The sequence below is a fragment of the Gordonia sp. J1A genome (assembly GCF_055393515.1).
Window position 1 is genome coordinate 3657544 of record NZ_AP041607.1, and the last position, 56731, is coordinate 3714274.

Genomic DNA, 56731 nt, shown 5'->3' on the forward strand with positions numbered 1-56731 from the left:
GGCGGCGCGGCGGCGACGACCGCCGCGCTCGTGCGCGCGCCGACCAGCGAGACAGCGTCCCATTCACGCAGCGACAGGGCGGCGAGCACCTCCGGATGCACCCGTACGATGCCGCGGCGCGAGTCGGCCGCGGAGGTGTTGAGCCGGGCGGTGAGCGTCAGCGTCGGGTTCACCGTCAGTCCTCGCGCCGCGCCGGGGGTCGGCGCAGACCCAGCCGCGCATTGGAACGCGCGGGGATCACTCGCCTGCGGGTGCCGTCCGCGACCGCCTGCCGGCGCTCGTCCCGGCGCTGGAGCCTGCGGTCGCGGGCGGGGGCCTCCCAGTGCTCCGGGTGCGCCGCCACCCAGCGCTGCGTGCGCCAGGCGAACGGGATGTGGATGAGGTAGGCGGCCACGCCGATCACCATCAGCAGATACGGGAACGTGAACAGCAGCGCTCCGGCCGCTGCCACCAGGAACAGCAGACCCGCCAGTGAACTCGGCCTGATCTTGACCGACTTGAGCGACAGGGTCGGGATGCGGCTGACAGCGAGGAACCCGATGAACAGCAGCCAGGCGCCGACCGCGGGCACCGACACCCACCATCCGTGACCGAAGTGCTGCTGCAGCCCGATCGGCAGCAGCGCCATCACCGCCGCCGCCGGCGCCGGCACACCGACGAAGTAGTCCTTGGTGTAGCTGGGCGCGCTGTCGTCGTCGAGAAGGGTGTTGAACCGGGCCAGTCGCAGGACCACCGCCACGCAGAACAGCAGCGCGAGCACCCAGCCGAAATCCTGCGCCGCGGAGCCCGCGTTGTCGCGCAAGACCACCGAGTACACGATCAGCGCGGGGGCGACGCCGAAGTTGATGGCGTCGGCCAGTGAATCGATCTCGGCACCGATCTTGGTCGAGGCGTCCATCATGCGGGCGACGCGACCGTCGAGTCCGTCGAAGACGGCGGCCAGGACCAGCAGACCCATCGCGAGGTCGACCTGGCCGGCATCGGCCGAACGCACGGCGGTGAGGCCGGAGCAGATCGCGAGGATCGTGAGCGTGGACGGGACCAGCATGCGTCCCGCGCGCGCCGACCGGGCGGCACGGGAGGCCCGGGAGCGGGCCTCGGGGTCGGACGACGGCGTCGACGTGCGGCGCCGCAGTCGTCTGCCGGACTTGTTGGTGGGATTGCGGTGCGGACGGCTCCTGGCCATCAGGGCAGCTCCGCGACAACGGTCTCGGCGCCGACCGCGCGCTGGCCGAGCGCGACCCGGACGTCGCTGCCCTCGGGGAGGTAGACGTCCACGCGCGAGCCGAACCGGATCAGTCCGTAGGTGTCGCCGAGACTCAGGACCTCGCCCGGGGCGGGTTCGCAGACGATGCGGCGGGCGAGAAGTCCGGCGATCTGCACCACGCCGACTCGCGGACCGGTTCCGTCTGGGCCGGTGGCGATGGTCATCGCGGTGCGTTCGTTCTCACTGCTCGCCTCCGGGAGGTCGGCGGACAGGAACTTGCCGGGGGTGTGCTGCACGGACAGCACCCGGCCGGCGATCGGAACCCGCTGGACGTGGACGTCGAAGACCGAGAGGAAGGTGCACACACGCGGTACGGGCCGGTCGCCGAGCCCCAGTTCGGGCAGCGGCACGGCCTCGTCGACGAGGGCGATGGTGCCGTCGGCGGGCGCGACCACCAGCCCGTCGCCGGTCGGAGGCACACGGTTCGGGTGCCGGAAGAACAGCGCGGAGGCGCCCGCGGCGGCCCACGCAGGTCGCGCGATCCAGCGGTGCCTGCGGCCCAGCAGCGCGAGGGCGGCCGGGGCGGCGACGAACGGCACGCCGGCCGGATGCAGCGGTGGAACCGTTTCGCGGATCAGGTCCACGATGTGGGCGAGGCCTTCGCGGTCGTCGGGTCGGGCGGGACGTCGGGCCACCGGTTCTGCGCTCCTAGTTCGAGGTCGCTGCGTCGGGTCGTTCAGGTCGCAGCGCAAGTGCTTTCAGCTTAATCGTCCGCGGGCCGCGGGTCGCATCTCGTCGAGCACGCACACAGATCCCCGCTCAGCGGGCCGCCGCCGGGATCGGCGGGCGGTGGCTGAGCGGGGATCGGTGGGTTCGGTCCATGCGCGCCTGAATGCGCGCAGATGGCGGTGGTCAGGCGGTCTGCGCAGCGCGCTTGATCTTGCCGAGCGTCTCGCGGATTCCCGCGGCCAGTTCCGCCTCGAACGACTTCTCGCCGCCCATCACCTTGTCGACGAGGGTGGAGGAGATCTTGGTGGTCTGCCCGCCCGGCACCGTGCGGCTCTCCGTGAGTCGCACGCCCGAGTCGGTCGGCTCGATCCGGAACGACCACACGGTCCGGTTGTCGAGCACGCGGAAGGCCAGCTCCTTGTTGGGCTCGAAGGTGACGACCTTCGATCGCGTGGGCCACACGAGCGGGCCGCGGCGGTTCACGTTCAGCGTGGTGGTGCCGAGTTTCACGTCACCGCCGAAGATGATCATCTTCTTGCACTGGGGGCTCCATTCGCCCATGCGGCGCAGATCGCTGACGACGGACCAGACCTTCTCCGGGCTGGCGTCGATCTCGATGGAGTCCTCGATGAGGGGTGCGGCCATTGTTGCCTCCGTTTCGATCGCGCCGAGCGGCTCGGCGCTGGGGTTTCGGTCACCTTAGTACATGTGACCGACGGTCACAGATTCGGTGGCCCGCCGTTCGGGCCGGGCGCAGGCTCAACCCACGGTGACCATGTCCCACTCGCCGATCGACGCCGAAAGCCGCTGGAGATGACTGTCGGCGTCGCCCAGGGTGTGCCCGATCGCGGTGAGCCGGCTGACGTAGTGCGCCACCGGATACTCGGCCGTCATTCCGATGCCGCCGTGCATCTGGATCGACTCCTGCCCGATGTGCCTGCCCGAACGGCAGATCTGCAGTTTGGCGCGGGAGGCGATGACGGGGTCCACGCGGCCCTCCGCGAGCGCCGCCGTCGCGTAGACGCTGAGGCTGGTGGCCAGCTCGAGTGAGACGTACATGTCGGCGGCGCGGTGGGTCAGCGCCTGGAAGGTCGCCAGCGGAACGCCGAACTGCTTGCGGGTCTTCAGATATCCGGTGGTCATCTCCAGCGACGCCCGCATGGCTCCGACCGCCTCCGCGCACAGGGCGGTCTGGGCGAGTACCTCCACCTCGGCGATGACGGCGGTGGCGTCGCCGGAACCGAGGCGGGTGGCCGGCGCACCGTCGAATTCGATCTGTGCGCCACGGCGGCGGTCGTGGGTGCGGTAGCCGGTGCGCGTCAGGCCCTCGGCCGTCCCGTCCACCAGGTAGAGACCCACCTGGCCGGCCTCGTCGCGGGCCGAGACCACCAGGGTGTCGGCGCAGTCGCCCGCGGCGACCAGCGACTTGGTGCCCGTCAACCGGCCGTCGGCGAAGGACGTGGCGATCGCGAACGCTGGCCAGCGATCACCGTTCTCGTGGTGGGCGAAGGCGCAGAGCCGCTCGCCCGACGAGAGGCCGCCGATGAGTTCGGCTCGGGTCTCGGGGTCGGCGGTGCGGGTCACCAGCAGTCCGGGTACCACGACGGCGTCGAGGAACGGTTCGGGTGCGATCGTCGCGCCGAACTCGCCCATCACCGGTGCGAGTTCCTCGGGTCCGGCGCCGGTGCCGCCGTCGGCCTCGTCGAATACCAGACCCAGGATGCCGATCTCGGCGAGCGCCGACCACACGTCGCGGCTCCAGCCCAGTTCGGTGTCGGTGACCGCGCGCAGGTTCTCGATGTCGCCGTATTTTCTGCCCAGTACGTCGCGGACGGTGTCGCGCAGCAGGACCTGTTCCTCTGAGAGTTCGAATTCCATTGTCTTCCTTGTGAAGTGGTATCGGAGTCGGGGTGTCTGCGCGATCAGAGGCCGAGTACGGCCTTGTCGATGATCTGCCGCTGGACCTCCGAGGACCCGCCGTAGATCGTCACCTTCCGGTGGTTGAGATACGCCGGGACGGTCAGCTGGGCCCAGTCGGGGCTCAGGATCTCCGCGGGGTCGCCCTCCGCGGCGGAGTCGATCGCCGACACCGGAAGCGAGTCGGGTCCGGCGATGTCGGCGAGCAGTTCGGTGGCGTCCTGCTGCAGCTGGGAGCCGCGGAGCTTCAGCAGCGACGACGCCGGATTCGGCTTCCCGTCGGCCGATCCGGCGACCACCCGGAGCTGGGTGATCTCCAGCGCCAGCAGCTCGTTCTCCAGGTTCGCGAGCCGCGCGGCGAAGAGCGGATCGTCCAGCAGCGTGCCGGCGGCGGTGCGAGTCCGGGCGGCGAGCTTCTTGGCCCCGGCGACCTTGGTCTTGGTCCATCCGACGCGGGCGATGCCCGACCGCTCGTTGCCGAGGAGGAACTTCGCGATCGTCCAGCCGAGGTTCTCCTCGCCGACCAGGTTCTCCGCCGGGACGCGGACGTCGGAGAAGAAGACCTCGTTGACCTCATAGCTGCCGTCGATCAACTGGATCGGCCGGATCTCGACACCGGGCGTGTCCATGGGGAAGAGGAAGAAGCTGATGCCCGCCTGCTTCTTCACGTCCGGGTCGGTCCGGGCCAGAGCGAAGATCCAGTCGGCGTACTGCCCCAGCGTGGTCCACGTCTTCTGTCCATTGATGACGTAGTGGTCGCCGTCCCGGACCGCGCGGGTCTTCAGCGATGCGAGGTCGGAGCCGGCCTCGGGTTCGGAGAAGCCCTGACACCACCAGATGTCGAGGTTCGCGGTGGCGGGCAGGAACTTCTCCTTCTGCTCCTGCGACCCGAACTGCGCGATGACCGGGCCCACCATGCCCGCGTTGAAGGGGAGCAGGTCGGGCACGAAGTTGAGAGACATCTCCTCGCGCCAGATGTGATGCTGGATGGGCGTCCAGTCCCGACCGCCCCACTCCACCGGCCAGTGCGGCACGGCGTAGCCCGCCTTGTTCAGAATCCGGGTGGTGGTGACGATGTCTTCGGGGTAGTTCAGCGCACCGGCCTCACATCTCTGGCGGATCTCGGCGGGGATCTCGGTGGTGAAGTAGTGGTGGAGTTCTCGGCGGAAGGCTTCTTCCTCGGGAGTGAATTGCAGCTGCATCTCTGTAGTCTTACCCGCTCGGCCGGGTCGGGAGAAGGGCTCGCGCGAGTTGACTCGGGCGGGGGCCGGAGGCGGGCGGCCTCGGCTAGCGTGATCGGCATGAAACACGTTCACTCATTCGCCGACGACTGCCTCGGTGACCTCGACGCGGTCGGGCTGGCCGCGTCCATCGCCTCCGGAGCGATTTCGGCCGCCGAGGCGGCGCGTGCCGCGCTCGCCCGGATCGACGCGGTGGAGCCGCGACTGTCGGCGGTGGCCGTCGACGATCGGGAACGCGCGTTGGCGCGGGCGGAGGCCGACGACTTCACCGGCGTGTTCGCCGGTGTGCCCTCGCTGATCAAGAACAACACCGATTTCGCAGGGATCCCGACGCTCCACGGTTCGGCGGCGGTGGCGAACGTCCCCGCGCGCGCGGACGAGGCCGTGACGCGTGAGCTCGTCGGCACGGGGCTGAACATCCTCGGTGCATCGACGATGCCGGCCTTCGGTCTCACCGCGACCACCGAGTTCGCCGATCGGCCGCCGACCCGCAATCCGTGGGACACCGACTACTCCTGCGGTGCGTCGTCGGGCGGTGCCGCGGCGCTGGTCGCGGCGGGGGCGGTGCCGATCGCGCACGCCAACGACGGCGGCGGCTCCATCCGCATCCCCGCGGCGGCGTGTGGGCTGGTCGGTCTCAAACCCACGCGGGGGCGGGTGGCGCAGGCCAAGCAGATGCACGGCCTGCCGATCGACCTGGTGAGCAACGGCGTCGTCACGCGGTCGGTTCGCGACACCGCGCACTACTACGCGGATCTGGAACGGCAGCGGGAGGTCGCCTCGCTGCCGCCGATCGGCCTGGTCGAAGGTCCGGGCCGGGCGCGGCTCCGCGTCGCACTGATCAACACGCCTCTGACCGGCCGGCTCCTGGACGACGACACCGATCGCGAGCTGGCGGCGACCGTCGAACTGCTCGAATCGCTCGGGCACCGCGTGGAATCGGTTCCGATGCCCGTCGACCGCTCGTACATCGCCCAGTTCACCGACTACTGGGCGCTGCTGGCGTTCGGCATCGATCGAATGGGCGGCAGGTCGGTGGGCAAGGGATTCGACCGCTCGCGACTGGACCCGTTCACCAAGGGGCTGTCGGCGGCCTTCCTCAAGCACTTCTACCGCCTGCCGGCGTCGGTGATCGGGCTCAAGCGGGCGACGGCGAGATTCCGCAGCGCGTTCGAGGGGTACGACGGCATCCTCTCGCCGACGCTCGCGCACGCCGTGCCGGAGATCGGCTACCTGGCGCCGGACGGCGACTTCGACGAGATCTTCGCCCGGCTCGTCGACTACGTCGCCTTCACCCCCGCGAACAACAGCAGCGGCACCCCGGCCATCACGCTGCCGCTCGGCCGGAGTGCGAACGGTCTGCCGCTCGGGATGCACTTCTCGGCCGACCTCGGAGGCGAGCGCACACTGCTCGAACTCGCCTTCGAACTCGAGGCCGCCCGGCCGTTCGCCCGCATCCAGGACTGATCCACCGGGCGTCTCCGCCCACGCCGAACGCACTGTGCCCCGCCCTTGCGGACGGGGCACAGTGCGTATCGGGGATCAGTGAGCGAGTGCGCCTTCGGCGCCCACTCCGGTGAGCGAACGGACCTCCATCTCGGCGTTGCGGCCGGGCCGACCGCGGTCGGGCGACGTCAGCGTCCCGACGATGCCGAGCACGAAGGCCAGCGGGATCGACACGATGCCGGGATTCGACAGTGGGAACCAGGCGAAGTCGGCTCCGGGGATCATCGCCTTGGCGCCGCCGGAGACGGCGGGGGAGAAGACGATCAGGACGATGCACGAGATCAGGCCGCCGTACATGCTCCACAGTGCGCCGCGGGTGTTGAACCGCTTCCAGTAGAGGGAGTACACGATGGTCGGCAGGTTCGCCGACGCCGCGACCGCGAACGCCAGCGCGACGAGGAAGGCGATGTTCTGACCGTTGGCGAGGATGCCGAGGATGATGCTGACCACGCCGAGCACCACGATGCAGCGACGCGAGACTCGCACCTGATCGTCCTCGGATGCCTTGCCGCGCTTGATGACCGACGCGTAGATGTCATGGGCGAACGATGCCGAGGCGGTGATCGCGAGCCCGGCCACCACGGCCAGGATGGTCGCGAACGCGACGGCGGAGATCACACCCAGCAGCACCGTTCCGCCGAGTTCGAGGGCCAGCAGCGGAGCGGCGGCGTTCTCCTTGCCCGCGGAGGACAGGATCCGGTCCGGGCCCACGAGCGCGGCGGCGCCGTAGCCGAGGATCAACGTGAACAGGTAGAAGGCGCCGATGAGGGAGATCGCCCAGACCACCGAGCGGCGGGCCTCCTTGGCGGTCGGAACGGTGTAGAAGCGCATCAGCACGTGCGGCAGACCGGCGGTGCCGAGAACGAGGGCCAGGCCCAGCGACAGGAAGTTGACCTTCGACATCGTCGATCCGCCGTACTGGGCACCGGGCGCGAGGACGTCGCGCGAGGCGACGGCCTTGTCCGCCGAATCGCCCATGGCGTTCTGCGCCTGACCGAGGATCTCCGAGACGTTGAAACCGAACTTGCCCAAGACCAGGAAGGTCATCACCGCGGCACCCGCGATCAACAGGACGGCCTTGATGATCTGCACCCAGGTGGTGCCCTTCATGCCGCCGATCAGCACGTAGGCGATCATCAGCACGCCGACGACGGCGATGACGATGGACTGTCCGGTGCGGTCGTGGATGTCCAGGAGCAGTGCGACCAGGCCGCCGGCTCCCGCCATCTGCGCGAGCAGATAGAACAGCGACACCACCAGGGTCGAGAGTGCGGCGGCCATGCGGACCGGCCGCTCTTTGAGCCGGAAGCTCAGCACGTCGGCCATCGTGAACCGGCCGGTGTTGCGCAGCAGTTCGGCCACCAGCAGCAGCGCGACGAGCCAGGCCACCAGGAAGCCGATGGAGTACAGGAATCCGTCGTAGCCGTAGACGGCGATCGCGCCGGCGATGCCGAGGAAGCTGGCGGCCGAGAGGTAGTCGCCCGAGATGGCGATGCCGTTCTGCGGGCCGGAGAACCCGCCGCCGGCGGTGAAGAACTCGGAGGCCGAGGCGTTCTTCCGGTTGGCGCGGATGACGACGATCATGGTCACCGCGACGAATGCGACGAAGATCGAGATGTTGATGGCCGGGTTGCCGACGGTCTCGGCGGCGAGCACGTGGTTCATCGCTGCGCCTTTCCGGCCGTCGAGTAGGTGCCGTCCGCGAAGTTCTCGCGGATGGCCTCCGACTGCGGATCCAGATCGCGGTTGGCGAACCGGACGTACAGGAATGTGATGCCGAACGTGGTGACGAACTGCAGCAGTCCGAGGATGAGGCCCACGTTGATGTTGCCCCAGACCGGGGTGGCCATGAAGTCGTGCGCGAAGGCGCCGAGGATGACGTAGCCCGCGTACCAGAGGAGGAAGAAGGCGGTCATCGGGAAGACGAAGCGGCGCAGCGCGGTGCGCAACCTCTGGAACTCTGGGCTGGCCTGCGCGACGAGGAACTCGTCCTGGGAAGGACTGATGTCCTTCGGCGCGGCATGATCGGTGACGGTCACGATCACTCCTTTGCTGGTGTGCTGCGGGGATGTAGCTGCACAAATCATGAGTGAGACGACAGTCACAGGGAATGTCGTCTGTGACCTGAGCGACGAGCCATGGCGGCCGTGCGGTGAACGGTCGCCGCCGCCCGATGAACGGTAGCGGTCAGTCCTGCGCCGACGGGGTCCGTTCCACCCCGAGCCCGAGCCGTTCGGGCACGTGCATCCGAGCGAAGGCGGCGCCGGTGACCGCCGGGATCCGCGATCTGGTGGCCAGGCTGACGAGGACCATCGTGGCGAAGGTCAGGGGAACGGTGACCGCCGCGGGGAACCCGGCGATCACCGACAGCCAGCCGGCGCCCGCACCCTCGTCGATTGCCCCGGTCACCGCTACTCCGACCGCCAGCGCGGACGTGGTCGCGCCCACGCAGAGTCCGGCGATCGCACCGGCGGCGGTGAGTCCGCGCCACCAGATTCCCAGCACCAGCAGTGGGCACAGCGTGGCCGCCGAGACCGCGAAGACCAGGCCCACCGACCGTGACAACTCCAGTGTCCCGGCGTTGAGGGCGATCACGATCGGCACCGCCCCGCCGAGCAGAGCGCAGATGCGGAAGCTGCGGACTCCCGGGGGCATCAGGTCGGTCGACATCACGCCGGCGATGCTGACCAGCAGTCCGGACGAGGTGGCGAGGAAGGCGGCCATGGCGCCGGCGGCCACGAGCGCCGACAGCCCGATCGCCCAGGCCCCGTGCAGCGCGGAGGCGGGCAGCAGCAGGACGGCGGCGTCGGCGGTGCCGGTCGCCAGGACCTGCGGGACCCACGCGCGGGCGAGTGCGCCGAGGACGGTCGGGAAGAGGTAGAAGACCGCCAGCGCCGCGATCACGTTCAACGCCGTCCGCCGTGCGGCACGGCCGTCGGGATTGGTGTAGAACCGCACGAGCACGTGCGGCAAGCCCATCGCGCCCAGGAAGGTCGCCACGATCAGCGAGAGCACCTGATAGAGCGGATGGCCCCCGCCCAGGCCGCCGCCCGATTCCATCCAGGCCGACCCGGTCTGCGGCGCGTTCGCCACCACCGGGGTCGCGGCGCCCTCGGCGAGGTCGATGACCGCGCCGCGATCGAGACGGTGCGTGCCCGCGCTCAACGGCTGGTCGACGACCGCGGCGCGGTCCACGTCGCCGGTCGCCCGAACGCCCGCCGGGTCGGTCACCGTCACCTCCACCGGGGTGTCGACCCGGACGGTGGTGTCCGCGGACACCCGCGGTGGCAGCGGATCGCCGAGGCGCTGCGGGCTGTTCAGAAACACCGCGGCCAGCACCAGCGCGGGGATCGCGACGGCGGTGAGCTTGAGCCAGTACTGGATCGCCTGCGCGAAGGTCACCGATCGCATGCCAGCGCCGACCACGTTCACGATCACCAGCAGTCCGGTCGCGGTGACCCCGACCCACGGCGGTACGTGCAGCAGGATGTTCAGGGTCAGCCCGGCGCCCTGCAACTGCGGCACCAGGTACAGCACGCAGATCACGATCACCACGACCATCGCGGCCTTGCGCGCCCGAGTCGAGGCCAGCCGGAACTCGGCGAAGTCGGGCACGGTGTACGCGCCCGACCGGCGCAGCGGAGCGGCGACGAAGAGCAGCAGCGAGAGGTAGCCGGCGGTGAATCCGATGGGATACCAGAGCGCGTCGGCACCGTACTTGGCGACCAACCCGGCCACGCCGAGGAACGACGCCGCCGACAGGTACTCGCCGGCGATCGCCGCGGCGTTCCATCCCGCACCGATGCTGCGTGAGGCGACCAGGAAGTCGGACGTCGACCGCGAGCCGCGTCCGCCGTAGGCGCCGACCGCGACGGTGCCGAGGGCCGCGAGGAGGACGGCGGCCACCGTCAGTGCCGCGACGTGCTCGGTGATCATCGCGTACCGCCGCCCGGGTCGTCGGCGCTGTCGGAGTCGGCGTCCACCAGCCGGACGAAGTCGCGTTCGGCCTGCTCGGCCAGCCGGATGTACAGGCGACCCGCCAGATACAGGAGCGGAAGGGGCAGCAGGCCGAGGATCAGCCAGTTCAGGCGCAGACCGAAGACCGTCGCGTCGACGAACGGTTCGACGGTCGCGCCGATCAGCGGGATGGCGACGAAGATCGCGAGGACGGCCACGCCGAGCCGCAGCGCCAGCGCCAGCTGGGCGCGGACCAGTCCGCGGACCAGATGCTCGCCGACGCCGGTCTGCTCGGCCACCTGCACTCGGGTGCGGACCATGCGCGCGCCTCGCCGCTCGGACAGGACGACGCGTTCGCGCTGTGGGGTCGGTTCACGGGCGGAGTCGGGCGCCACGGATCAGCCGTCCCGCCCGGAACGGAAGGTCCGCATCGGGTCACGGACCAATCGGTCCTTCAACTCGCGCACCTGCCTGCGGCTCACCGGCAGTTCCACCGCGGGCGAGGCGCCGTTGGCCCGGACCCGGACCATGGTCGACGCCCCGGTGGACCGCAGGCCGGTCACCATTGGCAGCGCCACCAGGTACGAACGGTGAACGCGTGCGAAACCTGCTCCTCCCCAGCGTGATTCGAGGGTCGAGAGAGTGACTCGGACGAGGTACGCGCCGGTGTCGGTGTGCAGTCGGGCGTAGTCGCCGACCGCCTCGATCCACGAGATGGAGTCGCGCTGCACCAGCGAGGTGATCCCGCCCGACTCCACCGGAATCACATCGTCGGCGGGTTCGTCCGGCTCCTCGGTCCGGACCGGACCCTCGCCGCCGGCGAGGGAGGCGAGGATGCGGCCCACCGCTTGATCGAGCCGTTCGGCTCGCAGTGGTTTGAGCAGATAGTCGACGGCACCGACGTCGAAGGCCTCGACCGCGCGGTCGTCATGCGCGGTGACGAAGACGATCGGCGGCGGCGCCGAGTAGTTGGCCAGGACCGCCGCCAGCTCCATGCCCGAGAGTCCCGGCATGGAGATGTCGAGGAACACCGCGTCGATCCGGCGCTCGGCGAGTTCGCGCAGCGCCTGGGTCGCGTCGGACGCCTTGTGCACCGCCGACACCGCGTCGTGACGGTTCAGCAGGTAGGTCAGTTCGTCGAGGGCCGGGATCTCGTCGTCCACGGCGAGCACGGTGAGGCCGGTCATCAGCTGCTCTCCTCCCGTCCGTCAAACCGTAGCGCGGCGGCCGGGCCTCCGGCGTGGATGCCCGCGGCGAACTTCGGGATGCGCATGCTGACTTTGGTTCCCGCTCCCACCGCCGTCTCGACGACCAGGCCGTAGTCGTTGCCGAACGCCGCGCGCAGCCGCTGGTCGACGTTCGTCAGTCCGACGTGTGCGCCGTCGGACTCCCGCGGTCCGGCCGGGTCGAGCGCGTCGATCGCACCCGTGCGCAGCAGTTCCGGATCCATGCCGACGCCGTCGTCCTCCACGCTCAGCAGACAGTCGGGTCCCGCGTTGCGCGCGACGATCGAGATGGTTCCGTCCCGGCGCCCGGCGAGGCCGTGCCGCACGGCGTTCTCCACCAGCGGCTGCAGTGCGAGAAAGGGCACGACGACGCCGAGGACCTCGGGTGCCACCTGAACCTTCACCGTCAGCCCGGGCCCGAAACGCGCTCGTTCGAGCGTGAGGTAGCGGTCGATGTTGCGGAGTTCGTCGGCCAGTACCGTGTACTCGCCCGCGGCGCGGAAGGAGTAGCGCGTGAAGTCGGCGAAGTCGAGGATCAGCTCGCGTGCGCGGTCGGGATCGGTGCGGACGAAGGATGCGATCGTGTTCAGTGCGTTGTAGATGAAATGCGGGCTGATCTGTGCGCGGAGGGCGAGGACCTCGGCGCGATCCAGTCGCGCGCGGGAGGCGTCGAGCTCGGCGAGCTGCAGTTGGCTGGCCGCATAGCGTGCGACCTCGGTGATGGCGCCGATACGGCCGGGGCCGGGCTCGGTCACCGATGCCACGACCAGTGCGCCGATGCCGATGCCGTCGGCCATCAGCGGCGCGGCCAGGAGACTGCGCAGGGGACCGACGCCGTCCGCGGGATCTCGCTGCACGCAGTGGCGGCCGTTCGCGAGCGTGTCGGCGGCCAGCGCGGCGGCCGCCGAGCGCATCGGCGGGGTCCACAGCTGTTCGTCGCCGTCGAAGGTCAGGAGCGATCCCTCGGCGTCGTAGAGCGCGAGTCCGTCGGCGCCGGTGAGCGCCCGCAACGGGCCGGCCGCCTCTGCCGCCGACTCGGCGGTGAGACCGCGGCGGAGCGGCCGGGCGGCCAGCGCCGCCGTGTGCAGGGTGTCGTGCACGGCGCGCTCGTGGGGTGTGCTCACCACTCGGCGCGTGCGCAGTGCGACGACGATCAGGACCGTCGCCAGCGCGACGCCGAGAACGGCGATCGCGATCAACTCACCCGACATGCGCAATCACGAATCGACGCTAGCAAGCGTGTCTCGCGGTCGACGCCGGATCGCCGGGCCGCAGGCGGATTCACCGGGCGTTCGCCTCCGGTACGCCGGATCGACTCGGGCGGGCACCCGCTCGTCGAATGGAGTTCGGTTCGAGGCCGACAGCCGTTCATATGCGACTGTTGGCATACCTTTCATGGCTCAGAACCTGGAGAAGAAGAAGGCCCGCAGGGCGGGCGCACTCGCGGCAGCAGCTCTCGGACTCACCGGAGTGCTCGGCGCGTGCTCGGTCGGCGTCGACGGCGACAAGGCCGCAGACGTCGACATCTCGCGCGCGGCCACCGGCGACATCACGGTGCACGGCGGTGCCCGGCGGCTGGCGGAGGATCAGACGCAGGCGATCGCCGATTCGATTCAGAAGTCGGGAGCCAAGAACGTCATCCTGATCATCGGTGACGGCACCGCGAATCAGGAACTGACCCTGGCTCGCAACTACCAGTGGGGTGCGGCCGGCGCGATCCCCGCTATCGACGAGCTTCCGCTGAGCGGTGACTACACCACGTACTCGTTGAACAAGGACACCCACAAGCCCGATTACACGACCGACTCGGCGGCCTCCGGCACGGCGTGGTCGACGGGGACGAAGACGTACAACGGCGCTGTCGGCGTCGACGTGAACGGGGTGCCGCAACGCACGATCCTGGAGATCGCCCGCGCCAACGGCCTGCGCACCGGAGACGTCACGACCACCGAACTGCAGGATGCGACGCCGGCCGTACAGGTGGCGCACGTGACTCAGCGCAAGTGCTACGGACCGAAGGAGACCACCGAGAAGTGCCCGGAGAACGCGCTTGAGAACGGCGGCGCGGGATCGATCACCGAACAGCTCCTGGCGGCCCGCCCCGACGTCACGTTCGGCGGCGGGTGGGCCACCTTCGCGCAGACGGCCACGGCGGGCCGATACCAGGGGAAGACGCTCGAGGCGCAGGCCAAGGAGCGCGGCTATCAGATCGTCCGCTCGGCGGACGAGATGCACGATGTGACCGTAGCGGACCAGGACAAGCCGGTGCTCGGTGTCTTCGCCGACGGCAACCTGCCGCGCATCTGGGACAAGGCGACCGCCGTCAAGGACGGCATCGAGCAGCCGCCGGTCCGGTGCGCGCCCAATCCCGCGTTCACCTCGGCCACGCCCAAGCTCGGAGACATGACTCAGAAGGCGATCGACCTGCTGAAGAACGACAAGGGGTTCTTCCTGCAGGTGGAGTCCGGGTCGGTCGACAAGGCCAACCACGACGCCGATCCGTGCGGTCAGATCGGCGAGACGGTGCAGTTGTCGGATGCGGTGAGCAAGGCGCTCGACTTCGCGAAGAAGGACAAGAACACGCTGGTGATCGTCACCGGCGACCATGCGCACACCAGCCAGGTGGTGGAACCGCATCCGGAGCTGCCGATGCCCGGACTCACCCGGCTGCTGACCGGTCGCGACGGCGACCCGATCGCGGTCAACTACGGGACCTCGCTCGAGCCGGGGGAGGAGCAGCACACCGGCGGGCAGGTCCGGATCGCGGCGTACGGTCCGGGTGCGGCCAACGTCGTCGGCCTCAGCGATCAGACCGATCCGTTCTTCTACATCACCGACCAGCTGGGACTCGACCGCACCAAGAGGTAGCGGCCCGGGACGTGGTTGGTGACCTGCTTATACGCGCCGAAGCGGCGGCCGTCGAGCTCCGGGGCCAGACCTTGCACTCTCACCATGCGAGTGCTAAAACGGAGTCTGGCACTCACGGAGTGTGAGTGCCAGGTCGGAACGGTGAGATCGGTCCAACAGACACCCCGGTCGTCCGTCGCGGGCATCGAGTCCGGCCCAGAAGACTTAGTGTCACCCCCTACCGGAGGATCACTTACCAATGGCAAAGCAGATTGCTTTCGACGAAGAGGCCCGTCGCGGACTCGAGCGCGGCCTGAACAGCCTCGCCGACACCGTCAAGGTCACCCTTGGACCGAAGGGTCGCAACGTCGTCCTGGAGAAGAAGTGGGGCGCCCCCACCATCACCAACGACGGTGTCTCGATCGCCAAGGAGATCGAACTCGAGGACCCGTACGAGAAGATCGGCGCTGAGCTGGTCAAGGAAGTCGCGAAGAAGACGGACGACATCGCCGGCGACGGCACCACCACCGCCACCGTTCTGGCACAGGCGCTGGTCCGCGAGGGTCTGCGCAACGTCGCGGCCGGCGCGAACCCGCTCGGCCTCAAGCGCGGCATCGAGAAGGCCGTCGCGGCCGTCACCGAGTCGCTGCTGAAGTCGGCCAAGGAGGTCGAGACCAAGGAGCAGATCGCTGCCACCGCGGGCATCTCGGCCGGCGACCAGTCGATCGGCGACCTGATCGCCGAGGCGATGGACAAGGTCGGCAACGAGGGTGTCATCACCGTCGAAGAGGCTCAGACCTTCGGTCTGCAGCTGGAGCTCACCGAGGGCATGCGCTTCGACAAGGGCTACATCTCGGGCTACTTCGTCACCGACGCCGACCGCCAGGAGGCCGTCCTCGAGGATCCGTACATCCTGCTCGTCTCGAGCAAGGTGTCGACCATCAAGGACCTCCTGCCGCTGCTGGAGAAGGTCATCCAGTCGGGTAAGCCGCTGGTGATCATCGCCGAGGACGTCGAGGGCGAGGCTCTCTCGACCCTGATCGTCAACAAGCTCAAGGGCACCTTCAAGTCCGTCGCCGTCAAGGCCCCGGGCTTCGGTGACCGCCGCAAGGCCATGCTGGCCGACATCGCCATCCTCACCGGTGGCGAGGTCATCAGCGAAGAGGTCGGCCTGTCGCTGGAGAGCGCTGGCCTGGAGCTGCTGGGCACCGCCCGCAAGGTCGTCGTCACCAAGGACGAGACCACCATCGTCGACGGTGCCGGCGATGCCGACGCCATCTCGGGCCGCGTCGCACAGATCCGCGGCGAGATCGAGAACAGCGACAGCGACTACGACCGTGAGAAGCTGCAGGAGCGTCTGGCCAAGCTGGCCGGCGGTGTCGCAGTCATCAAGGCCGGCGCTGCCACCGAGGTGGAGCTCAAGGAGCGCAAGCACCGCATCGAGGACGCCGTCCGCAACGCGAAGGCTGCCGTCGAAGAGGGCATCGTCGCCGGCGGCGGCGTGGCCCTGCTGCAGTCGGAGCCGGCCATCGACGGTCTCGCTCTCGAGGGCGACGAGGCCACCGGCGCCAACATCGTGAAGGTCGCTCTGGAGGCTCCGGCCAAGCAGATCGCCGTCAACGCAGGCCTCGAGCCGGGCGTCGTCGCGGACAAGGTCCGCAACTCGCCGCTCGGCACCGGCCTGAACGCGTCGACCAACACCTACGAGGACCTGCTCGCCGCGGGCATCAACGACCCGGTCAAGGTCACCCGCTCGGCGCTGCAGAACGCGGCTTCGATCGCCGGTCTGTTCCTCACCACCGAGGCCGTCGTCGCCGACAAGCCCGAAAAGGCCGCTCCGGCCATGCCGGGTGCCGACGAGATGGGCGGCATGGGCTTCTGATCTGATTCAGAACCCCCTGCGATTCCACGCAGAACGAAGGCCGGTCACCCGAAGGGTGGCCGGCCTTCGGCGTCGCGGGGTCAGCTCCGGTTCAACAGGCCGAGCATCGAGTAGGCGGCGACCTTGGCGCCGAAGGGGATGGCCGACAGGTCCACCAGATAGTTCGGGTTGTGCGGAGCGAACGGGAACGGCTCGCCCTGCGCCTGAGCCGCCGCGAAGGTCTCATGGTTCGCGATGCCGACCAGGAGGTAGTTGAACGGCATCTCCGGGTACGGGCCCTTCAGCAGCTGGACGTCCTCCGAACCGGTGGCTCGCGGCATGTCGGTGACGATCTGCTGGTCGCCGAGGACCGCCGCGAGCGTTCGGGCCATGCGTTCGGACAACTCGAGGTCGTTCACCAGCGGACTCGACCCGCCCTTCAGGGTGATCTCCGGCAGCTTGTCCTCGGGCATCCCGTACGTCCTGGCGATCCCGTCGGCGACCGACTCGACCGCTGACAGCATGATCTCCCGGACCGCGGGGTCGTACCAGCGCAGATTCGCCTTGAGCAGGGCCTGTGTGGGGATCACGTTGTTGTCGGAGCCGGCGTGGACGGCGCCGACGGTGAGCACGGCGGTCTGCTGCGGATCGATCATCCGCGACACGATGGTCTGGAACTCCACGATGGCCATCGCGGCCATCAGCACCGGGTCCTTCGCCTTCTGCGGCATCGAGCCGTGGCCTCCGACACCGTGGAAGAGGATGTCGAGCTGATCGGTGCCCGCGAGCCGCGGCCCCGGAGACGAGACGACCACCCCCACCGGGGCGGGCGCGGTGTGCATGCCGATGAACACGTCCGGTTTGGGGATGAAGTTGTACAGACCGTCGTCCACCATCGCCTTGGCTCCGGTGATCGGTTCCTCTGCGGGTTGACCGATCAGGACCAGGGTCCCGGACCAGCGGTTCTTGAGTTCGATCAGTGCGTGCGCCATCCCCAGCATCCAGGTGACGTGCGCGTCGTGGCCGCAGACGTGGGCCACCGGCACCTCGGTGCCGTCCTCGCGCGTGACCCGCTTCTCACTCGCGTACTCGACGCCCGTCTCCTCCTGCACCGCCAGTGCGTCCATGTCGGCGCGGTACATCACCACCGGACCGTCGCCGTTGCGGTAGATGGCGGCCACCCCCGTGGTACCGATCCCGGTCGTGATGTCGAAGCCGAGGTTCTGCAGGGCCAGCTCGATGATGCGGGCGGTCCGGACTTCGGCGAATCCGAGTTCGGGATTGCGGTGGATGTCCTTGAACGTCTCCACCAGCCGGTCGGTGTCGGCGTCGATGATCCGGTCGACGTCGGCGACGAGGTCTGCGGGGAGGGAATCGGTCAGCGGCTCGCCGTCGTGGGCGTCTGGGAGAGTGCTCACATCCGCCATGTTAGACAGCGTGCCGAGCCTCGGCTGAGCATAATGAGACTTCATGACCGACCAGCAGACCCGGGTCCCCGGCGCCCCCAGTCCGTTCCCCGTGCTCCCCAATCTGCGTGATCTCGGCGGATGGGTCGGAGTCGACGGGCGGCCGGTCCGCCACGGAATGCTGTTCCGGTCCACCGATTTCCGGTCCATCGTTCACGACTCGTCGGCGGTCGCCGAGATCGCCGCGACTCTCGGCCTCCGCACCGTCTACGATCTGCGGTCGGCCGGCGAGACCGAAGCGATGCCGGACCCGGTGTGGGCCGACGTCGCCGAAGTGCACCTGGACGTCCTGGCCGATGCGCAGACCGCCGTACCCGCCAACCTGGCGACCGTCCTGACCGATCCGGCGGGTGTCGCCGAGATCAATCGGGTGCTCGAGAGCGGCGGCGCCATCTCGACGATGGCGGGCACGTATCGCCAGATGATCACCCTCGACAGTGCGAAGACCGGTTACCGCCGCTTCTACGAGGGGCTCCTCGGCGAGGACCGATCGCCGGCCTTGTTCCACTGCACCACCGGCAAGGACCGCACCGGCTGGGCCTCGGCGTCCTTCCTGTCGCTGATGGGCGTCGCCCGCGACGACGTCTTCAGCGACTATCTGCTCACCAACGACCGTCTGGTTCCGGCCCTGGCTCCGGTGTTCGAGAAGTTCACGGCTGCGGGCGGCGACGCAGATGCGCTGAGGCAGGTCCTGGGTGTGCGGCCGGAGTATCTCGAGGCGGCGTTCGACGAGGTGGATCGGGTTCACGGCGGCATGGAGGCGTATTTCGCCGAGGCTCTCGGAATCGACTCCGCCGCGCAGTCCGAACTGCGAGAGCGGTTCCTCGAGGCCTGAGGCTGTGAGATCGCCGGAGCCGGACTCGCCGCGGGCCGCGATGGTTCGGTGCGCGGCCGACCTCATCGCCCGCCACGGAGTCGCGGGTACCTCGATCGGCGACGTACTGGCAGCTGCCGACGCCGCCCGCGGATCGGTCTACTACCACTTTCCGGGCGGTCGCGCTCAGCTGATGGCCGAGGCCGTCTACTTCGCGGGCGAGGTACTCGGGGCGGAGCTGAATCGCGCCCGTAGGCGGCCGCTTCCCGACGCGGTGGCCGCCGTCGCCGGCATCTGGCGCCGGAGGCTGATCGAAGACGACTTCGAGGTCGGCTGCCCGGTGGCGGCGGGTGCGCAGGCACGCGAGCGCGACCCCGAGGCGGCCCAGGCCGGCGAAGAGGTCTTTCTGCAGTGGACGCATCTGCTGGCGGCCCGGTTCCGTGAGGAGGGCTTCGACGACCGGCGCGCGGACGAACTCGCCGATGCGGTCCTGTCGGGCATCGAAGGCGCGGTGGTTCTGTGCCGAGCGCGGCGCAGCGTCGAGCCGCTCGACCGCGTCGTGCTCACGCTGAACGAGCTGGTTCGACGCCCCGTTCCCGAAACCGTGACCGATGCGGAACCGCGCTGAGGAGAGTGAAGATTCCGGCGGCGGCCGGGTCCACCGTCACCGGCTGGGGTAGGTTCTGTCCATGGCTGTCTCTGCATCAACAGAATTCGACCTCAAGGCCCCGCTCGCGCTGGTGATGGAGGTGCTGCTCGACGTCGAGTCCCTGCCGGAGTGGTCGGGCCCGCACAAGTCGGCGAAGATCCTCACCGAGGACGCCGACGGGCGGCCCGCTCGCGTGGAGGTCTCGGTGAGTGCGGTCGGCATGACCGACAACCAGACCCTCGACTACTCCTGGACCGACAACACCTGCACCTGGGATCTGGTCGAGAGCGATCAGCTCAGCGAACAGCACGGCGTCTACACGCTCACCGAGAACGGCGATACGACGCACGTGAAGTTCGACCTCACTGTCGACCTGAAGATCAAGCTCCCCGGACTCATCGTCAAGCGAGCCCAGAAGATGGCGGTCGACACCGCCAAGAAGGGACTCACCGAGGAGGTCAAGCGCCGCAGCTGAGCGCGACTCGGACTCGAGACGCTCACAGTAGACGCGAACTTCGACGACAGAACCCCCGTCCCGGACGGGGGTTCTGTCGTCTCGCGTCGCGCCTGCGGGTGGGGCGACCACGGCCCGGTGCCACGGCAGGAATCAGTCCGGTCACGATCGGCTGTGAGGAACCTGGAATCGCGAAACTCGCGAGTAGGGTGGCGGCTGCATCGTGCGCCGGTGAGCGGCCGCACAGTCGCGTCTTGTTGAGAGGGACAGTCATGCGAATCGGGTCGTTGTTCTTTCGTGTCGTGTTCGGGATCGCCGCCGTCGCCGCGGCGTTCGGACTGACGTCGTTGCTGGGCGGTGGTCACGCCGCGGCGTCGACCAACTGCACCGCGAACGACAACCAGCGCGTCGAGCGCGCCAACGGCCAGAGTCATTGCATCGCGAACGCCGGTCCGGGCAGCCGCGCCTCGGCGCAGGACACCACGAACAACGGTGCGGCGCTCGCCGTCGCGACGACCGGAGGGACGGCGACGGCGCAGAACAACGGCGTCAATTCGTCGGCGCTCGCGAGCGGCATCCACCGGGGCAACGGTTACGCGTACACGATGGGCCCGTACTCCACGTCGGTGGCGCAGGGCCGCAGCGGCGGTACCACGGTCGCGGTGTCCGGAGCGGCGGGCGGAGCGTTCGCCACCGGCGACGGCGTCGCGTGCCTGGGCAGCATGGCCGCCACCTACGACACGACCACCGGTCGGGGCTGCTTCCGGTGGGGCGAATTGTACGTGCACTGAGACGAAGTCGGCCGATCCGGCTTATGCTTCGCGAATGACGGTAGTGCGGATCGGTTCCTTCACTCTCCCTTCCTCTCTGCTCAGGCCCGCGCGGGCGGATGATCCGTCGGCGGCGCGGCCGTGACCGCCTCGACGGACTCCCGGCCGGGACCGGTGCGCCGTCTGCAGGCCCTCTGGGGCGGACTGTCGGCGCGCGACCGCCTGTCACTCGGCGGTATGACCGCGGTGGTGGTGCTCCTGCACGTGGTGGGCATCGGTATGCTCGTGGGTCTGGCGGCGCCCGAGCACTTCCAACTCGGGGGTGCCCACACCGAGTTCACCGTCGGCGTGGGCATGCTGGCGTACACCTTCGGCCTCCGGCACGCCTTCGACGCCGATCACATCGCCGCGGTCGACAACGCCACCCGGAAACTGCTGGCGGACGACGCCGATCGCCAGGCCGACGGACTGCCCGCCCGGCCGAAGCCCCTCTCGGTCGGGTTCTGGTTCTCGCTGGGGCACTCGACCATCGTCTTCGGGCTGACGGTCCTGCTGGCGGTGGGCGTTCGGGCACTCGCCGGGCAGATCGAGGACGATTCGTCGACCCTGCATTCGATCACCGGTGTGATCGGGGCGTCGGTGTCGGGAGTGTTCCTGTGGATCCTCGGGGCGGCCAACCTCGTGGTGCTCATCGGCATCGTCAGAGTGTTTCGCGAGATGCGGTGCGGTGAGTTCGACGAGGAGGCACTGGAGGAACAGCTCAACAAGCGCGGCTTCATGAACCGGCTGCTCGGCGGGCTGGCGAAGTCGGTGCGCAAGCCGTGGCACATCTATCCCGTCGGCGTGCTGTTCGGTCTCGGCTTCGACACCGCCACCGAGGTGGGCCTGCTGGTGCTCGCGGGCGGTGCGGCGGCGTTCTACCTGCCGTTCTACGCGATCCTCGTGCTGCCGATCCTGTTCGCCGCCGGGATGTGCCTGATGGACACCGCTGACGGGGTGTTCATGAACGCGGCATACGGCTGGGCCTTCGCGCGGCCGGTGCGGAAGGTCTACTACAACATCACGATCACCTCGATCTCCGTGGCGGCGGCTCTCGGGATCGGCACGGTGGAACTGGCCGGGGTGCTCGCCGACGAGACTCACGTCGAGTCCGGGCCGCTGGCGTGGGTCGCCGGAATCGACTTGGACTACGCGGGATTCGTGATCGTCGGGGTGTTCGTCGCCGCATGGGCCGCGGCACTGGCGATCTGGCATTTCGGCGATATCGAGAACCGCTGGAAGCAGGAGGTCCGCAGTGAGTGACGTCGAGACGCGGACGGACGCTCCGGCCGAACCGTTCGGGTCGCCGCGCGACGCGGCGGCCACCGCACTCAACGGGATCGGTCAGATCTACTTCCAGCCGAACGTGTGGTGCGGTCTGCTGATCCTGGCGGGATTCGCGGTCGCGGACTGGGGAATGGCGCTGCTGGGCGTCATCGGGCTGGCGGCTTCGACCGCCGCGGGGGTCGCCCTGCGCGACCGCTTACCCGGGTCGCCCGACGGTTCGGCGCTGCGCGCCGGAATGCACGGCTTCTGCGGGGTTCTCGTGGGTGCGGCGGCCTTCACCATGCTCGGAGCGGGCTGGGCCGGTGTGATCGCCACGGTGGTCGGCGGATTGCTGTGCGGTCCGATCACCGTCGCCTTCGTCGCGCTGTTCGCCGCCCGCGGATTCGCGCAGTTCGCGCTGCCCGCGACGACGGCGCCGTTCTGCCTGGTGGCCGAGGCCGTCCACTACGCCACCGAGCCGCTGCAGGAGCCCGCGGGCGCGCTGGCGGAGATCGACGGCAACCGCTTCGAGGTCGCCGTGCACGCGATCCTCAGCGGGATCTCGCAGGTGGTTCTGATCGACGATCCGATCTCCGGTCTGCTGATCCTCGTCGGCCTGACCGTCGCGGGCTGGCGGGTGGGTCTGGCGGCGCTCCTGGGCAGCGCGCTGGCCGCCGGTTTCGCCGTCGCGATCGGGTCCTCGCCGCTGCGCGACTATCACGGACTCGACGGCTACTCGTCGGTGCTGGTCGCGATCGCGATGGCGTGCGTGTTCCTCTCTGGACGGTGGATGCCGTGGGTGATGGCGGTGATCGGAGCACTGCTGGCGGTCCTGCTCGAGCGGCTCATGCTCGGAACCCAGGTGCCGCTCTTCACGTGGCCGTACGTCCTGATCACCTGGATCCTGCTGGTGATCGTCCGCTTCGTGCCGGGTGTGCACCGCGCGCCGGGCTGACCCCGACACGCTGCTGGTGCCGGAGCCGCCGAACCGGGCTAATCTGACGGACGTGGATGGAATCACCGGCGACAGCAACCCCGTTCAGCACGTGGGACCCGACCTCAGCCTGGTCTCCGGGCGCGAGGCTCTGCAGCACCTCGTGGACCTGCGGAACACCGCCGGGTTCGCCGTCGTCGACGATGACGACGACGATCCCATCCTGCTGACGCTCCCGACCCGGAACGTGGTGGACACCTGGCGCGAGGACTACCCGTACGACGAGCGGATGAGCCGCCGCGAGTACGAGGTCACCAAACGCCGTCTGCAGATCGAACTGCTGAAGCTGCAGAAGTGGACCAAGCAGACCGGGCAGCGGCATCTGCTCGTTTTCGAGGGGCGCGACGCGGCGGGCAAGGGCGGCACCATCAAGCGGTTCAACGAGCACCTCAATCCCCGCGGTGCCAGGACCGTCGCCCTGGAGAAGCCCACCGAGCGCGAAGCCACCGAGTGGTATTTCCAGCGGTACGTCCAGCATCTGCCCGCAGCCGGAGAGATGGTCTTCTTCGACCGCTCCTGGTACAACCGGGCCGGCGTGGAGCGGGTGATGAACTTCTGCACCGACGCGCAGTACGCGCAGTTCATGCAGCAGGCGCCCGCGTTCGAGAAGATGCTGGTCGACGATGGCATCCACCTGGTGAAGTTCTGGTTCTCGGTGACGCCGCTGGAACAGCGGACCCGGTTCGCGATCCGGCAGATCGACCCGGTGCGCCAGTGGAAGCTCTCGCCGATGGATCTGGCGTCGCTCGATCGCTGGGACTCGTACACCGAGGCCAAGGAGCAGATGTTCGCCGACACCGACACCGATTTCGCGCCATGGACCGTCGTGAAGAGCAACGACAAGAAGCGGGCCCGCATCAACGCCATGCGGTACGTGCTGAGTCTGCACGAGTACGACGGCAAGGACGAGGCGCTGGTGGGAGTCCCCGATCCGGCGATCGTGGGCCGCGCGCGCGATGTGATCGGTGAATGACCCCGGCCTCGTCGGCTTGGCAGTCCGCCGCGATCACCCGGTAGCCTCGGCACCGTGCGAAGCGTAGTTTCCGGCCTGTTCACCGTGGTCGCGATGATCTGCATGATCGTCGCGGTGCCGAGCATGTGGCTGTCACAGAGAGTCGTGTCGTCGGACGGGTTCACCTCTTCGGCGGCGGAAGCCGCGCACAGCTCCGAAGTGCAGGACTACTTCGCCCAGAAGGTCGCGGCGTCGGTGGAGGAGAACACCGGATCCAAGGTCGCGAGCGACCTGGTACTGCCCGCCGCGAAGAACTACGCGCGCAGCGACGGCTTCGTCGAGGACTTCTCCGAGGTCGCGAGGCAGCAGCACAGTTGGCTCTTCACCGCTCCGGCACCGGACGCCGACCTGCACATGATGGAACTCGACATCAGTCCGATGATCAATCGGGTGATCGCGTCGGCCCCCATCCCGGTGCCCGTGTCCATCGGTCATCCGGTGATCGTGACGATCGATCAGAGCCAGATCACTGCGGGGTCGCTCGAAGACAGTGGAAAGATCATCGACGTCGTGTCGTGGGTGACGGTGATCGGCGCCGTGATCGCGGCGGTCATCGCACTGCTCGTGGCCAACCGCCGCAGCACCGTCCTCGCGTGGCTCGGCGTCGGTGCGGTCCTGGCGGGCGTTGCCGGCTGGGGGCTGGCGGCATTCACCAAGCACATCGTGAGCGAGCGGCTGGCCGACACCGAGCAGGCCGCGCGCTCCACCATCGAGGTGGTGGTCGGGGTGATCGCCGATCACCTCACGACGGTGTCGTTGTTCGTCGGGGTCGCCGGCGCGGTGGTGGCGGTCGTGGGCGTCATCTCGCGCGTCGCGGCGGGACGACGCTACGCGTAGCGGTACCGGGGTCCGGTCCGGCGGTTTCGACTCGCTCCGCTCGCTCAACCAGCGGGAAGGCGAGCCCGTGTCAGTCGAGTCGAGCGAGCCGCATCCCTTCCATGGGGTTGCGTGACGTTCCCGCTGGTCGTGTGACGTTCCAGGCTTGTTGAGCGAGCGGAGCGAGTCGAAACCCCCGACCCCCCATCACGATCGCGGTCGCACGCCCATGAGTTGCGCGAGCTGAGTGGCGAGGGGGTTGAGGTTCAACTTGTCCGGGTCCTTCTTGGCCGTGTGATCCCACGGTTGCGCGTAGGCGGGATCGGCGAGTGCAGCGTTGTTCGCGCCGCGGACCGCCGTCGGGCTGCCGGTCGGCACCGTGCAGTGCACATCGGTGTTGAACGGGAAGTCGTCGTAACTCTGGTCGAAATCCGGGTTCTTGCGCTTGATCTCGGCGATCATCTTCGCGGTGCTCTCGTAGCCGCGCGTGCACGACGGCGGGTTCCCCGTTTCGAGCACGATTCCGAATCGGATCGAACCGTCGGGCGAGGCCGCCGTATGGCTGCCCGCCGACAGTGCCGAGAGCATCCAGAACGTCGGCTCGGCGGCATAGGACGCCGGAGCGATCGCGTGGACCGTCCCGCCGAGCCGGCCGATCAGTTCGGTGGCCTCGTCGCCGGTCTCGTCGAGGAGACGGGAGAGCGCCGACGCAGCGCGCGGACCGTCGGTGAGGATCCGGCGGACCGCCGGATCCGATGACGCCAGCGTCGCGGTGACCGCGTCGAGATTCTTCGACCAGCGCAGAATCTCGTCGGACTGCTCGTTCTGGGTCGCCAGAACCGAGTCGGCGGAGGTGATGAGCCCGATCGTCTCGTCGAGGCTTTCGACGCCCTCCTTCGACAGACGGTCGAGGGAGTCGACGAGCCGGCTCATGTCGTCTCCGCGGCCGTTGAACGCCGCGCCCAGTTCGGTGACGGTTCTGCGCAGCGCATCGACGGGGATCGTGTCGGTCAGGTCGATGGCCGACCGCACCACTTCGTCGAGCCGAGGCGGCAGCCGGTTCTCGTCGATCACCGAGCCGTCGCGCAGGTACGGTCCCGCGTCGGAGGGCGGCTGCAGATCCAGGAACTGTTCTCCGATCGCCGATCGGTCGGCGACGACGGCGACCGCCGAGGCCGGAACCTTCGCCTCGCTCGAGTCGAGGGCCAGAGTGACGTCGATCCCGCCCGGGACGATCGACATCTTCTGCACCCGGCCGATCTCGACGCCGCGGTAGGTGACCTGCGCTTGCTCGAACAGTCCGCCGGAGTCGGGCATCCGCACGGTCACGTGGTACACCCCGACGCCTGCCGCCTGATCGAGGCGCGCGTATCGGATGCCGCCGTAGACCGACGCCACCAATCCGATCAGCAGCACGACGATCAACTGGGTGCGCACGAGACGACTGAGCGGCGGCATGCAATCCCTTTCCGGTCGGGCGAGTTCGAACGCCCGTGATTCATCCAGGAGCGTAGGAATTAACGGCAGAAGAATGCCGACGATCTGCGATGACATCGTGACCGTCGGTGCTTGCTGATGTTAAACGCAGGGGGTCGGAAGCGAGGCAAGCCCGGTATGTCGGGAGTGGGGCGGCTAACAGTGGTGATTCGGAGTGAGGCGGCGGGAGGAGAGGGCAGGGGGCGGGGTGTGTCACGGTGGGTGGGCGTGCGGGTGCGGATGGTTTCGACTCGCTGCGCTCGCTCAACCAGCGGGCGGGAAGCTCGCTCAGCCGGCGGGCGGGAGGCTCGCTCGGCCGGCGGGCGGGAGGCTCGCTCAACCAGCGGGTGGGAGGCTCGCTCGGCCGGCGGGCGGGAGGCTCGGTCAGCCGGCGGGCGGAGGCTCGACCGCCGGACGCTGCGACGAACCGTCCTTCACCTCGAAGACGAACCTCTCCGGGTCGAAGCGGAGCCGGCCTCGATCGAAGGCGGCGGAGACGGCGCCGGAGGAGGCCACGTCGAGCGGGGTGCCGGTGTGCATCACGCCGCCGGGGGCGAGGAGCCAGATCGCGTCCGAGAGGCGCATCGCCAGTTCCAGTTCGTGGGACGACACCAGGACCGTGAGACGCTGCTCGCGGGCCAGCGTACTCAGCAGATCCAAGAACTCGACGCGCGACGGTGCGTCCAGGTGTGAGGTCGGCTCGTCGAGCACGAGGAGTTCCGGATCCTGCGCGAGGGCGCGGGCGGCGAGGACGCGCTGCGCCTCGCCGTCGGACAGGTCGTGGAAGGGGCGGTCGGCCAGCGCCGCAGCGCGAACGGCCTCCAGCGCCCAGTCGACGCGCAGGCGATCATGGGCGCCGAGCCGGCCGGTGGCGCCCAGATAGGGAGTCCGGCCCAGCTCCACCACTTCTCGCGCGGTGAGCCGGCCCGGGTCGACGATCTGGGTCCCGACGGTCGCGATCCGGCGAGCCAGCCGGGCCGGCCTCATGCGTGTGACGTCGGTGCCGTCGGCGAGGAGAGCCGATCCCGACAGTGGTCGCTCCAGACCGCAGACGGTCCGCAGCAGTGTCGACTTTCCGGCGCCGTTCGGACCAATCAGTGTCGTCAACCGGCCCACCTGCGCCTCGGCGGTCAGATCGGAGGCGATGGTGACCGGCCGTCGGCCCCGGTAGCCGATGGTCAGCCCGGCGAGGGTGAGACCGGCCGTCATACCGCACCGCCGTTCCCACGACCGCGCAGCAGAACGGTGATGACCACCGGCGCGCCGATCAGAGCGGTGACCGCGTTGAGGGGCAGCGAACTGTCCTTACCCGGCAGATCTGCGACGATGCCGCACCAGATCGCGAGCAGCGCTCCCACGAGGACGCATCCGGGCAGAATCACCCGATGATTCGAGGTGCGGAACACTCCGCGCGCGAGATGCGGAATCACGAGACCGAGGAATCCGACGGGTCCGCAGTACGCGGTGACCACACCGGTGAGAACCGCGGCCGACAGCAGCGTGACGGTGCGGGTGAGACGCAGGTCGACGCCCATCGACCGCGCGTACTCCTCGCCGAGCAGCAGGGCGTTGAGCGCTCGCATCGAGGTCGACGACAGCAGGACGGCACCGAGGATCACCGGTGCGGCGACGCGCAGGTCGGACCACGACGTCGCGGAGAAGGTCCCCAGGCCCCAGATCATGTACTTCTGGACCGAGTCGGGATCGGCGTAGACGATGAGGACTGCGACGAGCGAGCCGGTGACGGCACCGATCATCACGCCGATCAGCAGCAGGGTCACCGCGCTGCGGACCCAGACCGCGAACAGCAGGATCAGTCCCAGCACCGCCGCGGCACCGAAGGCGGCGGCCACCACGCTTCCCGCTCGTCCCCAGCCCGCGAGGCCGCCGGCGAAGGTTGCGGCGCCGGTGACTCCGCCGCCCAGTGCGACCAGCGCCACGCCCAGGCTGGCGCCGGAGTTGGCGCCGAGCACATAGGGATCGGCGAGGGGGTTCCGGAACAGGGTCTGCATCTGCAGCCCGGCCACTCCGAGCGCGGCGCCGACCAGCGCGGCGGTCGCGATCCGCGGCAGCCGCACCTCGCGCAGAATGAAGTCGCTCCCCGCGTCGAGCGCGTGACCGCCGGTCAGTACCCGGAGCGTCTCCGCGGGCGGGATCGCGACCGATCCGACCGCGGCGGCCACCAGCAGCGACGCGAGGAGTGCGACGGCGAGTCCGACCCAGACCCCGGATCGGGCGCGTGGTCGCCGGGCGGCCGCCGAGGTCCGGACCGGTGTCATCGCTGCGGCAGATGGATGTAGAACTCGAAGGCATGGCCCGGGAAGAGATCCGGGTGCGCAATTGCGGCGATGTCCGCCAACACGAGGTCCGGGCGCAGCACACCCGTCTCCCAGTAGTCGTTGCCGCCACCGGAATTGACGGCCTTGGTGCTGTTCCACGCTTGTTTCGCCGGACCGGCGAAGGCGCGGTACCGCGGATCCTGCTTGTCGAGATCGGCCACAGAGTTCACCGTCGGGTCGCTCAGCAGCCACACGGCGGAATCACGGGCGCGGGCGATGACCGATTCGATCGACAACTGCAGGCTGCCCGCGGCGCGATCGTCGATCCACGGATAGGTGGCGCCGGCGTCGGCGACGAGCTTGCCGAAGTAGCTGCCCCCGGAGGGCATGGTCCACGAGCCGTTGGCGATCGAGCCGAGCAGGACCGGCGTCTTCGGCACTCCCGACAGCCGGTCGGCCACGCTGCGGTACTGGGACTTGATGTTCTGGTAGACGCTCGAGGCCTGCTTCTCGGTGCCGGTGAGGGCGGCGAAGAACTTGAGCCATTCGGCGCGGCCGAGTGGGCTCTCCTCCAGCCAGTCGGCGTCGGCGAGGACGGGAATGCCCGCGTCGCGGATCTTGCCGAAGGCCGGACTGTCGTTGCCGTCGGTCACGAGCACGTCCGGGCGTCCGGCGATCACCTTCTCAGCGTTGACGGCGCCGGCGTCGGTGAACTGCTGCACCTTCCCGGCGTCGATCCGCTCGACGATCTCGGGAGTGGAGACGAAGCCGGTGGTCGCGACCCCGGTCACCGCATCGGCCGCGCCGAGAGCGGCGAGTCCCGGCAGATGCGTCGTCGAGCCCGCGTAGACGGTCCGCACGGGAACCTCGACCTGAGGCGCGTCCGCGAGTTCTCCGGTCAGCTTCGGGGCGGGGGCGCCGCATCGCACCAGAACGTACGACGCCGGCGGCGCTCCCTGCGCCGGATGCGCCACGGTAACGACCTGGTACGAGCGGTGATACTCGATGGTCAGGCCGGTGGCGTCCTCGATCGTCGACTTCTCCGGGAAGTAGTCCTTCGACGGGTCGAAGTCGGTGATGCAGTCGCGGGCGGCTCCCGCGGAGTGGGGCGCCGGCGACGAGCAAGCGCTCGCACCGAGCGGAATGAGGACGGCGATGCTCGCGAGCAGGGCGCCGATGCGTGGTGATCGCACGTGCAGACCTCCCTCGGGGAGGCTCCGCCCCCGGGATCTCGGTGGCGCGACGCAGGAGGGTCTGGCTGCCGCCCGCGGGGATCGTCTCCTGCCGGGCAGACCACAGTGGCGGGACCGCACCGGAATCGCACCGGATTTCCTCGTCTGGCATCGCGTGCTGGACGGCGCAAATCTAACACGCGCGGTTCGCGGGCAGATCTGGCGCGCGGTGGTCGGCGGGCCTACCGTGAGACGGTGACCAGCGTTCGGAGCAGGTGGCGCCGCGGCCTCGGCGCCGTCGCGCGATGGATTCGGAGCGCGCCGGTCACCTACGCGTGGCTGGTGATCCTGCTGGCCACCACCATCGTGGCGCACCGGGTGTCGCCGCAGCGGCTGGACCGGATCCTGGGCAAACGGTCGACGAACATCGACAACCTGCTGCACGATCCGGTCCGTGCGATCTTCGGCAGCCTGTTCTGGCTCGACGGCGCGTACTGGATTCCGTACGTCGTCGGATTCACGGTCTTCCTGGCGCCCGCGGAACGCTGGCTCGGCAGTCGGCGGTTCGTCGTCGTCGGCCTGAGCGGACACATTCTCGCGACCCTGGTCAGCCAGGGGCTCGTCGGCGCCGAGATCGCGCGCGGCGACGCCAATCCGTCGCTCACTTACGCCATTGACGTCGGGGTCAGCTACTTCATGGCATCGGTGATCGGCGTCCTGGCCTACCGGCTTCCGCGGCCGTGGCGGTGGGTGTACGTCGCCGGGGCGACGGTCGCCTTCTGCGCACCGCTGGCGGTGGCTCCCGTGACCTTCACGGCGATCGGTCACGCGAGCGCGCTGCTCATCGGTTTCGCGTGGTATCCGATGGCCCGGGGACGGCCGATGCTGGACGTCGAGGCGACGGTGCGCCGGCTCCGTCAGCGCTCCGGAGCCGCGGCTCCGACTGTGCGCCACAGGAACTCGTAGGCCAGCGCCGATTTGAACGCCGCCTGGCGGTTGTCGGCCGCGCCGCCGTGCCCTCCCTCGATGTTCTCGTAGTACCGGACCGGGTGACCCTGTTCCTCCATCCGCGCCGCGAACTTCCGGGCGTGGCCGGGGTGCACGCGGTCGTCCCGAGTCGAGGTGGTCACGAGCATCTCGGGCATGGCGGCGTCGGCACGCAGCCGCTGATACGGCGAGTACCTCGAGATGAACTCCCACTCGTCCGGATCGTCCGGATCGCCGTACTCGGCCATCCACGACGCTCCGGCGAGCAACAGGTGGTACCGGCGCATGTCGAGCAGGGGGACCTGGCACACCAGCGCGCCGAACAGGTCCGGATAGGTGGTGGCCATGACCCCCATCAGCAGACCGCCGTTGGAGCCACCCTGCGCGGCCAACCGGGCCGGGGTGGTCAGTCCGCGCCCCACGAGGTCGCGGGCCACCGCCGCGAAGTCCTCGTACACCAGGTGTCGGCCGGCCTTCTGCGCCTGCGTGTGCCAGGCCGGGCCGTACTCGCCGCCCCCGCGGATGTTCGCGATCACGTAGATGCCGCCCCGGCTGATCCAGCTCCGCCCGGCGATACCGAGATAGCTGGGCGTCATCGAGTTCTCGAAGCCGCCGTATCCGTAGAGCAGGGTGGGACCGGACGCCACGTTGTCGCGTTTGACGACGAAATAGGGGACGGCCGTGCCGTCGTCGGACGTGGCGAAGAACTGTTGCGCCGACACGGCGGACGCGTCGTAGAACTCGGGGGACGATTTGATGACCGACACCCCCTCGGACGTGGAACCCTGGAGCAGGCTCGGGGCCTGGACGAAGGTGCTGGCCGACAACCAGATCTCGTCACTGTGATCGGGGTCGGTGTCGAGCACGCCGATCGTCGCGAGGTCGGGCAGCCCGTTCAGCGGCTCGGACTCCCAGGTGCCCAAGCGGAGAAGCTCGACGCGGGTGGCCACGTCGTGCAGCGTCACCATCACCAGGTGCGAGCGGGTGTACGCGAGGTCCTGCAGGCTGGTGTGCGCGTCGGGAGTGAACAGCACGCGGTGGGTGCGGTCGCCCGACAGGTACGAGGGATAATCGAAGAGCAGCAGCGCTCCGGCCGGATGCTCCTGGCCGTCGACCGTCCACGGCGACCGCGTCAGGACCGTCAGCCAGTCGTGACGGACGTCGAAGTGCGAGTCGGTCGGCACGTCGATGCGGAGGAGTTCGTCGCCGCGCAGTTCGTAGGCGATCTCGTTGAAGAAGTCCACCGACCGGGAGACGAAGTGCCGCACATGGCCGGGCGTCCGGTCGCAGGCTGCGCCGACGGCGACGTCGGACATCTCGCCCGCGAAGACCGTCGGGGCGTCCGCCACGTCGGTGCCACGCGACCAGCGCCGGACGGTCCTCGGATAACCGGAGGAGGTCAGCGCGGCCAGCCCGTCCGGAGTCTCGCCGAAGTCGGTGCCGACGTACACCGTGTCGCTGTCGATCCAGCTGACGGACGACTTGGCCTCCGGCAGGACGAAGCCGTCGTCCACCCAGTCCCGCGCGAGTACGTCGAATTCCCGCACCACTGCCGCGTCGGCCCCGCCTCGCGACAGCGAGATCAGCGCGCGGTCGTACTCGGGCCGGTTCATGGTGGCGCCCGACCACACCCAGTTCTCACCCTCCGCCGCGGCGAGGGCGTCGACGTCGATCAGGACGTCCCATTCGGGTTCGGCGGAGCGGTAGCTGTCGAGAGTGGTACGCCGCCAGAGACCTTTCGGGTGCGCCGAATCGCGCCAGAAGTTGTAGAGGAAGCCGCCGCGCCGGCGCACGTACGGAATGCGTTCGTCGTTGTCGAGCACTTCGAGGGCGCCGGCTTCGAGTTCGGCGAAGCGCTCCGAGCCGGTCAGCTCGGCGACGGTGGGAGCGTTGTGCTCACGCACCCACCGCAGGGCGTCGTCGCCGGTCACGTCTTCGAGCCACAGGTACGGATCGTCGTCGGTCACGGCGTCCAACGTACCGGCGCCGGCGCGGCGGCCTTCCGGTGGCGGGCTACGCGCCCACCCGCGAGGTCTCGACAGCGTCCTCGACCGGCTCGGCACCCGGAGTCTTGGTTCCGGCGATCGAGCAACCGGCGGTCTCGCGCAGGAAGCTGAGGGCGATACCGCCCACCACGCACGCGGCCATCATGTACACGGCCGGGAAAAGGTTCCAGCCGGTCTGGTCGACGACGGCGTCGTTGACCAGGGGTGCCGTACCGCCGAAGGCGGCGGTGGACAGGTTGTACGAGATCGCGAAGCCCGCATAGCGCACGTGAGTGGGGAACATCGCGGGGAAGGTCGCCGAAATGGTCGCCAGCTGCGGGATGTAGAGGACGCCGAGCACGACGAATCCGACGATCGCCCATCCGAAACCCTGGCCCATCAGCCAGTACATCGGCAGCGCGAAGACGAACAGACCCACGAGGGAGACCCGCCACATCGGTTTGCGGCCGGTGCTGTCGGACCACATGCCGAACACCGGGATGAGCAGCATCATCACCACCTGGCCGATCAGGACCACCACCGAGGCGGTGTCCTCGCTCAGGCCGATGGTGCCCTTGAGGTACTGCGGCTGGTAGGCCAGCAGGGTGTAGTTCGCGATGTTGAGCGCGACCACCATGCCGAACATGATGAGGATCGGCTTCCAGTAGTGCACCAGCGTCTGACGCAGCTGACCGGTGATTCCGCCCGGATCGGCGACCTTCTTCTCCACATCGGTGTACAGCGGCGGATCGTCGAGCTGCGACCGCAGGTAGAGGCCGGCCAGACCCAGGGGGAGAGCGATCAGGAACGGGATGCGCCAGCCCCATTCCTGCATCTGCGACTCGCTCAGGCCGAGGTTCATCAGCAGGACGATGGCGGTTCCCGAGGCGAAGCCGGCCATGGTGCCGAACTCGAGGAAGCTGCCGTACCGTCCGCGCTTGTCGGCCGGCGCGTACTCGGCCATGAACGTGGCCGCGCCGCCGTACTCGCCGCCGGTCGAGAAGCCCTGCACCACTCGCAGTGCGATCAGCAGGATCGGAGCCCAGATACCGATCGACGCGTGGGTCGGCAGTACGCCGATCAGCGCGGTGGCCAGCGAGATCAGCAGGATCGTCAGCGCCAGGACGTGTTTGCGGCCGAGGCGGTCGCCGATCGGTCCCCAGACGAAGCCGCCGAGCGGCCGGAGCACGAAGGAGACGGCGAAGCCGAGCATGGTGCCGATGGTGCCGAGGTGGCCGGGGAAGAACGCCTGGGTGAGGTAGGTGGTGGTCGCGGCGTAGACGCCGTAGTCGTACCACTCGGTGGCGTTGCCGATCGCGGACGCCGCGATCGCCTTCCGGAGCGTCGCCGTGGAGGTGGCGTCGGTGGAGACGGTCGAGTCAGTCATCTGACCTCCGAATTGTCGATAGTCGTTTCTCGGGTCGGGCGAACTGGATTCATTCGACGGCGGCGACGTGGAGCGCCGCGGATCTGACTACCACTTCCCCCGGCCGGTAGGGCCCATCGACTCTCGGGTCAGTGACCCGAACGGACTAATCCTGCCTATCACGTTTCGCGGACCAGTGGAAACCGCGCGGACCGCGGGGCGGGTGGTCCCGCGGTCCGCGCGACGGCCGGAATCAGCCTGCGGCGGTCAGCGGATCGGGGACCTCTCCGGTCCGGATCGGGCAGCGGGTGTGGGAGTAGATGGTCGGCATGCAGAGGTTGCAATGCACGCACTTGCTGCGGGTGGACGGGTCCGCCTCGATGAGGTGCGGCAGATCCGGCTCGCGCAGCAGCGCGCGGCCCATCGCGACGAAGTCGAAGCCCTCGTCCATCGCCGTCCGCATCGATGCGTGATCGGTCACGCCGCCGAGCAGGATCAGCGGCAGGGACACCGCCCTGCGGAGTTCGCGGGCGAGCGGAAGCAGGTAGGTGTCGGTGTACGGATAGTGCTTCAGGAACAGACGGCCGCCGAGCTTCATACCGGTCTTGACCGGTCCGGCCATCGCCTCGGCGAACGATTCCAGCGGCGGCTCGCCGTGGAACAGGTACATCGGATTCAGCAGCGAACTCCCCGCGGTGGGCTCGATGGCGTCGATGAACCCGTCGCTCTCGAACAGTTCGGCGTATTTGATCGCATCGTCGAGATTGGTGCAGCTCCAAGGTCTGCCACCGCGTCCGCGGGCGGGTTTGCCGAGGCCGTCGAACATGTTGAGCTTGGCCCAGACAGCGGCCTCGTCGCCGACCTCGTTGCGCACCGCTTCGAGGACTTCGCGGGCGAACCGGGCGCGATTCACGGCCGAGCCGCCGTATTCGTCGCGCCGGTGGTTCAGCAGCGGTGACATGAATGCGCTGAGCAGGTAGTTGTGGCCGCAGTGGATCTCCAAGCCGTCGAACCCGCTGTCGACGGCCAGCCGCGCGGCGGTGGCGAACTTGCGCACCAGTCCGGGGATGTCGTCGCGCGCGACCTTCGCGGTCAGCGACATGCCCATCGGCGCGGGGATCCGGCCCGGACCGAGCGCCGGAAGCCTGTTGGACACGGCGTTCGCGACCGGCCCGGCGTGCCCGAGTTGAGCTGCGGCCAGAGCGCCTTCGGCGTGGATCGCCGAGGTGAGCCGCTGCAGGCCCGGGACCGCCTCGGGCCGCATCCAGATCTGATGGCGGTCGGTGCGGCCTTCGGGCGCGATCGCGCAGTAGGCGACCGTCGACATCGCCGCGCCGCCCGCGGCCACCTCGCGGTGGAACTCGATGAGCTCGTCGGTCACCAGTGCGTCGGGCGTCATGGCCTCGAAGGTCGCGCACTTGATGATCCGGTTCCGGAGCGTGAGCGGTCCGAGCACAGCTGGGCTCAGCGGGTCGTTCCCGGCTCTCGGTGCGGGATCTTTCGGATTCGGGCTGGTGGTCATCGAATGCCTTTCGGTAGGCCGGCGAGGCCGGCGATGAGGAAGTCGGACAGGGCTGCGACGTTGTCGGGGGAGATCTCCCGGGGTGCGGCGAACTCGGTCATCATCAGGCCGAACGCGAAGCGCCAGCGGCGTCGTGCGACGTCGGGGTCCAGGCCGGGCACGGTGGCGGTGAGCAGTTCGGTCCACACGTCGAGCTGGAACCACCGGCTGTCCCACGGCGCTCGCGGATGAGTGAGCACGAATTGGGCGAGGGTGCGGACCAGGGGTGCGGTCTCGGGGGCGGCCTGCAACGCGATGAGCGGGTCGAGAATCGCCTCGACGATGTCGGTGACGGTGCGCGGACCCGCTTGGAGTGTGTCGAGCTGGTCGGACCATTCCGGTTCGAGGCGGTCTTGGAGCAGCGCGGCGACCAGGGCCTCCTTCGATCCGAAGTGGTAGTGCACGGCCGCGGGGTTGGCGCCGGCCTCGCCGCACACCGCCCGCACCGACAGGTCGTCGTAGGGCACGGCGGTGAGGAGTCGTTCGGCCGCGTCCAACAGGCGCGAGCGTGTGGTGGCGGCAGTCGGGTCGACGGGCATCTGTTGAGCAGATCACATTTCAATCAGCGTTTCAATCACTGATTGAATTGTGATGCGTGACTGAGCGTGACCGGACACCTGCGTGGCACACAGGGGAGAAGTACGCTGAACTGCGTGGCTGAACATTTTCAAACAGTTGTCCTGGGAGCCGGTCCCGGTGGGTACGTGGCCGCGATCCGGTCCGCCCAGCTGGGCATGAAGACCGCCGTCATCGAAGAGAAGTGGTGGGGAGGTGTCTGTCTCAACGTCGGGTGCATCCCCTCGAAGGCGTTGCTGCGCAACGCCGAACTCGCACACGTCTTCAATCACGAGGCCAAGACCTTCGGTATCAGCGGTGAGGTGAGCTTCGACTTCGGAGCCGCCTTCGACCGCAGCCGCAAGGTGTCCGACGGCATCGTGAAGGGCGTTCACTTCTTGATGAAGAAGAACGGCATCACCGAGATCGACGGATACGGCGTCTTCCGCGACGCTGAGACGATCGTCGTCGGAGATCGGGAGATCACCTTCGACAACGTCATCATCGACACCGGTTCCACCGTCAAGCTGCTCCCGGGCGTCGCGCTGAGCGACAACGTGGTGACCTACGAGACGCAGATCCTCACCCGCGATCTGCCCGGCTCGATCGTCATCGTGGGTGCCGGCGCCATCGGCATGGAGTTCGGGTACGTACTCGCCAACTACGGCGTCGACGTCACCATCATCGAGTTCATGCCGCGCGTGCTGCCGAACGAGGACGCCGACGTCTCGAAGGAGATCGCGAAGGCCTACAAGAAGCTCGGCGTCAAGATTCTCACCGGCACCGGTGTGCAGAGCGTCGACGACAACGGCGACAACGTCACGGTGACGTACAAGGACGCCAAGGGCGCCGACGGAAGCATCACCGTCGACAAGGTCCTGATGTCGGTCGGCTTCGCTCCCCGGGTGGAGGGCTACGGCCTGGAGAACACCGGTGTCGCACTCACCGACCGCGGCGCCATCGCGATCGACGACCACATGCGCACCAACGTTCCCGGCATCTACGCGATCGGCGACGTGACCGCCAAACTGCAGCTGGCCCACGTGGCCGAGGCGCAGGGCGTCGTGGCCGCCGAGACCATGGCCGGCGCCGAGACGATGACGCTGGGCGACTACCGGATGATGCCGCGCGCCACGTTCTGCCAGCCGCAGGTCGCGTCGTTCGGTCTCACCGAGGAGCAGGCCGAGGCCGAGGGCTACCGGATCACCGTCTCCAAGTTCCCGTTCAGCGCCAACGGCAAGGCTCAGGGCCTGGCCGCCCCGGCCGGCTTCGTGAAGCTCATCACCGATGCCGAGACCGAGGAACTGCTCGGCGGCCACCTGGTCGGCGACAACGTCTCCGAGATGCTGCCCGAACTGACGCTGGCGCAGAAGTGGGACCTCACCGCTCGTGAACTGGCCCGCAACGTCCACACCCATCCGACGATGAGCGAGGCTCTCCAGGAGACCTTCCACGGCGCGATCGGTCACATGATCAACCTGTAGCGACACCCGCTCAGATCCGCTCGGCGAGGGCGCCGCACCGACACCCGGTGCGGCGCCCTCGCGTCTGCGGTCCGCGCGCACAATGGGTGGCATGCTGCAGCGCGAGTGGACGCCCGGATGGCGTGTTCCGGTGCGCGCGATGCTCTCACTGCACCGCCGGGGGCGGGCCGATCCGGCGTACCGGGTGGCGACCGACGGATCCGTGTGGCGCGCGGTCCACACGCCCGACGGTCCCGGCACGCTCGCGGTCGCGGGCCGCGCCGACGGTTCGGTGCTCGCCCGGGCGTGGGGGCCCGGCGCGGGCTGGCTCGTCGAGAACGTGCCGGCGATGCTGGGTGCGCACGACGACCCCGCGGCGCTGACCCCCCTCGATCGGGCGGTCGCACGTCTGGCGGAACGGGTTCCCGACCTCCGCATCGGGCGCACCGACCGCGTCTGGGAGGCCCTGGTGGCGGCCGTCTTCGAACAGAAGGTGGTGGGCGACGAGGCCTACCGGGCCTGGCGCTATCTGCTGACCCGATACGGCGACCGCGCGCCCGGTCCGGTCCCGGCCGACATGAGGGTGCCGCCGCCGCGCCCGAGGTGGCGGGAGATCACCGAGTCGGACTGGCACCGGAGCGGGCTCGAACCGGTGCGCGCCCGGACCGTCAGAGCCGCCGCGACGGTCGACGTGGAGCGGAAGGCGGACCGCCTCACCGCCCTTCGCGGCATCGGCCCGTGGACCGCCGCGCACACCCGGATACGCGCGGTCGGTGACCCGGACGCGGTCCCGGTGGGCGACTATCACACTCCGTCGGTCGTCGGACTCGCATTGATCGGCGAGCGGGTCGACGACGACGGGATGCTGGAGTTGCTGGAACCGTATGCGGGCCAACGCTATCGGGTGATCCGGTTGTGCGAGCTGGGTGCGCGGATGCCGGCCCGTCGCGGACCGCGGATGCCGGTGCGCGACTACCGCTCGTTCTGACATCCGAGTCAGCGTGCAGGGGTGCGAACTTCAGGGGGTGCGAACTGCAGGAGTGTGAACTCCGGACAACCTCAGCACGAGTTCGCAGTCGCCGGCCGAATCGGGCGAGACGTCGACGGCATAGGCGCCTCCCAGTGCCGGGGACGCCTGTTCGAGTGCGAACTCCACCGCGCCGCGGACGATGCCGTGGGCGATCTCGGGGTTACGTGACGCGATGCTCTGCAGCGGGCAGCCGCAGACCGACAACTGGTGCTCGCCGAATGCGCTGAGCGCATCGGTCACCCGGAAGCCGAGCCGCGTCAGCATCGCCTCGACCACCGTCACCGGGTCGGGGACAGCGACCGCATCGATGTCGGCACCACGCCGGCCGCGTGCCCAGAGTCGGCCGGTCTCCGCGGCGACCCGTTCGCGTTCGGCCTCGGTCTCGCCGATGCGGCGCAGCAGCAGGTGCACGAGTTCGTCGGCGGACGGGGCGGGCACGATGCGGTAGACCACGCGCGGCCGCCCGACGCCGCGGGGTTCGGTGGTCTCGGTGACGGCCGAACCCTCGTCGACCAGGTTGTTCAGGTGGAACCGGGCGGTCGTGACGTGAACGCCCAGCGCATCGGCCACCTCATGCGCGTCCATTCCGTCCGGGGCGTCGGCGAGGAGCGCGCGGGCTCGGTCTCGAGGGCGCACGGGCATGGCGACCCCCTCCTGATGTCAGCTTCCGTGGATCATCACCAGTGTTACCGCACCGTCGGTGACCGCGTGCAGCGAGTGGGTCACCCGGGCGTCGACCCGGATCGCGGTGCCGGGTTCGAGCCGGACGGTGGCGCCCGCGACCGTGAAGTCCACGGCGCCCGACTGGCCGAGCACCACGATCGGGTGGGCGGCGAGGTGGTCGGGCATCTCCTGTCCCGCGCGGAAGGAGAGCCGAACGACGGTCTCGGTATCGCTCCGATGGATCCGCTTCACCGCCGGCTTCGACCCGGTGTCCCCGGTGTTGGGTGCGTTCAGTCCGGTCAGATAGGTGAACGGCGCCGCCGCCGTCTCACTGCCCGCTGTCTCACTGCTCGACATCGGGTTTCCTCACGATCACTTCGATGGCGGCCATCTGGTCACGGTACTTCGCGAACACCTTGCGCATCCCCAGGATCCGCTTGCGCGCCGACGGGTTGCGGGCCACGTTGAAGGCGATCCTCGCCGTCCCGGCCACACCCTCGTCGGCGATCATCCGTGCGGGTTCCAGGAGCGCAATCGGCGCGAACCGCACGCGCTCGACGACGAACCCCGATCGCTCCAGAGCCTCGCGCCACTCGGCCTCGGTGAGCGGGCGGGCGTTCACCTTGATCGAGCGTGCCAGCGCTTTGCGGATCTCGGTCTTCGCGTCGTCCGGCAGGGTGTCGGGATGCAGCGACAACTCGTGCACGGCGTATCGGCCTCCGGGACGCAGCACTCGGAACGCCTCGTCGATGATGGCGGATTTGCCTCGATCGGACTGCATGGTCAGCATCGCCTCGCCGACCACGACGTCGGCGCTCGCCGCATCGAGCCCGGTGTCGTCGGCGTCGGCGTGAACCACTCGGCCGCGGTCGCCGATCGCGGCCGCGGTCAGTGCGACGGCCTGCTCATCGGCTTCCACGCCGAGGTAGCTCCGCGGCCGGCGGCCGAGGATCTCGACCGCGGTCTTGCCGAGGCCCGGTGCCAGTTCCACCACGTCGGCGCCGGCGAGCGCGGCATCGTCGAGCAAGGCGGCGGTGAGCTCGCGGCCGCCGGGCCGCAGCACGCGCTTGCCGACCTTGGCGAGCAGCCAGTGGCCGGGCAGATCCTCGTCCCGGCGGTCGGACAGAGGGAGCTCTCCTGTATGCGGATCGGACATGACCACTCCTGCCTATTCAGCGGAATAAATTCCTTTAAATAGGCTAGCCTAAGCTAGTTCGCTTGCCTAGGGGTCAGACGCGAGGTCGCCGCGCGTGAACGTATTGGCCGACGCCGGTGATGGTCTGCTCCACGTGTGTCATCCCGAGATCGTCGAACCGGTCCAGCAACTCCCGGCGCCCGAAGATCCGCAGTCCCGACAGCCCGGCGACGAGATCGGCGCCGGGGACTGCGGCGATCGACGATCGCACGGAGGTGAAGACGATCAGTTCGCCGCCCGGCTTCACCACGCGGGCCATCTCGTCGAGCACAGGGAGCGGGTCGGGGATCAGGTAGAGCGCGGCGAGGCACATCACGGTGTCGAACGACGCGTCCGGCACCGGCAGTCGGTGGGCGTCGCCGCGGACGTAGGCGATGCGGTCGTCGCGGTGATCGCGCTGCGCCTGTTCGAGCATGCTCGCGGAGAAGTCGAGGCCGACGTACCGGCCGTCGCCCGTGAGCCCCGAGGCGGCGTCCCGGCTGTAGTTGCCGGGGCCGCAGGCGACGTCGAGGACGAGCCGTTCGCCGGGCCTGGCCAGGTAGGCGCGCAGCGCGCGGTCGTAGTCCAGAGTCTGCGATCCGCCGAGGCTGAAGCCCCTGGTGAACACCGGCCGCCAGAGGCGCTCGTAGATCTGCGAGAACGCCGGGTTGCCCATGAGTCGTTGCGCCACGGAGGTCATCGGCGACCGCTTCCCCGGAACTCGTCACGCTGGACGCGGAGCGCGGTGATGGTGGTCGCGAGCCCGTCGTACTGCTCCACCAGCAGGACGAAGGCGACGGCGCGGCGCTCGTCGAGGTGCCGGCGCAGCGCCTGCCAGGTCTGATCGCCCAGGTCGCGCTCGGCGACGAGTTCGTCCACGGCCGACAGCAGGGTTCGCTCGCGGTCGCCCCAGCCGGCGTCGGGTCCATCGAGGATCTGCTCGAACGCCTCAGCGGTGATCCCCGCGCGTGCCCCCAGACGTCGATGGTGGTCGAGCTCGTAGTCGCAGGAGCGCAGGTGGGCGACGCGGATGATGATCATCTCGGTCTCTTTGCGCGACAGTTCGCCGAACGGCATCATGCGCGACGAGTAGTGCAACCAACCGCGGAACAGGCCCCGGCTGCGGCCGAGCGTGGCGAAGATGTGCGGGTCGTCGGTGCCGGTGGCCAGGCCCATCGCGCGGACCACCAGCCAGTTCACCGGGCCGAGTTCGCGCAGAGTGCCGGGGGCGACGCGAGGTGTATTCATGTCGACCCAAGGTAGTCCAGCCGCGGCTCACCCCGGCATGTACGGAGAAACCGTGCTGCGGTGTTCGTCGATCGCCAGATTGGCACCGAGTTGTGGAAAGGCGCGCTGGGGGCAGTTGAGACGGTCGCAGACCCGGCACCCGGCGCCGATCGGCGTCGTTCGCGCATCGGTGCCGATCTCCGTGCCGTCGGAGTAGACGATGCGTCCGGCGTGGCGCAGTTCGCAGCCCATGCCGATCGCGAACGACTTGCCGGGCTGCCCGTACCGCGCAGCGCGCCGCTCCACGGTGCGCGACACCCAGAAGTACTCGCGGCCGTCCGGCATCTCGGTGATCTGGGTCAGGATCTTGCCCGGCGAGACGAATGCCTCGTACACGTTCCAGAGCGGGCAGGTGCCGCCGCTGGAGGAGAAGTTGAAGCCGGTGGCCGACTGCCTCTTGGACATGTTCCCGGCGCGGTCGACGCGGACGAAGGTCCACGGGACTCCGCGCAGACTCGGCCGCTGGAGCGTCGAGAGCCGATGGCAGATGGTCTCGTACGAGACGGCGTAGAAGGCCGAGAGGCGTTCGATGTCGTAGCGGAAGTCCTCGGCCGCACCGTGGAACTGCCCGTAGGGCAGCATTGCGGCGGCGGCGAAGTAGTTGGCCAGCCCCTGTCGGCCGAGGGCCACGGCGTCGTCTGTGGTGAACCCGCCGTCGGCCACGAGTTCGTCGATCAGATCGCCGAACTCGAGGTAGGCCAGTTCCGCGGCGATCTTGAAGGTGCGCTGGCCGGCGGAGAGCGCCGCGGAGAATTCCAGCTGGCGCCGCTCGGGGTCGAACCGGTGCAGCACGTCGTCGCCCAGGTCCACGCGCCGGATGATCCGCACGCCGTGCCGGTCCTCGAGGCGCGAGGCCAGGCCGGCGCGGATGTCGGCCGAGTGCATGCGCATCCGCGAGGTCAGGTCCTCGGCGGCCTCGTCCAGTTCGTGCACGTAGTTGCGACGTTGGTAGAAGAAGTTGCGGACCTCCTCGTGCGGGGCGCTGATGGTTCCGCGCGTGCCGGAGTCGCCGCGACCGGCCGTCGCCGCCGCGAGTTGCTCGGAGACCACGCGGTACCGCTGGTAGATCCCGACCAGTGCTTCGGCGATCGCCCGGTGGCTGCCGACCAGCGACGCCACCTCACCCGCCTCGCTGGCGGCGGGATCGAAGTCGAGGTCCTCGTCCAGCAGTGCCTCCCGCAGTTCGGCGACGAGCCGGACGTCGTCCTGCGGGTCGAAGAAGTCGATGTCGAGTCCGAACAGATCGGTGATCTTCGCCAGGACCGGGCCGGTCAGCGGCCGGTTGTCGTGCTCGATCTGGTTCAGGTACGACGCGGAGATGCCCAGCATGCCCGCCAGGGCCTGCTGCGAGAGTCCGCGGTCGGCGCGGAGCCCGCGGATCCGCCCGCCGACGAACATCTTCTGGCCGGCCGGGTGTTCAGTGCTCACGCGATGTGCCTCCATCCCCGCGGCTCTCCGCCGGGTACGGTGCCGGTGTGCTTCGCTCCATTCTGTCCCGTTCCGCACTCGCCCGTACCACCGCACTCGCGGCCGCCTGCGCGGGTCTGATCGGCGTCGCCGGATGCGGGGACGGCAGTGCGCAGGAGCCGACGTTGCCCAGCCTGCTGCTCACCAGCGATCAGCTGCCGCCGGACTTCACCGCGGTTCCGATGATGGTCAACGATCTGATCGTGTCGAATCGCAGCACGCTGGAACAGTCGAAGACGGTGGCCTTCACCCCGCCGGAGTGCGCGCCCACCGCTGATGCCGAGTTCAATCCGCAACTGACCGAGGACAACTCGGCTCTGCTGGTGGCGCGATCGGACACCGGAGTCTTCAGTGAACTGCTCTCTAGCGTCCGCCGCGACATCGATGCGGACCGTCGTGCGACGACGGGCCCGTGCGCGGTCGTGACGGCGGTTCCCAGCAAGGGCACGCTGGCCGGGGCGCACATCGTGACCACGACGGTGGAACTGCCCGCGCTCCGCGACTCGGCCGTGGAGCAGTCGTTCCTGGTGCGCAGCGATTCGGTGACCACGCTGCCCGGCGGCGCCGTCCGCGCCCGCGCGGGTCTGATGGGCAACATCCTGGTCCGGCGGCCCAGCGGCGAGACCGTCACGCTGCAGCTGGGCCTGTCGACCGACGAACGCGCCGTCAGCGAGCAGGAGCGCGCGGCGGTGGTTCCGGGTTCGGCGCTCGTCGCGGCGCCGGTGACCGACGACGAGTTCGTGCGGCTCGTTCGAGACGCCGTCACGCGTGCCGCACGCTGATCTTCCGTCGTTTCGCGCCGCGGCCGTCTGTGAAGTGCCGCACTTTCGGCCGCGGTGCCCGTCGCCGCCGAGTGCCGCGGTCGGTGTCGCGCGGCCGAGCGTCCCGCGACGAGTTTTCCCAGTACGCGCGTACTTTTTTGAGATTCGGCCCGTGAGGTTCACACATCAATATTTACAAGCTTTGCAAAACTCGTCGGTAACATGCCCGTTATTTGCATCCATGTAGGGATTGAACTGCAGGTTTTCCCTATGGCAACCTGATGTCAGGCATCGCCTCAAGGTGTCAACCGGTTCGCAAGAATCGGATGGGGCCGTAAACCCTCAAAGCACTGCGATCGAGCAGTTCTAACGAAAGCGAAGGCTATGAGCAACGTCGGAAAGCCGCGTACCGCCGCCGAGATCCAGCAGGACTGGGACACCAACCCCCGCTGGAAGGGCATCAAGCGCGATTACACCGCGGAGCAGGTCGCTGAGCTCCAGGGCAACGTCGTCGAGGAGCACACGCTCGCCCGCCGCGGCGCGGAGATCCTGTGGGAAGGCGTCACCAAGGGTGACGACAGCTACATCAACGCGCTCGGCGCACTGACCGGCAACATGGCCGTGCAGCAGGTCCGCGCGGGCCTCAAGGCCATCTACCTGTCGGGCTGGCAGGTCGCCGGTGACGCGAACCTCTCGGGCCACACCTACCCGGACCAGTCGCTGTACCCGGCCAACTCGGTGCCGTCGGTGGTCCGCCGCATCAACAATGCGATGCTGCGCGCCGACGAGATCGCTCGCGTCGAGGGCGACGACTCGGTCGACAACTGGGTCGTGCCGATCGTGGCCGACGGTGAGGCCGGCTTCGGTGGCGCTCTCAACGTCTACGAGCTGCAGAAGGCCATGATCGCCGCGGGTGCCGCAGGCACCCACTGGGAGGATCAGCTGGCTTCGGAGAAGAAGTGCGGCCACCTCGGCGGCAAGGTGCTGATCCCGACCCAGCAGCACATCCGCACCCTGACCTCGGCGCGTCTGGCCGCCGACGTCGCCAACACCCCGACCGTCGTCGTCGCCCGCACCGACGCCGAGGCCGCCACCCTGATCACCTCGGACGTCGACGAGCGCGACCGTCCGTTCATCACCGGTGAGCGCACCTCCGAGGGCTTCTACAACGTCAAGAACGGCATCGAGCCCTGCATCGCTCGCGCCAAGGCCTACGCTCCGTACGCCGACCTGATCTGGATGGAGACCGGCAAGCCCGACCTGGCCCTCGCGAAGCAGTTCGCCGAGGCCGTCAAGGCCGAGTACCCGGACCAGCTCCTGGCCTACAACTGCTCGCCTTCCTTCAACTGGAAGCAGCACCTGGACGACGACACCATCGCCAAGTTCCAGAACGAGCTGGGCGCGATGGGCTTCAAGTTCCAGTTCATCACGCTGGCCGGCTTCCACGCCCTCAACTACTCGATGTTCGATCTGGCCTACGGCTACGCTCGCGAGCAGATGAAGGCGTACGTCGACCTGCAGGAGCGCGAGTTCGCTGCCGAGGAGCGCGGTTACACCGCTACCAAGCACCAGCGTGAGGTCGGTGCCGGCTACTTCGACAAGATCGCCACCACCGTCGACCCGAACACCTCGACCGCGGCTCTGAAGGGCTCGACCGAAGAGGGACAGTTCCACTAGGAACCGACGCGACCTTCGCTTGAAAGGTTGACGATCTCGTGATGATCCCGGGGCAGTGGGGTATTGAACCCCAACTGCCCCGGGATCATTGCTAAACAGGTAGTACTCCGCCGTTCGCGCGGCGCGACACGTCAGACAACACTTCAGGAGCCTTCACAATGGCAGGTGAGAAGATTTCACGCGTCGGTATCATCGGCGCAGGTCAGATGGGTGCAGGTATCGCCGAAGTGTGTGCCCGCGCGAACGCCGACGTCCTCGTCTACGAGTCGACGCGCGAACTCGCCGCGGCCGGCCGCTCCCGTATCCTCCGCTCCCTCGACCGCGGCGTCAGCAGCGGCAAACTCACCGAGCGCGAGCGCGAGCAGGCCTCGTGGCGCCTGCGGTTCACCTCCGACCTCGGAGACTTCGCCGACCGCCAGCTGGTGGTCGAGGCGATCATCGAGGACGAGGAGGTCAAGACACAGATCTTCCGGGAACTCGACAAGGTGGTGACCGACCCCAACGCGGTACTGGCCTCCAATACCTCGTCGATCCCGATCATGAAGCTCGGCATGGCGACCGAGAACGCGAGCCGGGTCATCGGCATGCACTTCTTCAATCCGGTCCCGGTGCTGCCCCTCGTGGAACTGGTGACCACGCTGATGACCTCCACCGAGGTCAGCGAGCGCGCCGAGGCCTTCGCGCACGACGTGCTCGGCAAGCAGGTGGTCCGCTCGTCCGACCGTTCCGGCTTCGTGGTCAACGCGCTGCTGGTGCCGTACCTGCTGTCGGCGGTGCGCATGGTGGAGAGCGGATTCGCCACGGTGGAGGACATCGACAAGGCGATGGTGCTCGGCTGCGCACATCCGATGGGTCCGCTCAAGCTCACGGACCTCGTCGGGCTCGACACCGTCAAGGCGATCGCCGACAGCATGTACGAGGAGTTCAAGGAACCGCTGTACTCGCCGCCGCCGCTGCTGCTGCGCATGGTCGAGGCAGGGCGTCTGGGTAAGAAGTCCGGTCGCGGTTTCTATCAGTACGGCGACGGCGCGGCCAAGTAGGCGTGCGCCATGACACGCGCTGACGGCATCGAGTACGGGTCATCGATTCTCGGGTACCCGAGAATCGGTGCGCGCCGCGAACTGAAATTCGCGCTCGAGGACTACTGGCACGGCTCCGGCGATCGCGGGAAGCTCCTCGCCGCCGGCCGTGAGCTCGCCGAGTCGACGTGGCGTGAGCTCGCCGCCACCGGTCTCGAGCAGGTTCCGGGCAACACCTTCTCGTTCTACGACCACGTTCTCGACAACGCGCTGATGTTCGGGATGGTGCCGCGTCGCTTCGAGCCGCTGCACGCCGAGCTCGATCCGATCGACTTCTACTTCGCGATGGCTCGCGGCAAGCCCGACTTCCCGCCGTTGGAGCTGATCAAGTACTTCGACACCAACTACTACTACCGGCAGCCGGAGGTCGGCCCGGACACCGAGTTCTCGCTCGGCCGAGCGGGTTGGCTCAGCGAGAACCTGCTCGACGAGCATGCGCGCGCCGCGGAAGCGGGCATCGAACTGCGACCGATCATGCTGGGGCCGGTCAGCCTGCTGCTGATGAGCAAGCCTGCGGCCGACGCACCGGAAGGGTTCCGTCCGCTCGACCGGCTCGACGACCTGCTCGAGGTGTACATCGAGTTGTTCGAGAAGCTGGCCAAGCAGAACACCAAGTGTGTTCAGCTCGACGAGCCCGCTTTCACCTCCGACCGCACCGACGCCGATCTCGCGGCGCTCGCCCGCGCCTACGACCGACTCGGCGGCGCGGGGCTGCGTCCGCGGATCCTCGTCACCGGCGAGTACGGCGATCTGGGCCCGGCGCTCCCGATTCTCGCGGCGTCCAAGATCGAGGCGATCGGTCTCGATCTCGTGTCCGCGCCCATGACGCCGAGCATGCTGATGGAGATCGCCGGGCTCCGCCGCAAGCGGCTGTACGCGGGGGTGATCGACGGCCGCAACGTCTGGAAGGCGGCCAAGGGCGGGAAGCTCGACTACCTGCTCCAGATCAAGAAGGTGATCCCCGATCTCGTCGTGTCGACGTCGTGCACCCTGATGCACGTCCCGGTCGACAAGCTCATCGAACCCGACCTTCCCGGCGATGTGGCCGACCGGCTCTCGTTCGCCAAGCAGAAGGTCGCCGAGGTGATCGCGCTGGCGAAGGCGATCTCCGAGGGGGCGCCCGAACACTGGTACACGCGTCCGGCGACCGTCCACTTCAAGCTCAAGCACGAGGTCCGTCAACGAGTCGCCAATATCCGACCGGACCAGCGCGAACGAGCTCCGTACGCCGAACGCCGGAGGGCCCAGGCCGCAGTCCTCGGGCTGCCGCCGGTGCCGACGTGCACGCTGGGGTCGTTTCCGCAGACCGCGGACATCCGACGCGCCCGGTACTACTACGGGCAGGGTCGGCTCACCTGGGACGAGTACGCCGAGCGGCTCCGCGAGGAGATCCGGCGGGTCATCGAGTTGCAGGAGGACATCGGGCTCGACGTCCTCGTCCACGGTGAACCCGAGCGCAACGACATGATCCAGTACTTCGCCGAACTGATGGAGGGCTACGCCTTCACCCACATGGGCTGGGTCCAGGTATACGGCTCGCGATACGTCCGGCCGCCGATCCTCTACGGCGATGTGAAGCGGCGGGGTCCGATGACGATCGAATGGATCACCTACGCGCAGTCGCTGACCGACAAGCCCGTCAAGGGCATTCTCACCGGCCCGGTCACGATGCTCGCACGGTCGTTCGTCCGGCAGGACCAGCCGCTGTACGAGACCGCCGAGCAACTGGCGCTGGCCGTCCGCGACGAGGTGGCGGATCTGGAGCGGGCGGGAATCAAGATCATCCAGGTCGACGAGCCGTCGATCCGGGAGTTGCTGCCTCTGCGCGAACGGGGCCGCGAAGGCTATCTCGACTGGGCGGTCGCGGCGTTCAAACTGGCGGTCGGCGGCGCGAAACCCGAGACGCAGATCCACACGCACCTCGGCTACTCCTCGATCGCCGAAGTTGTCGAGGCGTTCAACGCGATGGACGCCGACGTCACGTCGATCGTGGCGACGCGGTCCATCGACTGGGTGCTGAGCGAACTGACCGAGCACGGCACCGCCATCGAGCGCGGGGTGGGGCCGGGGGTTTACGAGAGCCGCAGCGCGGTGATCCCGGACATCGACACGATCGACGACCGTCTCACCCGGGCCGCGTCGGCGATTCCGATCGATCGGCTCTGGGCCAACCCGGACGGCGGATTGAAGACGCGGCACTACTGGCAACTGGAACCGGCACTCCGCAACATGGTTGCTGCAGCACGCAGGTTGCGGCGTCGGATGGACGCTGACAAAGCGCCTAAGGCGTAGATTCTGCTAGCAGTGAGCTAAAGGGTTGCGCTGGGGCGGACGGGTGGTAGTTGCGCAAGAAACCACGGTGAACACGACGTTTATTGCAGGCGGAAGTACTTTCAGTAGCAGTGACATCGACCACTCACACGCTCCTAGCGCTAGCATTTGCTAGCACATTGACGCACACTGGTGGTGCAAGTTAAAGCAAGCAAGGAGTTGCCATGAGCACCGCCGAACGTACTCTGCCCACCCCGGTCTACGCCGTCGTCGGCGCCGGCGACGTCGCCGTCCAGGAAGTCAAGGACGCCCTCGCCGAGCTGAAGAACCGCGCCCAGGCCTCGCGCGAGCGCACCCAGAGCCGCCTGGACGAGACCCGTAGCCGGATCACCGATCTGCCGACCGAGTTCCCGTCGATCGAGGAACTGCGCGCCAAGCTGACCGCTGACGAACTGCGCAAGGTCGCCGAGCCCTACATCGAGGCCACCACCGGCCTGTACAACTCGCTCGCCGAGCGCGGCGAGAGCGCCGTGGAGCGTCTTCGCCAGACCCCGTACGTCGAGGAGAACCTGGCTCGCGTCGAGAAGGTCTACAACGACGCCGTCGACCTGACCGAGGACGCCCTGGGCGCCGTCTCGACCCAGACCCGTGCCGTGGGCGAGCGCGCTGCCGCACTCGCCGGCCGCGCCGCCGACCGCGTCGAGGATGCGGCTGTCGCCGCCGACGAGGTCTCCGAGAAGCTGCAGGAGACCGCGGCGGACATCGAGAAGGCCGGCACCAAGGCCAAGGCCGACGCCGATGCCGCCGCCAAGAAGGTGAGCACCGCTGCCGCGCGCAAGCCGGCTCCGGCCAAGAAGGCCACCCCGGCCAAGAAGGCCGCGCCCGCCAAGAAGGCTGCGCCGACCGAGAAGTAGTTCCGGTCCGCCGAAACGGCCCCGACACTCGAGAGAGTGCCGGGGCCGATTCGTTGTCTGCGGAGCGTGGGAGACGCTCAGCGGGGAAGCGCGGCCAGGCGCGCGTGCGCTTGCGTCATGATCGAGGTGATCAGTTCCGCGCAGGACGGCAGATCGTCGATCATGCCGACCACCTGGCCGGACGCGAGCACGCCGGCGTCGGTGTTGCCGTCGACCAATCCGGCCTTGAGCAGCATCGGGGTGTTGCCTGCCATGATGATCTGCTGCCAGGTCCGCTCGCCCGACTTCTTCATCGATGCACCGTCGCGCAGCATGGTGGTCCACTTCATACCGGTGAGCTGCTTGAACTCGTTGGCGTTGCGCGCCGCGGCCAGCAGCGCCTTCGCGCGGGAACCGCTTTCGAGGGCGTTGACGAGCTCGGTCCGCAGCACGCGGTGCGGCATGCCGTCCACCTTGAGCGACACCACCGTGTCGTTCAGTCCCCGTTTGAGGTATTCGCGCTTGACGCTGTCCGGGACGGCGGAGTCACTGGTCAGGAGGAACCGGGTGCCCATCGCTATGCCTTCGGCGCCGTAGGCGAGTGCGGCCACCAGACCGCGACCGTCGAAGAAGCCGCCGGCGGCGATCACCGGGATCGACGTCGTCCCGTCGCCGCCGCCGAGGGCGTCGATCACCGACGGCAGCAGCAGCGTGGTCGCCACGCCGCCGGTGTGGCCGCCGCCCTCGCCGCCCTGCACGATGACGGCGTCGGCGCCCCATGACGCGACCTTCACCGCGTGCTTGGCGGCGCCGATCGACGGCACCACCACCAGGCCGTTGTCTTTCAGCTTCGCGATCAGCTCCTTCTTCGGAGCCAGCGCGAACGAGGCGACCTTCACGCCTTCGCGGATCATCAGATCCACGCGCTCGGCCGCATCGGTCGCGTCCGCGCGCAGGTTGACCCCGAAGGGCTTGTCGGTCAGCGACTTGGTCTTCTTGATCGCGAACTCGAGTTCGTCGTAGGTCATCGTCGCCGATGCGAGGATGCCCAGTCCGCCGGCTTCGGCGGTGGCGGCCGTCAGTGACGGTCCGGAGACCCAGCCCATGCCGGTCTGCACGATCGGATAGTCGATGCCGACCAGTTCGGTGAAGCGAGTCGGCAGCGGAGCCGCGGGCGCCGGTCTGTTGTGAGGCGCGGTCACGACCGGACCTCGCGGTCACGGAGATTCTTGGGGTCGAGGACCTCGCGGATGAGCCGCAACTGTTCGTCGGTCGGGTCCGCGGTGGCCGGGGCCGATTCGAGGTCGGCCACCGGGAAGCCGGTGGCGTCGGCGACCGCCTCCGGCGTCACGCCCGGATGCAGCGACAGGGCCCGCATGGTGTGGCCGGGTCCGCGGAAGTCGAAAACGCCGAGGTTGGTGACCACTCGGTGGATGTTCAGATCGTCGAAGGCGGGATTGCGCTCGTCCACCTTGTCGAAGCCGACGCCGGAGACGATGTCGACCCGCTCCGGGAACACCCGAGCCGTATGGTTCCCGACCCAGTAGCTGGTCGGGTGGTTGATGGTGTTGCCGGGAGCGCCGCGCACGCCGAACATCTGGCGAGTCGGCTGCTGCAGCGGACCGAACGCCGAGAGGTTCTGGTTTCCGTAGCGGTCGATCTGGTTGGCGCCCATCACCACGTGCCGCCGGCCGGAGGCGACCACGTCGAACACCTTGCGGAAGGGCATCCACCCTTCCACCGGACCCGACTGGCCCACCGCGGGTGTGTCGGCCAGGATGAGCGCTTCGCCGTCGGTGATGAGCAGATCGGGTTCGGTGGTCAGTCGCGCCAGCCGGGCGCCGATCAGCGGAGTGGTGGCCATCGGCGACGCCATGATCTCGCCCGCGCCGGTGAAGATGTCGGCACACGCCGCGACGCAGTACTCGGCGCGGGTGATGACAGCGGTGGTCTCGGGACTGCTCACTTGGCTTCCTCCTGCTCGGCCTGCCACTTGGCGACCTCGGTCTGGTATCCGGCCTCGTCGACGTCGAGGAAGCGGGTCTTGAACGCCGACCAGCTCTCGTCGTCTGCCGCAGAGGTCGCGTAGTGCTTCAGGAACGCGTTGTCGCGGCCGTATCCGCCCGCGAAGGTGAAGTGTGCGCCGTTCGGGGTGTGGACCACGCGGTCGACGTTCATCCGGTTGATCAGAAGACGTTCGCGGGCGACGGAGTCCACCAGTTCCTCGGTGGGGACCACCTGGTCGGCTTCCAGATAGCGGCGCCGCGCCGCGGCCAGGTACAGATCGTCGAAGTACGGATCGACTCCGGTGTAGGCGGCGTTCCCGTGAGGATCGGCGATGTCGAGGTGGACGAATGCCGCGTCGAGCTCGAGCGCGGGCATCGCGATGAGAGTCTGGGTGCGTCCGTCGGCATCCGGATACGGGGATTCGACGGTTTTGAGCTCGCCTTCCCAGAAATCGGGGACGGCGGAGCCGAGTCCGGCGCGGATGGGCAGGAAGGGCAGGCGTGCGGCGGCGGCCTCCAGGCCGCACTTGACCATGCCCTCGTCCATCTCGCGGGCCTCGATGGCGCCGGACAGACGCGCCTTGGCGAACCAGGGATCGTAGAACGGTGCGGCGTCGAGGGAGACGAAGCCGTAGTACGCGCGCTTCACCTTGCCCGCCGCGCACAGCAGCCCGAGGTCGGCGCCGCCGTAGGTCACCACGGTCAGATCCTTCACATCCGAGCGGGCGATGGCGCGGACCAGCGCCATCGGCTTGCGCCGGGAGCCCCAGCCGCCGATGCCGATCGTCATGCCGTCGCGCAGTTCGGCGACCACGTCGTCGAGGCTCGACGTCTTGTCAGTCTTGGTGGCCATTCGGTGTCAGTTCCCCTTCAGTGTCTTACCGGTCTCGACGAACGCGTCGCGGTGCTCGTCGGCCACTCCGGCCAGATTCAGTTCGTACGTGTAACGCTGCTCGAGCAGATAGCTGGTCTTGACGTCCACCGGATCGATACCGTTGATCGCCGCCTTGGCCGCCCGGATGACACGCGTGTCCTTGGCGTCGATCAGACGGGCGACCTCGAGCGCGGTCTCCAGCAGTTCCTCTCGCGGGACGGCCTTGTAGCAGGAGCCGAACTGCACCAGCTGCTGCGCGGTCACGTTCTGCGCGGTGTAGTACAGCGTCCGCATCAGGTGCTGCGGCACCAGGCGTGCCAGATGCGTGGCCGCGCCGAGCGCACCGCGATCGACCTCCGGCAGGCCGAAGACGGCGTCGTCGGAGGCGACGATCACGTCGGCGTTGCCGACCAGGCCGATGCCGCCGCCCACGCAGAAACCGTTGACCGCGACGATCACCGGGACCTCGCAGTCGTACACGGCGGAGAAGGCTGCGGCGCACCCGCGGTTGGCGTCGATCAGGGCACCGAAACCGGTGGTCTGCTGCATCTCCTTGATGTCGACGCCCGCATTGAAGCCGCGTCCCTCTGCTCGCAGGATGACCACGGAGGTCTCCGGATCGGCGCCTGCGGCACTGATCGCGTCGGCGAGTTCGAACCATGCGGCGCTGGGCAGCGCGTTGACCGGCGGAAAGTCGACCGTCACGGTGACGATGCCGGATTCGGCGCGGGCGGTGGTGATCGGCACACCGACTCCTTTGTCTGGGCTGGGTGGGGCTCTGACGAGCCACCCAAGCAAATGCTTGGTTGTTTGTTACAGTAGCACCATGACCGAAGCAGTGCACGGCCCGGTGAATCTGGGGCTGGCAGGGAGAATCGTCCTGATCACCGGCGGTGTCCGCGGGGTGGGCGCGGGAATCGCGCAAGTGCTCGACGACCTCGGCGCCACGCCCGTCGTCTGCGCTAGACGCCCGGGCGACGACGACCGCGAGTTCTATCCCTGCGACGTCCGCGACGGTGATGCGGTGGCCTCGATGATCGAGCAGATCGTCGCCGCGCACGGCAGGCTCGACGGCGTGGTGAACAACGCGGGCGGCTCGCCGTTCGCGCCGGCCGCGGATGCCTCCGACAACTTCTCCCGGAAGATCGTCGAACTCAATCTCGTCGCGCCGCTGATCGTCGCGCGCGCCGCGCACCGAGTGATGTCGACCCAGGACGGCGGCGGCGCCATCGTCAACGTGTCGAGCGTCAGCGGGCACCGGCCGTCCCCGGGCACCGCCGCCTACGGTGCGGCGAAGGCCGGTCTGGACAATCTCACCGAGACGCTCGCCGTCGAATGGGCGCCGTCGGTGCGGGTCAACTCGGTGGTCTGCGGCCCGGTGCAGACCGAGCTGGCGCATCTGCACTTCGGCGACGAGGCGGGGGTGGCCGCCGTCGGCGCCACCATCCCGATGGGCCGCATGGCCCGGCCCGCCGACATCGGCAACGCGGTGGCTTTTCTGCTGTCGCCGCTGTCGCAGTACATCACCGGTTCCACCGTCACCGTCCACGGCGGCGGCGAGAAGCCGGCCTTCCTGTCCGCCGCGAACGCCGGCAACGACGCCTGAGAACCGCGACGGTCGGGTAACCGCCGCAGACTTCCGAGAGAGAGTGAAGAGCATTGAGCAACAAGACCAATGAGGGCCGCGTCGTCATCGTCACCGGTGCCGGCCAAGGGATCGGGCGCGCACACGCGCACGCTTTCGCCGCCGACGGCGCCAAGGTGGTGGTCAACGACTACGCGGCGGAATCGGCCGCGGCCGTCGTCGACGAGATCAGGGCGGCCGGCGGCGAGGCCGTCGCGGCGGTGGGCGACGTCGCCGACTGGGACACCGGCGCCGCGATCGTCGCGACTGCGATCGATGCCTTCGGCCGTCTCGACGCGCTGGTCAACAACGCGGGATTCCTGCGGGACCGGATGCTGCTCTCGCTGAGTGAGGACGAGTGGGATTCGGTGGTCCGCGTGCACCTCAAGGGGCACTTCGTGATGCTGCGTCATGCCGGAGCGCACTGGCGCGCCCAGGCCAAAGCCGGTGAACGCGTGCAGGCCCGGATCATCAACACCAGCTCGGGAGCCGGCATCTTCGGCTCGGTGGGGCAGGGCAACTACGCCGCCGCCAAGGCCGCCATCGCCGAACTGACGATTCAAGCGGCCGCCGAACTCGGCGGATACGGGGTCACCGTCAACGGCATCGCCCCGGCCGCACGCACTCAGATGACGATGGGTGCGGGCGAGGCGATGGCCGCGCAGATGGCGGCGCCGGAGGACGGCTCCTTCGACGCGATGGATCCCGCGAACATCTCGCCGCTGGTGGTGTGGCTGGGCTCGCCGGCGTCGGCCTCCGTCACCGGGCGGCTCTTCGAGGTCGAGGGCGGCCGCGTCACGGTGCTCGACGGCTGGCAGCGTGCGGCCTCGCGCGACAAGGGCGCGCGCTGGGAGGTCGCGGAGCTGACTCCGGTGGTCGCCGAGCTGATCGACGCTTCACCGGTCCAAGTCAAGGCATACGGCGCCCGCTGAGAGGGCTCGCAGATGTCTGAGACCGCGGAGGGATCGGTCCGCTACGAAGCGTGCGACGGCGTCGCCGTGGTGACGCTGAACCGGCCCGAGGCGCTGAACGCGATCGACGGGGCAGTCGCGACCGGGCTGGGGGAGGCGCTGGAGAGGGCCTCCGCCGATCGCGCGGTGCGGGCGGTGGTGCTCACCGGAGCGGGCCGAGCCTTCTGCGCGGGGGCCGACCTCAAGGCCGTCGCACGCGGTGAGCCGATCATCGACGACACCCATCCGGAGTGGGGGCTGGCGGGGCTGGTGCGGCACTGGACCGACAAGCCGCTCATCGCGGCGGTCAACGGAACGGCGCTCGGCGGCGGGACCGAACTCGCTCTCGCCTGCGATCTCGTGGTCGCCGCCGACTCCGCGGTCTTCGGACTGCCCGAGGTGAAACGCGGACTGATCGCCGGTGGCGGCGGTGTGATCCGGTTGGCGCGGCAGCTTCCGCTCAAGCGGGCCCTGGAGATGATCCTCACCGGCGACGGGGTCGACGCCGCGACCGCCTGCGAGTGGGGACTGGTCAACCGCGTCGTCCCGGCCGCCGAGGTCCTGGACACCGCGCTCGCATTGGCGCACCGGATAGCGGCCAACGCACCGCTGGCGGTACAGCTCAGCAAACGCGCCGTCTACCGGACACATCAGGGCCGGTCGGAGTGGGACCCCGAATGGGGCGCCGAAGAGCCCTGGGCCGTCAATCAGGAGGCCGGGCTCACGGTCCTCGCCTCCGCTGACGCGAGGGAGGGACCGCGCGCGTTCGCCGAGAAGCGCGAACCGGTCTGGCGCGGAGAGTAGGTCTCGGGTATCGGCGGTCCGATCAGTACCTGACCGGGCATCCGGGCGGTGCGAAGGTGCCCATCCGCTCGATGTCGAAGCCGTTCGGATAGCTCTTGATCCGGGGCAGATCGTGAACATGTCGCGGCCGCCGACGCCGGGGCAGCAGTGAGACCAGCCGGCCCCGGATTCGGAGGCCTGCCCTCGACGCGAACCGCAGCGCGGCGGGCGGACGCCGGTAGCCGAAGGCGTCGAGCAGTGCGTCGTCCATCACCGACAGACTGAAGGCACCGATCAACGGTCGCAGCGGCGCCGGGTAGAAGGTCTTGAACAGGTCGATCGTGGCGTCGCCGGTGCGGCGGACGCCCGCGGTGCCGCCGGACCGGTAATGGGCGGCCTCGTACGAGTCCATCAGAGCTGCGAACTCCTCGTAGGTCTCCGGTACGTCCTTGATCGCCATGTGTCTGCCGAGTTGCCGGTAGTACAGCACGGTCGCGCGGATCTCGTCGTCGGTGAGCGGGCGTCTGCCGTAATCGCCGATCCAGCGGACCGGCACGACGACGAAGGTGGCCAGTAC

At 68.7% G+C, this 56731-nt stretch carries 54 protein-coding genes and 1 riboswitch (2 of these 55 running past the window's edge); of the genes, 22 read left to right on the top strand and 32 right to left on the bottom strand.

What is annotated here, in order from left to right; genetic code table 11:
* The 6 genes from ACZ5QD_RS16995 to ACZ5QD_RS17020 form a co-directional block, all read right to left on the bottom strand.
* Window positions 1-173 carry the 5' portion of an AAA family ATPase gene (locus ACZ5QD_RS16995; RefSeq protein ID WP_464366959.1) on the bottom strand. Its footprint begins 2050 nt before the window's first position, so 173 of the gene's 2223 nt are visible here — the first part of the coding sequence; the start codon lies at window positions 171-173; its stop codon lies off the left edge, out of view.
* A 2-nt stretch (window positions 174-175) separates the two neighbouring features.
* Window positions 176-1186 (bottom strand): CDP-alcohol phosphatidyltransferase family protein, encoded by a 1011-nt coding sequence (locus ACZ5QD_RS17000; protein ID WP_222110931.1) that lies wholly within the window; start codon window positions 1184-1186, stop codon window positions 176-178.
* Window positions 1186-1902 (bottom strand): phosphatidylserine decarboxylase, encoded by a 717-nt coding sequence (locus tag ACZ5QD_RS17005; RefSeq protein ID WP_006896961.1) that lies wholly within the window; start codon window positions 1900-1902, stop codon window positions 1186-1188. The genes ACZ5QD_RS17000 and ACZ5QD_RS17005 overlap by 1 nt, the downstream gene beginning before the upstream one ends.
* A 217-nt stretch (window positions 1903-2119) precedes the next feature.
* Window positions 2120-2581: an SRPBCC family protein gene (locus ACZ5QD_RS17010; RefSeq protein ID WP_006896960.1), complete on the bottom strand. Its 462-nt coding sequence runs from the start codon at window positions 2579-2581 to the stop codon at window positions 2120-2122.
* 114 nt (window positions 2582-2695) lie between these two features.
* Window positions 2696-3814, bottom strand: coding sequence for an acyl-CoA dehydrogenase family protein (locus ACZ5QD_RS17015; RefSeq protein ID WP_222110932.1), 1119 nt, complete (start codon window positions 3812-3814; stop codon window positions 2696-2698).
* 44 nt (window positions 3815-3858) lie between these two features.
* Window positions 3859-5055, bottom strand: coding sequence for an acyl-CoA dehydrogenase family protein (locus tag ACZ5QD_RS17020; RefSeq protein ID WP_375003036.1), 1197 nt, complete (start codon window positions 5053-5055; stop codon window positions 3859-3861).
* A 99-nt stretch (window positions 5056-5154) separates the two neighbouring features.
* Here ACZ5QD_RS17020 and ACZ5QD_RS17025 point away from each other — a divergent pair, with 99 nt between their 5' ends.
* Window positions 5155-6561, top strand: coding sequence for an amidase (locus ACZ5QD_RS17025; RefSeq protein WP_464366960.1), 1407 nt, complete (start codon window positions 5155-5157; stop codon window positions 6559-6561).
* 75 nt (window positions 6562-6636) lie between these two features.
* Here the strand turns inward: ACZ5QD_RS17025 and ACZ5QD_RS17030 are convergent, their stop codons facing one another.
* From ACZ5QD_RS17030 to ACZ5QD_RS17055, 6 genes are all read right to left on the bottom strand, one after another.
* Window positions 6637-8265: a solute symporter family protein gene (locus ACZ5QD_RS17030; RefSeq protein WP_045540670.1), complete on the bottom strand. Its 1629-nt coding sequence runs from the start codon at window positions 8263-8265 to the stop codon at window positions 6637-6639.
* Window positions 8262-8639: a DUF485 domain-containing protein gene (locus ACZ5QD_RS17035; protein ID WP_433820268.1), complete on the bottom strand. Its 378-nt coding sequence runs from the start codon at window positions 8637-8639 to the stop codon at window positions 8262-8264. Before ACZ5QD_RS17035 ends, ACZ5QD_RS17030 begins: the two co-directional genes overlap by 4 nt.
* 148 nt (window positions 8640-8787) lie before the next feature.
* Entirely contained in the window at window positions 8788-10536 is a 1749-nt protein-coding gene (locus ACZ5QD_RS17040; RefSeq protein WP_464366961.1) for a sodium/solute symporter, read from the bottom strand.
* Complete coding sequence (locus ACZ5QD_RS17045) at window positions 10533-10877, bottom strand: hypothetical protein (RefSeq protein ID WP_231650341.1); 345 nt, start codon at window positions 10875-10877, stop codon at window positions 10533-10535. Before ACZ5QD_RS17045 ends, ACZ5QD_RS17040 begins: the two co-directional genes overlap by 4 nt.
* Before the next feature lie 78 nt (window positions 10878-10955).
* On the bottom strand, window positions 10956-11744 hold the full coding sequence (locus tag ACZ5QD_RS17050; protein WP_045540818.1) for a LytR/AlgR family response regulator transcription factor: 789 nt from the start codon (window positions 11742-11744) through the stop codon (window positions 10956-10958).
* Entirely contained in the window at window positions 11744-12994 is a 1251-nt protein-coding gene (locus tag ACZ5QD_RS17055) for a sensor histidine kinase (RefSeq protein ID WP_006896951.1), read from the bottom strand. Before ACZ5QD_RS17055 ends, ACZ5QD_RS17050 begins: the two co-directional genes overlap by 1 nt.
* 184 nt (window positions 12995-13178) lie before the next feature.
* Between ACZ5QD_RS17055 and phoA the strand changes: the two genes are divergently transcribed.
* Together phoA and groL are read left to right on the top strand one after the other, a co-directional pair.
* On the top strand, window positions 13179-14651 hold the full coding sequence (gene phoA / locus ACZ5QD_RS17060) for an alkaline phosphatase (RefSeq protein ID WP_062366214.1): 1473 nt from the start codon (window positions 13179-13181) through the stop codon (window positions 14649-14651).
* Between the two features lie 238 nt (window positions 14652-14889).
* Window positions 14890-16512: a chaperonin GroEL gene (groL, locus tag ACZ5QD_RS17065; RefSeq protein ID WP_006896949.1), complete on the top strand. Its 1623-nt coding sequence runs from the start codon at window positions 14890-14892 to the stop codon at window positions 16510-16512.
* 80 nt (window positions 16513-16592) lie between these two features.
* Here groL and ACZ5QD_RS17070 read toward each other — a convergent pair whose 3' ends face one another.
* Window positions 16593-17918 (bottom strand): amidohydrolase, encoded by a 1326-nt coding sequence (locus ACZ5QD_RS17070; RefSeq protein ID WP_231650281.1) that lies wholly within the window; start codon window positions 17916-17918, stop codon window positions 16593-16595.
* A gap of 43 nt (window positions 17919-17961) precedes the next feature.
* Between ACZ5QD_RS17070 and ACZ5QD_RS17075 the strand changes: the two genes are divergently transcribed.
* The 8 genes from ACZ5QD_RS17075 (at window position 17962) to ACZ5QD_RS17110 (ending at window position 24792) form a co-directional block, all read left to right on the top strand.
* Window positions 17962-18792, top strand: coding sequence for a tyrosine-protein phosphatase (locus ACZ5QD_RS17075; RefSeq protein WP_006896947.1), 831 nt, complete (start codon window positions 17962-17964; stop codon window positions 18790-18792).
* A 4-nt stretch (window positions 18793-18796) separates the two neighbouring features.
* Window positions 18797-19399 (top strand): TetR/AcrR family transcriptional regulator, encoded by a 603-nt coding sequence (locus ACZ5QD_RS17080; RefSeq protein ID WP_045539312.1) that lies wholly within the window; start codon window positions 18797-18799, stop codon window positions 19397-19399.
* 61 nt (window positions 19400-19460) lie between these two features.
* Window positions 19461-19895 (top strand): SRPBCC family protein, encoded by a 435-nt coding sequence (locus tag ACZ5QD_RS17085; RefSeq protein ID WP_006896945.1) that lies wholly within the window; start codon window positions 19461-19463, stop codon window positions 19893-19895.
* Window positions 19896-20161: 266 nt separating this feature from the next.
* On the top strand, window positions 20162-20665 hold the full coding sequence (locus ACZ5QD_RS17090) for a DUF6764 family protein (protein ID WP_231650280.1): 504 nt from the start codon (window positions 20162-20164) through the stop codon (window positions 20663-20665).
* Between the two features lie 120 nt (window positions 20666-20785).
* On the top strand, window positions 20786-21946 hold the full coding sequence (gene nicT / locus ACZ5QD_RS17095; RefSeq protein ID WP_464366962.1) for a Nickel transporter NicT: 1161 nt from the start codon (window positions 20786-20788) through the stop codon (window positions 21944-21946).
* Window positions 21939-22904 carry an urea transporter gene (locus ACZ5QD_RS17100; protein ID WP_412475502.1) on the top strand — a complete coding sequence of 322 codons (966 nt, stop codon included), beginning with the start codon at window positions 21939-21941 and terminating at the stop codon, window positions 22902-22904. The genes nicT and ACZ5QD_RS17100 overlap by 8 nt, the downstream gene beginning before the upstream one ends.
* Before the next feature lie 61 nt (window positions 22905-22965).
* Complete coding sequence (gene ppk2, locus ACZ5QD_RS17105; RefSeq protein ID WP_039867673.1) at window positions 22966-23916, top strand: polyphosphate kinase 2; 951 nt, start codon at window positions 22966-22968, stop codon at window positions 23914-23916.
* A 54-nt stretch (window positions 23917-23970) separates the two neighbouring features.
* Window positions 23971-24792, top strand: a complete 822-nt coding sequence (locus tag ACZ5QD_RS17110) for a hypothetical protein (protein ID WP_412475503.1) — start codon at window positions 23971-23973, stop codon at window positions 24790-24792.
* 186 nt (window positions 24793-24978) lie between these two features.
* On the opposite strand, the gene ACZ5QD_RS17115 is transcribed toward ACZ5QD_RS17110, so the two are convergent.
* The 4 genes from ACZ5QD_RS17115 to ACZ5QD_RS17130 all read right to left on the bottom strand — a co-directional run bounded on the left by ACZ5QD_RS17115 (window position 24979) and on the right by ACZ5QD_RS17130 (window position 29719).
* Window positions 24979-26229 (bottom strand): MCE family protein, encoded by a 1251-nt coding sequence (locus tag ACZ5QD_RS17115; RefSeq protein WP_464366963.1) that lies wholly within the window; start codon window positions 26227-26229, stop codon window positions 24979-24981.
* 402 nt (window positions 26230-26631) lie between these two features.
* Complete coding sequence (locus ACZ5QD_RS17120) at window positions 26632-27456, bottom strand: ABC transporter ATP-binding protein (protein ID WP_006894173.1); 825 nt, start codon at window positions 27454-27456, stop codon at window positions 26632-26634.
* Window positions 27453-28526, bottom strand: coding sequence for a FecCD family ABC transporter permease (locus ACZ5QD_RS17125; protein ID WP_006894174.1), 1074 nt, complete (start codon window positions 28524-28526; stop codon window positions 27453-27455). Before ACZ5QD_RS17125 ends, ACZ5QD_RS17120 begins: the two co-directional genes overlap by 4 nt.
* Entirely contained in the window at window positions 28523-29719 is a 1197-nt protein-coding gene (locus ACZ5QD_RS17130; RefSeq protein ID WP_464366964.1) for an ABC transporter substrate-binding protein, read from the bottom strand. Before ACZ5QD_RS17130 ends, ACZ5QD_RS17125 begins: the two co-directional genes overlap by 4 nt.
* A gap of 83 nt (window positions 29720-29802) precedes the next feature.
* Window positions 29803-29859, bottom strand: a riboswitch (cobalamin riboswitch).
* A gap of 94 nt (window positions 29860-29953) precedes the next feature.
* On the opposite strand from ACZ5QD_RS17130, the gene ACZ5QD_RS17135 reads away from it, so the two are divergent.
* A complete protein-coding gene (locus ACZ5QD_RS17135) occupies window positions 29954-30664 on the top strand; it encodes a rhomboid-like protein (RefSeq protein ID WP_045539885.1) in 711 nt (236 codons plus the stop codon).
* Here the strand turns inward: ACZ5QD_RS17135 and ACZ5QD_RS17140 are convergent.
* The 4 genes from ACZ5QD_RS17140 to ACZ5QD_RS17155 all read right to left on the bottom strand — a co-directional run bounded on the left by ACZ5QD_RS17140 (window position 30616) and on the right by ACZ5QD_RS17155 (window position 36136).
* A complete protein-coding gene (locus ACZ5QD_RS17140; protein ID WP_045539886.1) occupies window positions 30616-32661 on the bottom strand; it encodes a prolyl oligopeptidase family serine peptidase in 2046 nt (681 codons plus the stop codon). The genes ACZ5QD_RS17135 and ACZ5QD_RS17140 overlap by 49 nt on opposite strands.
* 37 nt (window positions 32662-32698) lie before the next feature.
* Window positions 32699-34057, bottom strand: a complete 1359-nt coding sequence (locus tag ACZ5QD_RS17145) for an MFS transporter (protein ID WP_006894178.1) — start codon at window positions 34055-34057, stop codon at window positions 32699-32701.
* A gap of 232 nt (window positions 34058-34289) precedes the next feature.
* Entirely contained in the window at window positions 34290-35558 is a 1269-nt protein-coding gene (locus ACZ5QD_RS17150; protein ID WP_006894179.1) for an NADH:flavin oxidoreductase, read from the bottom strand.
* A complete protein-coding gene (locus tag ACZ5QD_RS17155; RefSeq protein ID WP_006894181.1) occupies window positions 35555-36136 on the bottom strand; it encodes a TetR/AcrR family transcriptional regulator in 582 nt (193 codons plus the stop codon). Before ACZ5QD_RS17155 ends, ACZ5QD_RS17150 begins: the two co-directional genes overlap by 4 nt.
* A gap of 114 nt (window positions 36137-36250) precedes the next feature.
* Here ACZ5QD_RS17155 and lpdA point away from each other — a divergent pair, with 114 nt between their 5' ends.
* Window positions 36251-37636 (top strand): dihydrolipoyl dehydrogenase, encoded by a 1386-nt coding sequence (gene lpdA / locus ACZ5QD_RS17160; RefSeq protein ID WP_006894183.1) that lies wholly within the window; start codon window positions 36251-36253, stop codon window positions 37634-37636.
* A gap of 91 nt (window positions 37637-37727) precedes the next feature.
* Window positions 37728-38603 (top strand): DNA-3-methyladenine glycosylase family protein, encoded by an 876-nt coding sequence (locus ACZ5QD_RS17165; protein ID WP_464366965.1) that lies wholly within the window; start codon window positions 37728-37730, stop codon window positions 38601-38603.
* A 30-nt stretch (window positions 38604-38633) separates the two neighbouring features.
* Here ACZ5QD_RS17165 and ACZ5QD_RS17170 read toward each other — a convergent pair whose 3' ends face one another.
* From ACZ5QD_RS17170 to ramB, 6 genes are all read right to left on the bottom strand, one after another.
* A complete protein-coding gene (locus tag ACZ5QD_RS17170; RefSeq protein WP_045537540.1) occupies window positions 38634-39287 on the bottom strand; it encodes a helix-turn-helix domain-containing protein in 654 nt (217 codons plus the stop codon).
* 18 nt (window positions 39288-39305) lie between these two features.
* Entirely contained in the window at window positions 39306-39665 is a 360-nt protein-coding gene (locus tag ACZ5QD_RS17175; RefSeq protein WP_045537542.1) for a cupin domain-containing protein, read from the bottom strand.
* Window positions 39652-40464, bottom strand: a complete 813-nt coding sequence (locus ACZ5QD_RS17180) for a class I SAM-dependent methyltransferase (RefSeq protein ID WP_464366966.1) — start codon at window positions 40462-40464, stop codon at window positions 39652-39654. Before ACZ5QD_RS17180 ends, ACZ5QD_RS17175 begins: the two co-directional genes overlap by 14 nt.
* 73 nt (window positions 40465-40537) lie before the next feature.
* Entirely contained in the window at window positions 40538-41182 is a 645-nt protein-coding gene (locus tag ACZ5QD_RS17185; protein ID WP_006894188.1) for a class I SAM-dependent methyltransferase, read from the bottom strand.
* A complete protein-coding gene (locus ACZ5QD_RS17190) occupies window positions 41179-41730 on the bottom strand; it encodes a carboxymuconolactone decarboxylase family protein (RefSeq protein ID WP_045537545.1) in 552 nt (183 codons plus the stop codon). The genes ACZ5QD_RS17185 and ACZ5QD_RS17190 overlap by 4 nt, the downstream gene beginning before the upstream one ends.
* A 27-nt stretch (window positions 41731-41757) precedes the next feature.
* On the bottom strand, window positions 41758-43167 hold the full coding sequence (ramB, locus tag ACZ5QD_RS17195; protein WP_082083902.1) for an acetate metabolism transcriptional regulator RamB: 1410 nt from the start codon (window positions 43165-43167) through the stop codon (window positions 41758-41760).
* 77 nt (window positions 43168-43244) lie between these two features.
* Here ramB and ACZ5QD_RS17200 point away from each other — a divergent pair, with 77 nt between their 5' ends.
* From ACZ5QD_RS17200 to ACZ5QD_RS17220, 5 genes are all read left to right on the top strand, one after another.
* On the top strand, window positions 43245-44018 hold the full coding sequence (locus ACZ5QD_RS17200) for a hypothetical protein (protein ID WP_052692381.1): 774 nt from the start codon (window positions 43245-43247) through the stop codon (window positions 44016-44018).
* Between the two features lie 363 nt (window positions 44019-44381).
* Entirely contained in the window at window positions 44382-45674 is a 1293-nt protein-coding gene (aceA, locus tag ACZ5QD_RS17205) for an isocitrate lyase (RefSeq protein WP_006894192.1), read from the top strand.
* Between the two features lie 158 nt (window positions 45675-45832).
* On the top strand, window positions 45833-46714 hold the full coding sequence (locus tag ACZ5QD_RS17210; RefSeq protein WP_006894193.1) for a 3-hydroxybutyryl-CoA dehydrogenase: 882 nt from the start codon (window positions 45833-45835) through the stop codon (window positions 46712-46714).
* A gap of 9 nt (window positions 46715-46723) precedes the next feature.
* Entirely contained in the window at window positions 46724-49045 is a 2322-nt protein-coding gene (gene metE / locus ACZ5QD_RS17215; RefSeq protein ID WP_006894194.1) for a 5-methyltetrahydropteroyltriglutamate--homocysteine S-methyltransferase, read from the top strand.
* A 203-nt stretch (window positions 49046-49248) separates the two neighbouring features.
* Complete coding sequence (locus ACZ5QD_RS17220) at window positions 49249-49938, top strand: hypothetical protein (protein ID WP_006894195.1); 690 nt, start codon at window positions 49249-49251, stop codon at window positions 49936-49938.
* Between the two features lie 77 nt (window positions 49939-50015).
* On the opposite strand, the gene ACZ5QD_RS17225 is transcribed toward ACZ5QD_RS17220, so the two are convergent.
* The 4 genes from ACZ5QD_RS17225 to echA20 are packed head-to-tail and all read right to left on the bottom strand — an operon-like array spanning window position 50016 to window position 53544.
* On the bottom strand, window positions 50016-51119 hold the full coding sequence (locus tag ACZ5QD_RS17225) for an NAD(P)H-dependent flavin oxidoreductase (protein ID WP_346076628.1): 1104 nt from the start codon (window positions 51117-51119) through the stop codon (window positions 50016-50018).
* Window positions 51116-51883 carry a CoA-transferase subunit beta gene (locus ACZ5QD_RS17230; RefSeq protein WP_464366967.1) on the bottom strand — a complete coding sequence of 256 codons (768 nt, stop codon included), beginning with the start codon at window positions 51881-51883 and terminating at the stop codon, window positions 51116-51118. Before ACZ5QD_RS17230 ends, ACZ5QD_RS17225 begins: the two co-directional genes overlap by 4 nt.
* The gene (locus ACZ5QD_RS17235) at window positions 51880-52776 is read right to left on the bottom strand and encodes a CoA transferase subunit A (protein ID WP_006894198.1); all 897 of its coding nucleotides are present in this window, start codon (window positions 52774-52776) and stop codon (window positions 51880-51882) included. Before ACZ5QD_RS17235 ends, ACZ5QD_RS17230 begins: the two co-directional genes overlap by 4 nt.
* A 6-nt stretch (window positions 52777-52782) precedes the next feature.
* Window positions 52783-53544 carry a (7aS)-7a-methyl-1,5-dioxo-2,3,5,6,7,7a-hexahydro-1H-indene-carboxyl-CoA hydrolase gene (gene echA20 / locus ACZ5QD_RS17240; RefSeq protein ID WP_006894199.1) on the bottom strand — a complete coding sequence of 254 codons (762 nt, stop codon included), beginning with the start codon at window positions 53542-53544 and terminating at the stop codon, window positions 52783-52785.
* Between the two features lie 79 nt (window positions 53545-53623).
* Here echA20 and ACZ5QD_RS17245 point away from each other — a divergent pair, with 79 nt between their 5' ends.
* From ACZ5QD_RS17245 to ACZ5QD_RS17255, 3 genes are read left to right on the top strand one after another with little or no spacing between them, the layout of a single operon-like run.
* Window positions 53624-54403, top strand: coding sequence for an SDR family oxidoreductase (locus tag ACZ5QD_RS17245; protein WP_006894200.1), 780 nt, complete (start codon window positions 53624-53626; stop codon window positions 54401-54403).
* A 53-nt stretch (window positions 54404-54456) separates the two neighbouring features.
* On the top strand, window positions 54457-55353 hold the full coding sequence (locus tag ACZ5QD_RS17250) for an SDR family oxidoreductase (RefSeq protein ID WP_006894201.1): 897 nt from the start codon (window positions 54457-54459) through the stop codon (window positions 55351-55353).
* Between the two features lie 12 nt (window positions 55354-55365).
* Complete coding sequence (locus ACZ5QD_RS17255; RefSeq protein ID WP_006894202.1) at window positions 55366-56175, top strand: crotonase/enoyl-CoA hydratase family protein; 810 nt, start codon at window positions 55366-55368, stop codon at window positions 56173-56175.
* Window positions 56176-56197: 22 nt separating this feature from the next.
* Here the strand turns inward: ACZ5QD_RS17255 and ACZ5QD_RS17260 are convergent, their stop codons facing one another.
* Window positions 56198-56731, bottom strand: partial view of an oxygenase MpaB family protein gene (locus ACZ5QD_RS17260; RefSeq protein WP_464366968.1) — the 3' portion only. It continues 348 nt past the right edge of the window; 534 of the gene's 882 nt are visible here — the last part of the coding sequence; its start codon lies off the right edge, out of view — the gene reads right to left on this strand; its stop codon occupies window positions 56198-56200.

Coding starts and splice junctions, on each gene's coding strand:
- ACZ5QD_RS17000 (WP_222110931.1), bottom strand. CDS start 1,186: ATGGCCAGGAGCCGTCCGCACCGCAATCCCACCAACAAGTCCGGCAGA.
- ACZ5QD_RS17010 (WP_006896960.1), bottom strand. CDS start 2,581: ATGGCCGCACCCCTCATCGAGGACTCCATCGAGATCGACGCCAGCCCG.
- ACZ5QD_RS17015 (WP_222110932.1), bottom strand. CDS start 3,814: ATGGAATTCGAACTCTCAGAGGAACAGGTCCTGCTGCGCGACACCGTC.
- ACZ5QD_RS17020 (WP_375003036.1), bottom strand. CDS start 5,055: ATGCAGCTGCAATTCACTCCCGAGGAAGAAGCCTTCCGCCGAGAACTC.
- ACZ5QD_RS17025 (WP_464366960.1), top strand. CDS start 5,155: ATGAAACACGTTCACTCATTCGCCGACGACTGCCTCGGTGACCTCGAC.
- ACZ5QD_RS17030 (WP_045540670.1), bottom strand. CDS start 8,265: ATGAACCACGTGCTCGCCGCCGAGACCGTCGGCAACCCGGCCATCAAC.
- ACZ5QD_RS17040 (WP_464366961.1), bottom strand. CDS start 10,536: ATGATCACCGAGCACGTCGCGGCACTGACGGTGGCCGCCGTCCTCCTC.
- ACZ5QD_RS17045 (WP_231650341.1), bottom strand. CDS start 10,877: ATGGTCCGCACCCGAGTGCAGGTGGCCGAGCAGACCGGCGTCGGCGAG.
- ACZ5QD_RS17050 (WP_045540818.1), bottom strand. CDS start 11,744: ATGACCGGCCTCACCGTGCTCGCCGTGGACGACGAGATCCCGGCCCTC.
- ACZ5QD_RS17055 (WP_006896951.1), bottom strand. CDS start 12,994: ATGTCGGGTGAGTTGATCGCGATCGCCGTTCTCGGCGTCGCGCTGGCG.
- phoA (WP_062366214.1), top strand. CDS start 13,179: ATGGCTCAGAACCTGGAGAAGAAGAAGGCCCGCAGGGCGGGCGCACTC.
- groL (WP_006896949.1), top strand. CDS start 14,890: ATGGCAAAGCAGATTGCTTTCGACGAAGAGGCCCGTCGCGGACTCGAG.
- ACZ5QD_RS17070 (WP_231650281.1), bottom strand. CDS start 17,918: ATGGCGGATGTGAGCACTCTCCCAGACGCCCACGACGGCGAGCCGCTG.
- ACZ5QD_RS17075 (WP_006896947.1), top strand. CDS start 17,962: ATGACCGACCAGCAGACCCGGGTCCCCGGCGCCCCCAGTCCGTTCCCC.
- ACZ5QD_RS17085 (WP_006896945.1), top strand. CDS start 19,461: ATGGCTGTCTCTGCATCAACAGAATTCGACCTCAAGGCCCCGCTCGCG.
- ACZ5QD_RS17115 (WP_464366963.1), bottom strand. CDS start 26,229: ATGCCGCCGCTCAGTCGTCTCGTGCGCACCCAGTTGATCGTCGTGCTG.
- ACZ5QD_RS17120 (WP_006894173.1), bottom strand. CDS start 27,456: ATGACGGCCGGTCTCACCCTCGCCGGGCTGACCATCGGCTACCGGGGC.
- ACZ5QD_RS17125 (WP_006894174.1), bottom strand. CDS start 28,526: ATGACACCGGTCCGGACCTCGGCGGCCGCCCGGCGACCACGCGCCCGA.
- ACZ5QD_RS17145 (WP_006894178.1), bottom strand. CDS start 34,057: ATGACTGACTCGACCGTCTCCACCGACGCCACCTCCACGGCGACGCTC.
- ACZ5QD_RS17150 (WP_006894179.1), bottom strand. CDS start 35,558: ATGACCACCAGCCCGAATCCGAAAGATCCCGCACCGAGAGCCGGGAAC.
- ACZ5QD_RS17155 (WP_006894181.1), bottom strand. CDS start 36,136: ATGCCCGTCGACCCGACTGCCGCCACCACACGCTCGCGCCTGTTGGAC.
- ACZ5QD_RS17165 (WP_464366965.1), top strand. CDS start 37,728: ATGCTGCAGCGCGAGTGGACGCCCGGATGGCGTGTTCCGGTGCGCGCG.
- ACZ5QD_RS17170 (WP_045537540.1), bottom strand. CDS start 39,287: ATGCCCGTGCGCCCTCGAGACCGAGCCCGCGCGCTCCTCGCCGACGCC.
- ACZ5QD_RS17175 (WP_045537542.1), bottom strand. CDS start 39,665: ATGTCGAGCAGTGAGACAGCGGGCAGTGAGACGGCGGCGGCGCCGTTC.
- ACZ5QD_RS17180 (WP_464366966.1), bottom strand. CDS start 40,464: ATGTCCGATCCGCATACAGGAGAGCTCCCTCTGTCCGACCGCCGGGAC.
- ACZ5QD_RS17185 (WP_006894188.1), bottom strand. CDS start 41,182: ATGACCTCCGTGGCGCAACGACTCATGGGCAACCCGGCGTTCTCGCAG.
- ACZ5QD_RS17190 (WP_045537545.1), bottom strand. CDS start 41,730: ATGAATACACCTCGCGTCGCCCCCGGCACTCTGCGCGAACTCGGCCCG.
- ramB (WP_082083902.1), bottom strand. CDS start 43,167: ATGTTCGTCGGCGGGCGGATCCGCGGGCTCCGCGCCGACCGCGGACTC.
- aceA (WP_006894192.1), top strand. CDS start 44,382: ATGAGCAACGTCGGAAAGCCGCGTACCGCCGCCGAGATCCAGCAGGAC.
- ACZ5QD_RS17210 (WP_006894193.1), top strand. CDS start 45,833: ATGGCAGGTGAGAAGATTTCACGCGTCGGTATCATCGGCGCAGGTCAG.
- metE (WP_006894194.1), top strand. CDS start 46,724: ATGACACGCGCTGACGGCATCGAGTACGGGTCATCGATTCTCGGGTAC.
- ACZ5QD_RS17220 (WP_006894195.1), top strand. CDS start 49,249: ATGAGCACCGCCGAACGTACTCTGCCCACCCCGGTCTACGCCGTCGTC.
- ACZ5QD_RS17235 (WP_006894198.1), bottom strand. CDS start 52,776: ATGGCCACCAAGACTGACAAGACGTCGAGCCTCGACGACGTGGTCGCC.
- ACZ5QD_RS17245 (WP_006894200.1), top strand. CDS start 53,624: ATGACCGAAGCAGTGCACGGCCCGGTGAATCTGGGGCTGGCAGGGAGA.
- ACZ5QD_RS17255 (WP_006894202.1), top strand. CDS start 55,366: ATGTCTGAGACCGCGGAGGGATCGGTCCGCTACGAAGCGTGCGACGGC.